The organism is Lysinibacillus sp. NPDC048646, assembly GCF_050272295.1.
In the GTDB taxonomy this organism is placed as follows: domain Bacteria; phylum Bacillota; class Bacilli; order Bacillales_A; family Planococcaceae; genus Lysinibacillus.
Genome location: NZ_JBNNLZ010000001.1, coordinates 403,293 through 460,963, shown reverse-complemented (window position 1 = coordinate 460,963; position 57,671 = coordinate 403,293). Strand labels below are relative to the sequence as shown.

At 35.5% G+C, this 57,671-nt stretch carries 50 protein-coding genes (1 of these 50 only partly in view); 49 read left to right on the top strand and 1 reads right to left on the bottom strand.

Translation table 11 applies throughout. The features are described from left to right. The 42 genes from neuB to prfB form a co-directional block, all read left to right on the top strand. Positions 1 to 549: the 3' portion of an N-acetylneuraminate synthase gene (neuB, locus tag ACQKII_RS02155; protein ID WP_427455884.1), read on the top strand. Its footprint begins 531 nt before the window's first position; only the last 549 of its 1,080 coding nucleotides appear in the window; the start codon falls outside the window, past its left edge; it ends in the stop codon at positions 547 to 549. After that, on the top strand, positions 542 to 1,177 hold the full coding sequence (locus ACQKII_RS02150; RefSeq protein WP_427455882.1) for an acetyltransferase: 636 nt from the start codon (positions 542 to 544) through the stop codon (positions 1,175 to 1,177). Before neuB ends, ACQKII_RS02150 begins: the two co-directional genes overlap by 8 nt. A 12-nt stretch (positions 1,178 to 1,189) precedes the next feature. Then, positions 1,190 to 2,302, top strand: a complete 1,113-nt coding sequence (locus ACQKII_RS02145; protein ID WP_427455880.1) for an N-acetyl sugar amidotransferase — start codon at positions 1,190 to 1,192, stop codon at positions 2,300 to 2,302. Positions 2,303 to 2,330: 28 nt separating this feature from the next. After that, the gene (locus ACQKII_RS02140; protein ID WP_427455923.1) at positions 2,331 to 3,395 is read left to right on the top strand and encodes a nucleotidyltransferase family protein; all 1,065 of its coding nucleotides are present in this window, start codon (positions 2,331 to 2,333) and stop codon (positions 3,393 to 3,395) included. Beyond that, positions 3,392 to 4,315, top strand: a complete 924-nt coding sequence (locus ACQKII_RS02135; RefSeq protein ID WP_427455878.1) for a Gfo/Idh/MocA family protein — start codon at positions 3,392 to 3,394, stop codon at positions 4,313 to 4,315. Before ACQKII_RS02140 ends, ACQKII_RS02135 begins: the two co-directional genes overlap by 4 nt. Further along, positions 4,308 to 5,015 carry a cytidylyltransferase domain-containing protein gene (locus ACQKII_RS02130; RefSeq protein ID WP_427455876.1) on the top strand — a complete coding sequence of 236 codons (708 nt, stop codon included), beginning with the start codon at positions 4,308 to 4,310 and terminating at the stop codon, positions 5,013 to 5,015. Before ACQKII_RS02135 ends, ACQKII_RS02130 begins: the two co-directional genes overlap by 8 nt. Further along, positions 5,012 to 5,836, top strand: a complete 825-nt coding sequence (locus tag ACQKII_RS02125) for an SDR family oxidoreductase (protein ID WP_107923578.1) — start codon at positions 5,012 to 5,014, stop codon at positions 5,834 to 5,836. The genes ACQKII_RS02130 and ACQKII_RS02125 overlap by 4 nt, the downstream gene beginning before the upstream one ends. 417 nt (positions 5,837 to 6,253) lie before the next feature. Beyond that, positions 6,254 to 7,345, top strand: a complete 1,092-nt coding sequence (locus tag ACQKII_RS02120) for a DUF2920 family protein (RefSeq protein ID WP_427455874.1) — start codon at positions 6,254 to 6,256, stop codon at positions 7,343 to 7,345. Between the two features lie 247 nt (positions 7,346 to 7,592). Then, positions 7,593 to 8,564 carry a UDP-N-acetylglucosamine 4,6-dehydratase (inverting) gene (gene pseB / locus ACQKII_RS02115; RefSeq protein ID WP_427455872.1) on the top strand — a complete coding sequence of 324 codons (972 nt, stop codon included), beginning with the start codon at positions 7,593 to 7,595 and terminating at the stop codon, positions 8,562 to 8,564. After that, positions 8,564 to 9,547, top strand: a complete 984-nt coding sequence (gene galE, locus ACQKII_RS02110; RefSeq protein ID WP_427455870.1) for a UDP-glucose 4-epimerase GalE — start codon at positions 8,564 to 8,566, stop codon at positions 9,545 to 9,547. The genes pseB and galE overlap by 1 nt, the downstream gene beginning before the upstream one ends. Further along, positions 9,544 to 10,485, top strand: a complete 942-nt coding sequence (locus ACQKII_RS02105) for a UDP-glucuronic acid decarboxylase family protein (RefSeq protein WP_427455868.1) — start codon at positions 9,544 to 9,546, stop codon at positions 10,483 to 10,485. The genes galE and ACQKII_RS02105 overlap by 4 nt, the downstream gene beginning before the upstream one ends. A 3-nt stretch (positions 10,486 to 10,488) precedes the next feature. After that, on the top strand, positions 10,489 to 11,370 hold the full coding sequence (galU, locus tag ACQKII_RS02100; RefSeq protein WP_427455921.1) for a UTP--glucose-1-phosphate uridylyltransferase GalU: 882 nt from the start codon (positions 10,489 to 10,491) through the stop codon (positions 11,368 to 11,370). Next, positions 11,367 to 12,614, top strand: a complete 1,248-nt coding sequence (locus ACQKII_RS02095; RefSeq protein WP_427455866.1) for a UDP-glucose dehydrogenase family protein — start codon at positions 11,367 to 11,369, stop codon at positions 12,612 to 12,614. The genes galU and ACQKII_RS02095 overlap by 4 nt, the downstream gene beginning before the upstream one ends. Positions 12,615 to 12,635: 21 nt before the next feature. Beyond that, positions 12,636 to 15,416 (top strand): 6-hydroxymethylpterin diphosphokinase MptE-like protein, encoded by a 2,781-nt coding sequence (locus ACQKII_RS02090; RefSeq protein ID WP_427455864.1) that lies wholly within the window; start codon positions 12,636 to 12,638, stop codon positions 15,414 to 15,416. Positions 15,417 to 16,061: 645 nt separating this feature from the next. Continuing rightward, positions 16,062 to 18,053 carry a hypothetical protein gene (locus ACQKII_RS02085; protein WP_427455862.1) on the top strand — a complete coding sequence of 664 codons (1,992 nt, stop codon included), beginning with the start codon at positions 16,062 to 16,064 and terminating at the stop codon, positions 18,051 to 18,053. Positions 18,054 to 18,200: 147 nt separating this feature from the next. Further along, positions 18,201 to 18,851, top strand: a complete 651-nt coding sequence (locus ACQKII_RS02080; protein WP_427455860.1) for a class I SAM-dependent methyltransferase — start codon at positions 18,201 to 18,203, stop codon at positions 18,849 to 18,851. A gap of 32 nt (positions 18,852 to 18,883) precedes the next feature. Beyond that, positions 18,884 to 19,852, top strand: a complete 969-nt coding sequence (locus ACQKII_RS02075; protein ID WP_427455858.1) for a LicD family protein — start codon at positions 18,884 to 18,886, stop codon at positions 19,850 to 19,852. A 6-nt stretch (positions 19,853 to 19,858) separates the two neighbouring features. Beyond that, positions 19,859 to 20,881, top strand: coding sequence for a GDP-mannose 4,6-dehydratase (gene gmd, locus ACQKII_RS02070; RefSeq protein ID WP_427455856.1), 1,023 nt, complete (start codon positions 19,859 to 19,861; stop codon positions 20,879 to 20,881). Positions 20,882 to 20,988: 107 nt separating this feature from the next. After that, positions 20,989 to 21,933, top strand: a complete 945-nt coding sequence (locus ACQKII_RS02065; protein ID WP_427455854.1) for a GDP-L-fucose synthase family protein — start codon at positions 20,989 to 20,991, stop codon at positions 21,931 to 21,933. After that, complete coding sequence (locus ACQKII_RS02060; RefSeq protein ID WP_427455852.1) at positions 21,930 to 23,021, top strand: glycosyltransferase; 1,092 nt, start codon at positions 21,930 to 21,932, stop codon at positions 23,019 to 23,021. Before ACQKII_RS02065 ends, ACQKII_RS02060 begins: the two co-directional genes overlap by 4 nt. A gap of 63 nt (positions 23,022 to 23,084) precedes the next feature. After that, positions 23,085 to 24,221 (top strand): FkbM family methyltransferase, encoded by a 1,137-nt coding sequence (locus ACQKII_RS02055; protein ID WP_427455850.1) that lies wholly within the window; start codon positions 23,085 to 23,087, stop codon positions 24,219 to 24,221. 47 nt (positions 24,222 to 24,268) lie between these two features. Beyond that, positions 24,269 to 25,324, top strand: a complete 1,056-nt coding sequence (locus ACQKII_RS02050) for a glycosyltransferase family 2 protein (protein WP_427455919.1) — start codon at positions 24,269 to 24,271, stop codon at positions 25,322 to 25,324. A gap of 14 nt (positions 25,325 to 25,338) precedes the next feature. Continuing rightward, entirely contained in the window at positions 25,339 to 26,481 is a 1,143-nt protein-coding gene (locus ACQKII_RS02045) for a glycosyltransferase (protein ID WP_427455848.1), read from the top strand. Between the two features lie 18 nt (positions 26,482 to 26,499). Then, positions 26,500 to 27,669: a glycosyltransferase gene (locus tag ACQKII_RS02040; RefSeq protein ID WP_427455846.1), complete on the top strand. Its 1,170-nt coding sequence runs from the start codon at positions 26,500 to 26,502 to the stop codon at positions 27,667 to 27,669. 18 nt (positions 27,670 to 27,687) lie between these two features. Beyond that, the gene (locus ACQKII_RS02035) at positions 27,688 to 29,043 is read left to right on the top strand and encodes a sugar phosphate nucleotidyltransferase (RefSeq protein ID WP_427455844.1); all 1,356 of its coding nucleotides are present in this window, start codon (positions 27,688 to 27,690) and stop codon (positions 29,041 to 29,043) included. A 145-nt stretch (positions 29,044 to 29,188) separates the two neighbouring features. Continuing rightward, positions 29,189 to 29,725, top strand: coding sequence for a UDP-4-amino-4,6-dideoxy-N-acetyl-beta-L-altrosamine N-acetyltransferase (pseH, locus tag ACQKII_RS02030; protein WP_427455842.1), 537 nt, complete (start codon positions 29,189 to 29,191; stop codon positions 29,723 to 29,725). Positions 29,726 to 29,749: 24 nt separating this feature from the next. Then, positions 29,750 to 29,974 (top strand): phosphopantetheine-binding protein, encoded by a 225-nt coding sequence (locus ACQKII_RS02025; RefSeq protein ID WP_427455840.1) that lies wholly within the window; start codon positions 29,750 to 29,752, stop codon positions 29,972 to 29,974. A gap of 1 nt (position 29,975) precedes the next feature. Then, complete coding sequence (locus tag ACQKII_RS02020) at positions 29,976 to 31,223, top strand: class I adenylate-forming enzyme family protein (protein ID WP_427455838.1); 1,248 nt, start codon at positions 29,976 to 29,978, stop codon at positions 31,221 to 31,223. After that, on the top strand, positions 31,220 to 31,945 hold the full coding sequence (locus ACQKII_RS02015) for an SDR family NAD(P)-dependent oxidoreductase (protein ID WP_427455836.1): 726 nt from the start codon (positions 31,220 to 31,222) through the stop codon (positions 31,943 to 31,945). The genes ACQKII_RS02020 and ACQKII_RS02015 overlap by 4 nt, the downstream gene beginning before the upstream one ends. A 34-nt stretch (positions 31,946 to 31,979) precedes the next feature. Then, a complete protein-coding gene (locus ACQKII_RS02010) occupies positions 31,980 to 32,702 on the top strand; it encodes a cytidylyltransferase domain-containing protein (RefSeq protein ID WP_427455834.1) in 723 nt (240 codons plus the stop codon). A gap of 1 nt (position 32,703) precedes the next feature. Then, complete coding sequence (pseG, locus tag ACQKII_RS02005) at positions 32,704 to 33,684, top strand: UDP-2,4-diacetamido-2,4,6-trideoxy-beta-L-altropyranose hydrolase (RefSeq protein ID WP_427455832.1); 981 nt, start codon at positions 32,704 to 32,706, stop codon at positions 33,682 to 33,684. After that, positions 33,681 to 34,727 (top strand): pseudaminic acid synthase, encoded by a 1,047-nt coding sequence (pseI, locus tag ACQKII_RS02000; protein ID WP_427455830.1) that lies wholly within the window; start codon positions 33,681 to 33,683, stop codon positions 34,725 to 34,727. Before pseG ends, pseI begins: the two co-directional genes overlap by 4 nt. 11 nt (positions 34,728 to 34,738) lie before the next feature. Next, positions 34,739 to 35,887 (top strand): UDP-4-amino-4,6-dideoxy-N-acetyl-beta-L-altrosamine transaminase, encoded by a 1,149-nt coding sequence (pseC, locus tag ACQKII_RS01995; RefSeq protein ID WP_427455828.1) that lies wholly within the window; start codon positions 34,739 to 34,741, stop codon positions 35,885 to 35,887. Between the two features lie 349 nt (positions 35,888 to 36,236). Further along, entirely contained in the window at positions 36,237 to 36,608 is a 372-nt protein-coding gene (locus tag ACQKII_RS01990) for a flagellar protein FlaG (protein WP_427455826.1), read from the top strand. A gap of 23 nt (positions 36,609 to 36,631) precedes the next feature. Further along, a complete protein-coding gene (fliD, locus tag ACQKII_RS01985; protein ID WP_427455824.1) occupies positions 36,632 to 39,058 on the top strand; it encodes a flagellar filament capping protein FliD in 2,427 nt (808 codons plus the stop codon). Between the two features lie 32 nt (positions 39,059 to 39,090). Further along, positions 39,091 to 39,450 (top strand): flagellar protein FliT, encoded by a 360-nt coding sequence (locus tag ACQKII_RS01980; protein ID WP_427455822.1) that lies wholly within the window; start codon positions 39,091 to 39,093, stop codon positions 39,448 to 39,450. 76 nt (positions 39,451 to 39,526) lie between these two features. After that, positions 39,527 to 39,937 (top strand): flagellar export chaperone FliS, encoded by a 411-nt coding sequence (gene fliS, locus ACQKII_RS01975; protein WP_427455820.1) that lies wholly within the window; start codon positions 39,527 to 39,529, stop codon positions 39,935 to 39,937. 251 nt (positions 39,938 to 40,188) lie between these two features. Next, positions 40,189 to 40,569: a PilZ domain-containing protein gene (locus ACQKII_RS01970; protein ID WP_427455818.1), complete on the top strand. Its 381-nt coding sequence runs from the start codon at positions 40,189 to 40,191 to the stop codon at positions 40,567 to 40,569. Positions 40,570 to 40,658: 89 nt separating this feature from the next. Then, positions 40,659 to 41,210 (top strand): ribosome hibernation-promoting factor, HPF/YfiA family, encoded by a 552-nt coding sequence (gene hpf, locus ACQKII_RS01965; RefSeq protein ID WP_427455816.1) that lies wholly within the window; start codon positions 40,659 to 40,661, stop codon positions 41,208 to 41,210. A 351-nt stretch (positions 41,211 to 41,561) separates the two neighbouring features. Further along, positions 41,562 to 44,072, top strand: a complete 2,511-nt coding sequence (secA, locus tag ACQKII_RS01960; protein WP_427455814.1) for a preprotein translocase subunit SecA — start codon at positions 41,562 to 41,564, stop codon at positions 44,070 to 44,072. A gap of 432 nt (positions 44,073 to 44,504) precedes the next feature. After that, positions 44,505 to 45,062 (top strand): competence protein ComK, encoded by a 558-nt coding sequence (locus tag ACQKII_RS01955; RefSeq protein WP_427455812.1) that lies wholly within the window; start codon positions 44,505 to 44,507, stop codon positions 45,060 to 45,062. Positions 45,063 to 45,239: 177 nt separating this feature from the next. Further along, positions 45,240 to 46,341, top strand: a protein-coding gene (prfB, locus tag ACQKII_RS01950) for a peptide chain release factor 2 (RefSeq protein WP_427455917.1) whose coding sequence is annotated in 2 segments (ribosomal slippage) — positions 45,240 to 45,311 and positions 45,313 to 46,341 — 1,101 coding nt in all. Because the reading frame shifts where the segments join, the coding sequence is not laid out codon by codon here. 85 nt (positions 46,342 to 46,426) lie between these two features. On the opposite strand, the gene ACQKII_RS01945 is transcribed toward prfB, so the two are convergent. Then, positions 46,427 to 46,936 carry a competence protein ComK gene (locus ACQKII_RS01945; protein ID WP_427455810.1) on the bottom strand — a complete coding sequence of 170 codons (510 nt, stop codon included), beginning with the start codon at positions 46,934 to 46,936 and terminating at the stop codon, positions 46,427 to 46,429. A 227-nt stretch (positions 46,937 to 47,163) separates the two neighbouring features. Between ACQKII_RS01945 and ACQKII_RS01940 the strand changes: the two genes are divergently transcribed. The 7 genes from ACQKII_RS01940 (at position 47,164) to ACQKII_RS01910 (ending at position 57,313) form a co-directional block, all read left to right on the top strand. Beyond that, entirely contained in the window at positions 47,164 to 47,403 is a 240-nt protein-coding gene (locus ACQKII_RS01940) for an IDEAL domain-containing protein (protein ID WP_427455809.1), read from the top strand. A gap of 397 nt (positions 47,404 to 47,800) precedes the next feature. Then, complete coding sequence (gene uvrB / locus ACQKII_RS01935; RefSeq protein ID WP_427455807.1) at positions 47,801 to 49,780, top strand: excinuclease ABC subunit UvrB; 1,980 nt, start codon at positions 47,801 to 47,803, stop codon at positions 49,778 to 49,780. An 8-nt stretch (positions 49,781 to 49,788) separates the two neighbouring features. After that, the gene (uvrA, locus tag ACQKII_RS01930) at positions 49,789 to 52,653 is read left to right on the top strand and encodes an excinuclease ABC subunit UvrA (RefSeq protein WP_427455805.1); all 2,865 of its coding nucleotides are present in this window, start codon (positions 49,789 to 49,791) and stop codon (positions 52,651 to 52,653) included. A gap of 178 nt (positions 52,654 to 52,831) precedes the next feature. After that, a complete protein-coding gene (locus ACQKII_RS01925) occupies positions 52,832 to 54,019 on the top strand; it encodes a DUF4097 family beta strand repeat-containing protein (protein WP_427455803.1) in 1,188 nt (395 codons plus the stop codon). A 284-nt stretch (positions 54,020 to 54,303) separates the two neighbouring features. Then, positions 54,304 to 54,990 carry a cell division ATP-binding protein FtsE gene (gene ftsE / locus ACQKII_RS01920; RefSeq protein ID WP_427455801.1) on the top strand — a complete coding sequence of 229 codons (687 nt, stop codon included), beginning with the start codon at positions 54,304 to 54,306 and terminating at the stop codon, positions 54,988 to 54,990. Further along, a complete protein-coding gene (gene ftsX, locus ACQKII_RS01915) occupies positions 54,980 to 55,864 on the top strand; it encodes a permease-like cell division protein FtsX (protein ID WP_427455799.1) in 885 nt (294 codons plus the stop codon). Before ftsE ends, ftsX begins: the two co-directional genes overlap by 11 nt. A gap of 129 nt (positions 55,865 to 55,993) precedes the next feature. Further along, complete coding sequence (locus ACQKII_RS01910) at positions 55,994 to 57,313, top strand: murein hydrolase activator EnvC family protein (RefSeq protein ID WP_427455797.1); 1,320 nt, start codon at positions 55,994 to 55,996, stop codon at positions 57,311 to 57,313. Positions 57,314 to 57,671 lie beyond the last annotated feature (358 nt).

Genomic DNA, 57,671 nt, shown 5'->3' with positions numbered 1-57,671 from the left:
TCATTCTACAAAACAAATGAGGCTAAGGATATTTTACAAAGATTCGTAACCGTTCTTCATTGTACAACGGAATATCCAGCACCTTTTGAAACGATTAATTTAAAAGCTATGAATCATTTATCTGAAGAACTGGCATTATCCATAGGTTTTTCCGATCATTCGCAAGGAATTGTAATTCCAATTGCCGCGACTAGCATGGGGGCAACTGTTATAGAGAAACATTTTACATTAGACCGAACATTGCCAGGCCCAGACCATGTAGCGTCATTGGAACCATCGGAGTTAATGGCTATGGTAGAGGGTATTCGTCAGGTTGAACGTGCTTTAGGGAGTGGTGTAAAAGAACCGACAGTAGCTGAGGTGAAAAACCGAGTAGTGGCAAGAAAGAGCATAGTGGCAAGAACAGATATCAAACCAGGTGAAATCTTTAAAATTTCTAATCTCGATATTAAAAGACCTGGTAATGGCATATCTCCAGCAAAGTATTGGTCTCTACTAGGTGAAAAAGCCACTAAATTTTATCAAAAGGATGAACTGATTGATGAATAAGCCGATAATAATATTAGGAAATGGGGGTCATGCTTCAGTTTTAACGGAGATATTATTACTTCAGAATCGAAAAATTCTAGGTTTTACAGCACCAGAAGAACAAACAAATTCGTATGGCTTAAAGTATCTTGGTACGGATGTAATATTTGAAGAATACAACCCATTGGAAGTGGAACTTGTTTTAGGTTTAGGAACTGTAGGTATTTCAAATGTTCGTCATAGCCTGTTTAAGAAACTGAAAAGTCAAGGATATACATTTGCTATATGTGCTCACCCGAGGGCAATAATATCTAGTACAGCAACGTTAGATGAGGGTACTCAAATAATGGCAGGTGCAATTGTACAGTCGCATGCGCAAATTGGGAAAAATACAATTATTAATACAGGCGCAATTATTGAACATGATTGTGTGATAGGGGCCTATGTACATGTAGCACCAGGCACAACGCTTTCAGGGAATATTCAAATCGGTGACTTTACACATATAGGAACTGGTGCGAAAATCATACAAGGAATTACAATCGGATCTCACAGTCTAATAGGGGCTGGAGCAGTTGTAGTAAATAATATTTCTTCGAATCAAAAAGTAATTGGAGTACCAGCAAAATCACATGAAATTTTAAAATAGGAGCTACTAAATATGAAATTTTGTAATAAATGCACAATGCCTAATACTAGACCAGGAATTTATTTTGATGAAGAAGGTGTTTGTCAGGCATGTAGAGCTGAAGAACAAAAAAACTATACAGATTGGGATTCACGTCATCAAGAATTAGAAGAATTATGTGCTAAGTATAGAAGTACAAATGAAACTGAATACGATTGTATTATTGCTGTAAGTGGAGGAAAAGATAGTCACTTTCAAGTACATTACTTTAAAGAAGTAATGAATATGAATCCATTATTAGTTTCGGTTGAAGATAACTTCGAAATGACTAAAGCTGGTGAACATAATGTGAAAAATATTTCTGAGCGATTTGGATGCCATTTAATCACGTTAAAACCAAATATAAAAGCTCAAAAAGCTATTATGAAAAAAACATTCGAAAAATATGGAAAGCCAACTTGGTATATTGACCGTTTAATTTATACATATCCTCTACATATAGCTTCAAAATTTAATATTCCCTTAATTATTTATGGGGAAAATATTAGTTATGAATATGGTGGCACGGATAGAATTGAAACGTATTCTGCAAAAAATCAGATTAATAATGGGGTCGCATCAGATATTCCCTATGAAGAATTACTGGACGACAAAATCACAGAAAAAGATCTAATCTTCTGTAACCCACCAGACAATCAGCAACTAGAGAACTTAAATCCAATCTACTTAAGTTACTTTGTTAGATGGAATAGTTATGCTAACTATATTTTTGCTAAGAAGAATGGATTTAAAGATTTGGCACATGAATGGACGAGAGAGCATACTTTTGAAAATTTTGATCAAGTAGATTCAATTCCTTATTTGGTACACCCTTGGTTGAAGTATCCAAAGTTTGGACATGCTTCTGCTACTGACTATGCTTCAAAGTTTATTCGGTATGGATTAATTACAAGAGAACAAGGTATAGAACTTGTTAAACAATATGACCATAAAATCGATCAAAAAGCAGTTCAATCATTTATAGATTTTCTTGGATACACTCATACAGAATTTTATAATATTATTGAAAAACTGTATAATCCAGATTTATTTGAAAGAGATAGATTTGGAGAGTGGGTATTGAAACATCCAATTTGGAAAAAATAATAGGATTAAAGGAAGAAGGGGGATTATGATGAAAAATTGGAGGGAAATAGTGGTGCATCCGAACACAACATTATTGGAAACCATGAAAATAATTGATGATACCTCCCTTCAATTTGCGATTGTCATGGATGACAGTCAGACACTACTAGGGACGGTAACAGATGGAGATATTCGTAGAGGTATTTTAAGAGGAGAAGGATTAGATGTATATATTGAAAGTGTAATGAATGTAAATCCTATTACAGCCGGTCTCGATAATACATATAGTGACTATCTAAATATATTAAAAAAACATAAATTAAATCAATTACCAATCGTAGATAATGATAATAAAATTATAGATATTATTTTTGCTGGCCAGCAACAGCTAGTAACAGATAAAAATAATCTAGTTGTATTAATGGCGGGTGGCCTTGGGACACGTTTACGCCCATTAACAGAAAAAATTCCAAAGCCAATGCTAAATGTAGGGAACAGGCCGATTTTAGAAACGATTATCGAGGGCTTCATGCAATATGGATTTACTAATTTTGTCTTATCAGTGAATTATAAAAAAGAGGTAATTCAAGATTATTTCCAAGATGGATCAGCTTTAGGCGTGAACATTTCTTATATAGAAGAAGATAAAAGAATGGGAACAGCAGGTGCTTTGTCTCTGTTGAAGAAAAATCTGGATAGCCCTATCTTAGTTATGAATGGTGATTTGCTGACACAGGTGAATTTTGAACAGCTATTGCAATTTCATGAAGAAACAGAAGCATCTGCAACAATGTGTGTGCGTGAATACGAATATCAAATACCGTATGGTGTCATTGAAACGGAAGGTCAGCAACTAGTTTCGATTAAAGAAAAACCAATGCATAGAAGCTTTGTAAATGCAGGGATTTATGTATTAAGTCCGGATGTATTTGAGTATATTCCACAGGGTGAATTTTACGATATGCCAGATTTGTTTAAACAATTAATGGATGAACAAAAAAATGTATCGGCATTCCCCGTGCGTGAATATTGGCTAGATATTGGGCGTATGGCTGATTTTGAACGTGCTGATGATGAGTATAGTAGCTATTTCAATAAGGTAGGTTGTAAATGATGAGTGTGCGAAAGGCTGTTGTTATAGGCTACGGATCTATTGGACAAAGACATATTAGATTGTTAAATAGCTTAGGTATTGCGACAGTAGTTGTTTCTAAGCATCAGATTGATGTTGAAAAAAGCTATTCAACCATTGAAGAAGCTATTGAAAGTGAGTATCCAGAGTATATTGTTGTAGCAAATGAGACTTACTTACATGAAGAAATGCTTACTCGTATACAAGATACAGGGTATGATCAGAGGATTTTAGTGGAAAAGCCACTATTTGCGAAAATGACTTCTCAGAACTATCACTTTTCTTCGTTGTACGTTGGATACAATTTAAGATTTCATCCAATTATACAGAAATTGTTTGAGCTATTAAAGAGTGAGCAAATTATATCGGTCAATGCATATGTTGGTCAATATTTACCTACGTGGAGACCAAATACAGATTATACTAAAGGTTATTCTGCAGATGTTACAAAGGGTGGCGGAGTTATTAGAGATTTAAGCCACGAATTGGATTACTTAAATTTCTTATTTGGAAATTGGGCTGAAATGACAGCAAGCGGTGGGCAAATAAGTGATTTGTCCATTCAATCAGATGATTATTTCTCAGTATTGTACCAAACACAGACGGGGATTAATGTTTCAGTAGAAATGAATTATTTGGATCGGATTATACAAAGACAGCTAGTTATACAAACGAATGAACATACATTTAAAGCTGATTTAATTGGACAAACGATACAAATTGATAGTGAAATTATACGATTTAAAGTGGATCGAGACGAAACGTATTTAAATCAACATATCGCATTATTAAATAATCATGTCGATATGCTTTGTGATTTACAAGGCGGACTAGATATTGTTCGTATGATTGAAGTTGCTGAACAATGTTCGAAAGAAAAGGTGTGGATAAAAAATGCATAGAATTTGTACAATCTGTGCTCGTGGAGGTTCTAAAGGGGTCAAAAATAAAAACATAAAATTGATATTAGGGAAACCATTAATCGCTCATAGTATTTTACAAGCAAAAGCAAGTGAATTATTCGATGTCATTGCAGTTAGTAGTGACAGTAGAGAGATTTTACAAGTTGCTAAGGATTATGGTGCAGATATTATTGTTGAACGACCAGCTGAGTTAGCAACAGACACATCGGCAAAGTTACCAGTTATTCAACATTGTGTAACAGAAGCTGAGAAGGTTTCGGGCTTAGTTTTTGATATCATGGCAGATATTGATGCGACATCGCCATTACGTAATGTGCAAGATTTGAAGAAGAGTATTGAATTACTTGAAGATCACAAGCACGCAACAAATTTAATTACCGGTGCTCCTTCAAGAAGAAGCCCATATTTTAACTTGGTAGAAGAAAATTCAAAGGGTTTTGTCGAGTTATCTAAAAAATTGCCTGCAGCGGTAGTAAGAAGACAAGATGCGCCAAGAAGCTTTGATATGAATGCTTCTATTTATGTTTGGAAGCGGAATGCATTTTTTGATGATGTATCCATATTTACACCTAATACAATTTTATATGAGATGCCAGAAGAACGTTCAATTGATATAGATTCAGAGCTAGATTTTGAATTTGTATCATTTTTAGCTGAGAAAAGAGGTAGTTTGTTATGAGTGTAAACTATTTTGAACGTTTTAGCTTAAAAGGGAAAAATGCCATTGTTACTGGTGGTGCTGGGATTTTAGGGAGCCATTTTTGTAAAGGGTTAGCCGATGCCGGTGCAAAAGTAGCCGTTGTTGATATTAATATTGAAGAGGCAACTAAAGTTGCGGAGCAAATAATAGCCGATTATAACACAACTGCAAAAGCATTTTATTGCGATTTAACATCTGAGAAGTCTGTGAAACAAATGGTACAAACTGTTGTTGAAGAGTTTGGAACAATTGATATACTCCATAATAACGCTGCGGGCAAATCGAGTGATTTAAATGCATTCTTCGCACCCTTTGAAGAATATGATTTAAATCAATGGAAAGAAATTATGAGTACAAATTTAGATAGTATGTTCCTTGTCGCTAAATATGTTGGAAAAGTAATGAAGAAGCAAGGCAAAGGTGGGTCTATTATCCAAACATCATCAATTTATGGTGTATTGGGACCAGATAATCGCATTTATGAAGGATCATATTATTTAGATCGTCAAATTAATACACCAGCTATTTATTCAGCTTCAAAGGGTGGCGTCGTTGCATTAACAAAATATCTTGCTACATACTGGGCAAAAGATGGTATCCGTGTGAACACGATTACACCTGGTGGGGTAGAGAGCGGTCAAAATGAAACGTTTAAACAAAATTATGGAAACCGTATTCCTTTAGGAAGAATGGCACAACCAGAAGAAATGGTTGGCGCATTAATTTTTTTAGCTTCTGATGCATCGAGCTATGTAACAGGTCAAAATATTTTAATTGATGGTGGCTTGAGTGCTTGGTAGGTAACTCTTAGTAATTGAAATACTTTTCATAAAAATGCACGCTGGTAATCATTTTTTAGGGACTACTTATTTGATAGCATGTTACAGTGGATTTCAATGATTTCAATTGGATGCTATCATCTATATGAAAAATGACCGATTTACAGCTTGAATATCCCTTGTGGGCGAAAATAATGAAATATGGATCAGTTGAATACCGTGAAATTTTGACTAAATAATATTCGACTAGACTAACACGAAATCATCAATTAGAACAGGTCTCAAAAATTGAGTTTCAATTTTTTACAATTTCATACAATGCTCGACAAGCTTTCTTTGAACTAAGTATGTAAGGTCAAGGGAAATATCTGCGGTAAATGATTACTAACACAATAAATATTATATGATTATCAATTGATTAAGAACGGAGCAATATACATGGCTGAAAATCAAAGTATTAAAATTCCTGCACATCATAATATCTATAATGGCTCTTCGAATAGAGAATTGCGAATTGAATTCTCATTTCCTGAAAAAGAAACGGATGAAAATCTTGGAATTGCTATTTTTGTTCCAGGATTCGGTGGTAAAATTGATTCGAATGTATATAAAAAGATGAGAGAAACATTTGCAGATACATACAATGTAGTTACGGTACAGTGTGATTTTTTTGGTAGTGAATTTATGCAAAGTGCATCTTCATTTAATCTAAATTGCGATATCAATGAATTGTTAGCATCCTTTTCTCTTGAAGAAAGAAGTACAATAAATGAAGACTATTCTAATTTGCTTGAGATATTATCTGCTAGAAATATTACCATTCCTGTGATAGCAAAGATAGATGAAACAGGAGACCACTTTAATGATATGGGTTTTATGCAGGCAATTGACATTATTACAGCTATTGAGGCAGTACGAATTATATTAAAGGAGAACAGTATAAAGTTTAACGAAAAAAGAGTTATTGGATATGGACATTCACATGGTGCGTATTTACTTCATTTAAGTAACTGTTTGGCTCCTCATTTATTTTCTTATATAATTGATAATTCAGCTTGGATAGAACCAGTTTATTTAAGTGCAAATCGCTTGTTATTTCAGGGGTTCGGACAAATGACATTACAAATGGAATTTGACTACATAGCCAAAAAATACATTGAAGATAAGCAAGCACTTTCTTTAGATACATTCTATAATCAATTTGATAATGCTGCAAAGATTATTTCATTTCAAGGGAATGAGGATAATTTAATAAATCATATTGACAAGGGGAATTTAGTAAATAATATCCCTTTTGCAGAATTTTTTTTAGTAGATGAAAATACAGTAGATGGAGTAATATTCAAATCAAATCAACATGGATTAGATGCTGATTTTTTAAAAATGTTTGAATACGGTTTAGCAAAGTTAGGGCATCATGAAAACAATACTGAAGCTAGCTTAACGTACGAGATTAAACTATCACAAACAATAATAAGCGTGGACTATTCTTCTGGGCTCCCTGTCTTTTTCCGAGAAGTTTTGTTGTAGTATTAATTCGCTTATATTACGTTCCTGAATGTAATATAGTAAATCTTGAAAATCTCTTTCTTTTCCGATGTAATGGTCCATGTATATTATATAAATTACTTTTGGCGCTCGGCTCAAACATTCTCTTTGAGTTAAGGCGCCTTTTTTCTTTGGAAATTTTAGATTTTAGGATGTTAGCCGATATATAATAGAAAGTGGGTAATATTCTTTAAGTACATAAAAGTTGAATTGAGGTATTTAATATAGAATGGAAACAATTAAAAATAAAACGGTACTTGTCACTGGCGGAACAGGATCTTTCGGGAAGAAATTTATTCGTGTAATTTTAACTTTAGGTGTAAAAAAGGTGATCGTTTTTAGCCGTGACGAGTTGAAACAATATGAAATGAAACAGGAGTTTATCGATTCTCGTTTGCGTTTCTTTATCGGCGATGTTCGCGATAAAGAGCGGTTACATCGAGCATTTGATGGTGTTGATATTGTCATTCATGCGGCGGCGATGAAGCATGTAGATGCATGTGAATATAATCCATTTGAGGCAGTCAAAACAAATATTAACGGTGCCCAGAATATAATTGAAGCCGCAATTGATTGCGGTGTGGGAAAAGTGATTGCACTTTCAACAGATAAGGCATGTAGCCCAGTAAACCTTTACGGAGCGACTAAGCTTGCTTCTGATAAGCTTTTTGTAGCAGCTAATGCGTATGTCGGAGAAAAGAAAACGAGTTTCTCGGTAGTACGCTACGGTAATGTAGTCGGGAGTCGAGGAAGTGTTATACCTTTCTTTAAAAAGATAAGAGAAACGGGTACATTGCCCGTTACAGATGAGCGTATGACACGCTTTTGGATAACACTTGAGAAAGGTGTACAGTTTGTACTTGATAATTTGGAGCGTATGCATGGCGGCGAAATTTTTGTACCTAAAATACCAAGTATGAAGGTAATGGATTTAGCTAAAGCGATTGCGCCCGATTGTGATATAGAAATAGTAGGTATTCGACCTGGAGAAAAGCTACACGAGGCAATGATTATGGAGGATGATGCCCGACATACTGTAGAGTTTGATGATCATTATGTCATTCAACCAGAATTTCCTTGGTGGTCTAAAAAATTTGCGGAAGGTGGGAAGACACTGCCTGAAGGATTCTCGTATACGAGTGATAATAATACGGAGTGGCTATCTATTGAACAATTGGAAAAGCTGTCGGAGGATTTGTAATGATTGCAGTAATAGGGGGAGCAGGATATATAGGCTCACATACAGTGAAATATTTAATGCAGCAGGGCAAAGATGTAGTGGTGTTTGATAATTTAAGCACGGGTCATGAAGAGTTTATCCCTTCAAATGTTCCTTTAGTCAAGGGAGATTTAGCAAATAAAGAGGATTTACAAGGCTTGTTTACTCAATATCCTTCAATCGATACAGTTGTTCATTTTGCTGCTTTTGCATATGTTGGCGAATCTGTTGAAAAACCAGCTATGTACTATCAAAATAATGTTGTCAATACGATTCATTTATTGGATATGATGTTGCTCTATGAAGTGAAAAATATTGTGTTTTCTTCTACTTGTGCAACTTATGGGAACCCTATAGAGTGGCCGATAACAGAGACGCATCCACAAAATCCGATTAACCCATATGGCCGTACAAAATTAATGATGGAACATATTATAGAAGATTACTCATATGCGTACGGCTTTAAATTTGTGGCACTTAGATATTTTAACGCAGCTGGTGCTGATGTTGAATGTGAAATTGGCGAATGGCATGATCCAGAGTCACACTTAATCCCACTTGTGTTAGATGTTGCAATTGGAAAAAGACCCTCTATCTCGATATTCGGCGGAGATTTCGACACATTGGATGGTACCTGTGTTCGTGACTATATTCATGTAACTGACTTAGCAGATGCGCATAGCAAGGCTGTTGATTATTTAAAGGGGCATGGTGAAAATCTTACGCTAAATTTAGGTAATGGCTTGGGTTATTCTGTGCTAGAGATTATTCAAATGATTGAGAAAGTTACAGAATGTAGCATTTCAACTGTTATTACAGAGCGTCGTTCAGGAGATCCAGCGAAACTTATTGGCTCGGCAGTAAAAGCTGGGGAATTACTAGGTTGGCAGCCACAATATGACTTGGAAAAAATTATTGAAACGGCTTGGCAGTGGCATGTGAAGAAATTTGGAGGCACAAAATGAAACGTATATTAGTGGCTGGTGGAGCAGGTTTCTTAGGCTCGCATTTAATCGATAGACTAGTAGAACAAGGGCATACAGTTATCTGTATGGATAATTTACAAACAGGTGCAATGGCTAATATTAGCCATGTACTCGATAAAATTCAGTTTGTTCAGCATGATATTATAGAACCTTTTCCTGAATTAGGACAGTTTGATGAGATTTATAATTTAGCTTGTCCTGCTAGTCCTATACATTATCAGACAGATCCTGTTCATACATTTAAAACAAGTGTATTAGGTGCTCTGAATATACTAGAACTTGCTCGTAAAACAGGTGCAAAGGTATTCCAGGCGTCTACATCTGAGGTTTATGGAGACCCTTTAGTACATCCACAGCCAGAGCAATATTGGGGACATGTCAATCCGATTGGCATCCGCAGTTGCTATGACGAAGGAAAGCGCGGAGCAGAAACGTTATTTTTTGATTATGCACGTATGTATGATCTCGAAATTAAAGTCGTCCGCATTTTTAATACATATGGTCCGAGAATGGATGCTAAAGACGGACGTGTCGTTAGTAATTTTATCGTTCAGTCCTTACTAAAGAAACCTTTAACGGTATATGGTGATGGCAAACAGACACGCTCTTTCTGCTATGTAGATGATTTGATAGAGGGTTTTTTACGATTAATGGCAACAACAAAAGAAGTTACGGGTCCTATAAACCTAGGCAATCCAAATGAATTTACAATGCTTGAACTCGCAGAAAAAGTTGTGAAATGGACAGGGAATGATACACCATTACAATTTGAAGAACTTCCACAGGATGATCCTAAACAGCGACGACCAATCATTGACGAAGCACAACGTCTCCTAGGCTGGGAGCCGAAAGTCATGTTAGATGAAGGACTCCAGAAAACAATCGCTTATTTTGCGAGAAAAGTGCAGGAGAGATGAATGATGCAAAGAGTACGTAAGGCAGTAATCCCAGCAGCTGGCTTGGGAACAAGATTTTTGCCTGCAACAAAAGCACAACCGAAGGAAATGTTACCGATTGTGGATAAACCTACAATTCAATATATTGTAGAAGAAGCCGTGGCATCGGGTATTGAAGATATTATAATTATTAGTGGACGCAACAAACGTTCAATCGAAGACCATTTCGATACGAATTATGAATTAGAACATTCATTGGAAATGAAAGGGAAGCTGGATGATTTAAAAGAAATCGAAGCCATTTCAAACCTAGCGAATATACACTATATACGTCAAAAAGAAGCGAAGGGTCTTGGAGATGCGATTTATTGCGCACATCGTTTTATCGGAGACGAGCCATTTGCTGTCTTACTAGGAGATATTATTTTACAAGCACCTATGCCTGCGTTAAAACAATTAATTGATACATACGACCGCGAAAAGGTTTCTGTCATCGGTGTCCAACAAGTACCGATGGAGAGTGTCCATCAATATGGCGTGATTGATCCAGTTACAGAGATACAAAGTGGTAAGGCTATTGAAGTAAAGGGTTTTATTGAAAAGCCGTCGAAAGAGGTTGCCCCCTCTAACTACGCTATTATGGGACGTTATGTCCTAACACCTTCGATTTTTGAAAAGTTAGAAGCTACTGAACCTGGTGTGGGTGGAGAAATCCAATTAACGGATGCGATTCAATTGTTAAACCAAGAAGAACGGGTAGTTGCGCAAGATGTTGTAGGACAATTATATGATATCGGTAGTAAAATCGGATTTGTCCAAGCGACGATAGACTTTGCATTACAACGTGAGGATTTAAAAGATGATATTCAAGCTTACATCAATACGAAAGCAGAGGTAACAAAATGAACGTTGGCATCATAGGCACAGGATATGTAGGCTTAGTAACAGGCGCCGTGTTATCAGAAATCGGGCATGTTGTTACTTGTTTAGATATTAATGAAGAAAAGATCAATACCCTTAACAAAGGGCAATCACCAATATATGAACCTGGATTAGATGAGATACTAGCACGTAATATTGCGGCAAGTCGTTTATGCTTCACAACAAATGCTCAAGAAGCATTTGCACAGGCAGATATTATCTTTATAGCTGTCGGTACACCTCAAGGAGAAGATGGGGCAGCGGATTTGTCTTATATTGAACAAGCAGCTAAAGATATTGCGGAAAATGTAGAGCATGATGTGATTATTGTTGTGAAAAGTACAGTTCCTGTAGGTACGAATGATAGGATTGAAGAAATCATTCATGCGAATATGACAGCCGGTTTACAAATTCACGTAGTATCTAATCCGGAGTTTTTACGAGAAGGACATGCGATAAATGATACATTTTATGGAGATCGTATCGTAGTAGGAGCAGAGAATACAATTGCTAGAGGTAAGGTAGAAAACCTATTTAAGCCACTAAACATTCCAATTTTGCATACGAATCGTCGCAGTGCAGAAATGATTAAGTATGCATCAAACGCCTTTCTAGCCGTGAAAATTAGCTACATCAATCAAATTTCTAATTTATGTGAAGCCCTAGGGGCGGATGTAAATGCAGTAGCAGATGGCATGGGCATGGATCATCGAATAGGGCGCGCTTTTTTAAATGCGGGATTAGGCTATGGAGGTTCATGTTTTCCAAAGGATACGGAAGCATTAGCATATTTGGGACGTGAAAATGATGTGAACTTAAGCATAGTACAATCAGCTATACAAGCTAACGATGAGCAACGATATATCTTTGTTCAAAAAATAATCAATCATTTTAAGGGCAAGGTTATAGGGAAGAAAATCGCGATATTAGGATTAGCATTCAAGCCAAATACAGACGATATGCGTGAAGCCCCATCAATAATGATTATTAAAGAATTATTTGCACGAGGTGCTGAAATTTCAGCGTATGATCCAGTTGTAAAGAAATCCCCTTATTTGGAGGGGGGAGAGCTAACATATGCTTCTACTAAGGAAGAATGTGTGTCGAAATCAGATGTAATCTTGCTAGTTACAGAATGGCAAGAGTTTATCGAGGCAGATTGGGCTAAATTAATATCTTATTCTAATAATGCGATTGTCTTCGATGGAAGGCATATACTTAAATTTTAATGCCTACTGGAGGTGGATGAAGTGAGCAAAATTCAAGTTGAAGTACTTGAAAGTAAAATAGGAGTTCCTGCTTTACAAGTAGAGATAGATGATAAAAAAATGATGCTCCATAGTAAATATAATCCTGTGCAGGAAGCTGAGCATTTTATCGATTCTTTAAGAGAAAAGATTGAGGAAGCAGATCACGTTTTATTTTATGGAATTGGACTCGGCTACCATGTAAAGTATTTTTCTGCAGCTTATCCTGAGAAATTGATTTCTGCATATGAACCGATTGAACAAATAGCTACAATTTCTTTAAGGGAGCTCGCTGTAACCGAATTTCCTAAAGATAAATTATCTCATTACATTGTAGAAGATAGTCAACATCCATTAGTTCAGAATATGGAGTTCCTCGGTGAGCTTATTCATCAAAAAATGCTGTTGATTGTGTTACCTGTCTACGAAAGATTATTTTCAGAGCAAACAAAGGAATTTGGGAAGGCCTTAAAATCTTTTTTAATGACCAAAGGTTCCAATATAGTTGCAGCCGCACTTTTTTCAAAAAGATGGACACTGAATGCATTGATGAATTTACCAGAAACATTTAAACATGAAAATATAATCTTACATAAGAAAAAGTTCTTTAAAAACAAGCCAGTTATTTTAGTAAGTGCTGGTCCATCGTTGGATGAAGAACTAGAAAAACTACGTATTATTAAAGAAAAAGGATTGGCATATATTTTCGCTGTTGGTTCTGCAGCAAAGGCATTGATGCTAACTAATATTTACCCAGATGCAATTTGTACGTACGATCCGCAACAACATAATCACTATGTGTTTAAGGAAATTTACGAGCAAAGGATTACCGATATTCCAATGATTTATGGTACTTCGGTAGGGTTTGAAACTTTACAGTTTTATCAAGGGCCAAAATTTTATTTTGTAACATCACAAGATCAAATTACACCGCAATTTCACAAGGAACAAATACCAGTTATTTCTGATGCACCGACGATTGCATTAATTATGTTGCAAATTTTCCATGCTCTAGAAGTAAAACAAGTTTATCTTGTTGGACAAAATTTAGCATTTAAAGAGAAAAGGTATTATTCAAAAGAAGTTAAAAGATACGATTACGAGAAAAAGGAATTAACAAATAGTTCAATACAGACTCAAGATTTAATTAATTCATTTGAAGTGGAAGATGTTCATGGGGGTAAAGTCATAACAAACGATAGTTTAAATAGAATGAGATTAGATATAGAGAACTATATAGATTTTGTAAATATGCCTGTCATTAATACAACTAATGGTGGTGCAGCGATTAAAGGAGCAAATTATCAATCTCTGCAACAGATAATTGAAGAAAAATTAACGGAAAAAATTGTAGTAGATGAATGGTGGAAATCACTAATACCAGAAAAATCAAATGAGATAAATCAATCATTTAAGAAAAAATACAGCAATGAATTTAATCTTTTTGTTCAAAGAGATAAAGAATTGGAGAATTATTTAGAAGACTTTCAAAATTCTTTATTAAGTATCAAATCAAATCAAATGAGAAATAAGCTAGATCAGTTAGAGAAACTTTTCTTGAAATATCAAAAGAATGTATTCTTCCAAACAACGATATCACCAATAGCACAGCTTGTATTTGAAAAGCTAAATGTAGAAATTAGATCCATGAACAGGATGGAAATCTCGAGAAAAAAAGTTGAGAAAGCTATTCAAGTGTATAATAATTATCTCACGAGTTGTCGAGCATTTTATAGGAATATTGCACCGATCATTACGAAACATATAATGTCTGAATTAGCGGAACTATCAGAAATTAAAGGCTATAGTAGTACTTCAGGTGTATTTCATTATATAGGAGATTGGGAGAAGAAATACCATATAATAAAAGAGAATGAAAATTTCAATTCCCATGTTTACGCTATAGGTGTAGAAACTAAGGAAAAAGGTGCACAAATAGCTTTCAGATTTCATGGTACATTTTTAAAACTATTCGGAACAGTTCATTCTCAGGATGACTTACAACTTCAGGTTACAGTTGATGGTAAAGTAAACATTATTAAAATTAAAAACCCTATTGATGATAAATATGGATCATTTATGAAGCAGAAAGTATTTGAAATATCAGGGCTTGAAGAGGAACTACATGATGTGGAGATTACTGTCCTATCTGATAATCCATCATTGGTTTTTGAGGGAGCTGAAATTGATATAAAAGGTCGAGCCTATCATATAGATGAAGTAATATCTGTTGATGAACTTGAGATTGGAAAAAGAATTCGATGTCATTATAAAGCATCTTATAATAAAGTAGGCGAATTTACTACATTAGGAGAAGAATCAGGAGATTTTCTTTCATTGAATGCCTGCTCAGATCCTGATGGAGACTTTTATTTTATTATGGTTGATAATATTGAAGGCATACGTAAATTAATTGCAGATAGAATTATTCAAAATAGAATAGATAAATATGCTATACAGGATAAAAAAGTCTATATAAATAAGAAACGTGGAATTGTGACATGTCTAAGTAACAATGAATGGGATAAATATTTGGTATTTAACGTACAAATCGTAAATGCTAGTTTAGCGTGGAACTCAGACTCAATTTCTACTAGTTGGGTAAATGATAGCGAATTTTCCGAAGAAGGATACTCGATTGTTCGAGGAAGTCATTGGGATGAATGGTCATTCAAAAAATATGGTCGAGGTTTTGAATATAGTGGAATTTCACTTTCATCGAAAATGCTTAATTTAAATGGGTATAGACCGCAATTAATTTTAAACGAGGAGACTTATGGGTAAAATAAAATGGGCCATAACTACAATATGCACTTGATTTAAAATAAATCTTATGCTAAGTAAGCACATGGAACGAAAGGCGGCGACTCCTTGGGGATCAGCGAACAACTTAAGATCCCACAGGAGTACTAGGGGAACGAAGGCAAAAAACGTCACGTCCTGTGACAACGCCTTCATGACCAACATCCTGTTGCCCCGAGGAGGCTCAAGGTGGTTCGCTCCCATGAAAGAGTCCGCCTGTAGTGGAATGTGCTGTCAAGTACAGACTTTGGTGTAGAGTCAATAAAATTAAGGGAGTTTCTGGTTCATTAATATCTATAATTCAAATAAATGTTGGTAATATATTTAGTTAAAATCAGGAGAAGTTATGAAATAATACAATTATTTACTATATTGTAATTCGATTGAGTCAGATATACTAGGTTTGAAATTTCAGATTGAATGTTTGATTTGAGAAAAATGGTAATTAATTGATGAAATTCATAATCCTACGGTTTCAACTTGATTCGTAATACTAAAGAAATAAATATTCTGAAAGCCATCATTTAAGGAATTTTATTCTATTGGATTTGAAGAATTGCAGTGGAACCAATTCTATAATAAAAAGCCTGTCTATATTCATATAATTAGTTAAGGGAGATAGATTAAATGTGCAATTATGTAATTTGGGGTACAGGTGAAATATTTGAAAAGTTTTTGAAAGAAGTTCAAGTAATCGACCCTATTTTTGAAAAGAAAATTTTGTTCTATGTGGATAGTGATATTGGTAAACGAGGAAGTTTAATAAGAGGCAAGGAGATACATACCCCAGAATACTTATATGAATATAAAGGCGAATTAAAAATAATTATTTGTACAAATTATATTACGGAAATAAAGAGATTATATCGGAAGAAAAAGGGGTTTGAAAATAAAACAATAGTTGAATATTACAGTTTTTTATCGAAAACACTTAAAGATTCTTTAATTAAAGAAATAAAGGATTTGGGAAATAAAGGGGATTTGTTTGAGAGAAACTTAGTTTTATTAAATGATACAATCGGTAATATTTTGAAGTACGACATATTAGATCGGTATGGGGAGTATATTAAATATTATAGTACAGGAATCTTATTAAAAGATTACAATAAATTAATCTATTTATACGATATTCCTGAAAGAAACTATAGCAATAAAAACATTGTAATAAACGGGTTGTTTCCATACTTCCCTGAGTTAGCTCTAAGTTATATATTGTCTAAAAATGGTGCTAAGGTAAAATATTACTTTAACGATAATTCCCCTATGGGGCAAATTATAAAGAAAGAAAAGAAAAACATAGATTATATAAATTCATTAGATATTGATACATCGCCAAGTAATATAATTATTACCTGTCTAACTCAATTTATAGATGAATTATATGTTAAGATTTTTTTTAAGCATGAAAACCTTGAGTTTATAAACTTTTCAAGGATATTAAATTTTAATATAACTTCGCAATCAATGGATATTACTGAAAAGCATGCGCTTAGTTATACTAAAAGGTTTGCTGAAACCGACGAAATTGATTTTAAAGATGAAAAAATAAAAAATTACTATAAAAGAGCATTATTGGAGGCTACACATAGTTTGCATTTAGGTATGTATATTCATGAAAATATTAATTTTGATATTTTTGTAACTAGTCATGCCATTTATTCTACATGGGGTCCATGCTTTGAATATTTAGTCAATGAAGGACACAAATGTCTAGTGTATGGTTCCCATGCTTACATAGATCAAAGTTGGTTAATTGAAGAAGGAAAAGCATTGCAATTTTTAAATGAAGGTCCTACGTGGCAGAATATGAGAGGAAGAATATTGGAAGCAGTGCAGCAACAAAGAGTTGAACAGTATATGAAAAAAAGATTTGAGTTAGCTGCTGTGGATACTAGTGAGTATTTTGCAGATATAAATAATAATGAAAGAGCAACTTTGTTAAAGTCTATTGTTGAATTCAAACAAAATAAAAAGTTGTTCATAGCTTTTCCAAATGTAATATGGGATGGTGCTGAAGAAGAAAGAAATACAGCATTTAGCAGCCTTATTGATTGGTTGATTTATTCAATTCAACTATTTGAAAATAAATCAGATGCAAAATTAATCATCAGGTGTCATCCAGCAGAAGCAACCCTTTTCAGTGGAGTACAAAGTGTAAGAGATTTACTAGAAAAAGAATTAGGTGATCTTAGTAAATATAAAAACGTGATGGTATTGGAATCCAAAGTGAATTTGGTGACTTACGATTTAGTAAATGAAATAATGGATGTCGGTCTGGTGTATTCCGGGTTTTTAGCGGTGGAGTTGCCTTACTTAGGTATACCTGTAATATCCTCTGCGAAAGGTGTGTGTTCTGAAAATGGTATAAGTGAAATTGTGGAAAGTAAAGAGGAATACGCTTCCATTATAGAAAATTATTCGAGTGGTACTAGATTTATGATAATAAATAGGGAAAAAATCCTTAATTTTTTACACTGGTATTTGTATGACATGGGGTATTACTTTCCACTTGTAGAGAATGTTTTAAGTGATAGAAAGACAAATTGTGAACTTATCAATCTTGATATATTAGAAAATGTTGAATTAAGGAGAACTATAGATAGATTTTTAGAACCGTAGTATAAACTTTATTCTAGCTAAACAAAAGTTTAAACAAGAAAATTGTCACTGGTATTTAAAAGATAAACAAGTAGTGATGTGATTTCGATATAAAAAAGATGAATTTAAGCCTTTTTTGAAGGAATGAGAGGCAGATAGGAGATATCTATGGAATATAATGAGAATAAAATTTACTGGGATGAATTCTATAGAAAAGAAGAACTTTATGGTCCTTCATCGTTTTGTAATCTAGTAAAATGCTCATTTGGATTGGAGTATTTAATTATTGATATAGGATGCGGGACAGGGAGAGATAGTAGAGCGTTCTTAGAAAATAAATATGAGGTAAGGGGGATAGATAGTTCTGAAGTTGTGATTACTAAAAATAATGAATACTCTTTAAAACAATACAGCAAAGAAGTATATTTTTCAATAGATGTTTCATGTGTAAAGGATTTCAGTTCTTTAATTAATAGTATTAAAAAGATAGCGGAAATGCAAAATAAAAAAATACTCATTTATAGTAGATTTTTTTTACATGCAATTAATGATGATACCGAAAGGGTTTTTTTGGATACATTAGAAGTATATCTCGAAAAAGGGGATTGTATAGCATTAGAGTTCCGAACGATTGAAGATAAGCAGACTACAAAAATATATGATAATCATTATAGACGATATATTGATACTAATAAATTTGAACAAAACTTAAAAAAGTATAATTGTTTTGAGGTTTCTTTTTTCCAAAAAGGTACTGGGATGTCCCTATATAAAACAGAAGATCCTTATTTAGCTAGATATTTTATTGATGTTAGATAACAAAAGATTAGTGGAAAGAAGGAAGAATTATTATGACAATTGCTAATGATATTTCTAGTGATAATCCTGAATATTTACAATATGAATTTAATCAAAGAATAAATCATTCTATGGACTTAAATGTAGCTAGAGAAAATCTATTGACGGTAGTTGAAACTCTAGATTCTTTTAAAATAGATTGTTGGTTAATCTTTGGTACACTACTAGGAGCAGTAAGAGAAAAGGATTTTATTGTACATGATAAAGATACAGATGTGGGTGTTTTTTATAAAGATAAATACAAAATTGTTGAAGTTGTAAAGGTTTTGCTAGAAAAAGGATTTCAATTAATACGAACGGAAGAAGGGGATACTCTAATCAGTTTAATGCGTAATAATGAATACCTTGATTTATATTTATTTAGGAAAAAAAATATTAGTAATCAATCAAAATGGTTTTGTGTAGGTTTCTACATTAATGGGGAATTTTTTAATCGATTCGAAGAAATAGAATTCCTTGATAGGAAATTCAATATTCCTAATAATTCCGAAAAGTTACTATCCGAACTTTATGGTGGGGATTGGAAAATACCTAAAGTAGATGCTCATGCAGAGGGTGAAGATAGAAGGGTGGAAATATATAGTAGTAACAATGGTATTTTAAATAAATGGTTAAGTGTTACTTTTGAAGGGAAAAATATAGGAGCATATTTAAATGAATATAAATATAGAAAAGTAGCTATTTATGGTATTGGAGAATTAGGAAAAAGATTGATAGAGTCGTTAAGGCATTCTAAAATAGTAGTCGAACTGATTATTGATAAAAATAATAAATTAGAAACGTATGAAGACATACAAGTAACAGATTCTATTCAAACTATATTACGTAGCAATATAGATTGCGTGATAGTGACTCCGGTTTTTGATTTTGACATTATTTACGATAAAATAGTTATTTTAAATGGTGATATAAAAGTTTTATCTTTAGAACAAATCCTGGATGACTTAGTCCGAATGAGGTGATTAATTATGAGATGTGCACTAATCACAGGAATCACAGGTCAAGATGGTGCCTATCTAACAAAGTTCCTTCTAGATAAAGGATATCAGGTACATGGACTTGTTCGACGTTCATCTATAGAACGTTATGATCGGATAGAAGAGTTTCTAAAGGATGATCGATTAACTTTACATTATGGTGATATGACAGACTCTTCTAATATAATCCGTTTGATGTCTGAAATTAGGCCGGATGAGGTTTATAATTTAGCTGCGATGAGTCATGTACATGTATCTTTTGATACTCCAGAATATACGGCGAATGCAGATGGAATGGGAACTTTGCGATTACTTGAAGCAATTCGTATTTTAGGTTTAAAGAAGAAAACAAGAGTGTATCAAGCATCTACCAGTGAACTTTATGGGAAGGTTCAAGAAACGCCACAATCTGAAACAACGCCATTTTATCCACGAAGCCCCTATGCCGCAGCAAAAATGTACGCGTATTGGATAACCGTGAATTATCGTGAGGCATATAATATTTTTGCATGTAACGGAATTTTATTTAATCACGAATCACCATTACGTGGAGAAACATTTGTGACAAGAAAAATCACGATCGCTGTTGCGAATATCAAACACGGTAATCAGGAGTGCTTATATTTAGGCAACCTTGATGCGAAACGTGATTGGGGATTTGCGGGAGATTATGTTGAAGCTATGTGGTTGATGCTACAACAAGAAAAACCAGAAGACTTCGTTATAGCAACAGGAGAAACTAGAACTGTTCGTGAGTTTGTGGAGTGCGCATTTAGCGAAGCAGGTATTGATATTGAATGGCAAGGGGCAGGTATTAATGAGAGAGGAATCAATCGTGCAACAGGTCAAGTTATTGTAGCGGTTGACCTTCAATTTTTCCGCCCAACTGAAGTAGAATTATTACTTGGAAATCCAACAAAGGCAAAAGAAAAACTTGGTTGGGAATGCAAGACTTCTTTCCAACAATTAGTACAAATGATGGTGCAAGAAGATTTGAAAAGTATAGAAAACTAAAACGAAGCGATGAAGGGAAAATAGTAGATACCTTTGTCGCTTCTTAATGTAGTTTGATGGTAATTTGCCGATAATAATAATAGATTGAAATAAAAGGTGAGTATGCAATGGATAAACAATCAAAAATTTATGTTGCAGGACATAGGGGATTAGTTGGTTCTGCGATAGTTCGAAAACTGAGAGCATTTGGGTATTTAAATATTATAACTAGAACAAGTAAAGAATTAGATTTGCGTAAGCAGGTAGAAGTAGAGGTATTTTTTGCAGAGGAACAGCCAGAGTATGTATTTTTAGCAGCTGCGAAAGTCGGTGGGATTTTAGCAAACTCAACATACCCAGGACAATTTTTATATGATAATTTAATGATTCAATCTAATATCATTGAAACAGCACGTCAATCTAAGGTGGAAAAACTTTTGTTTTTAGGAAGTACATGTATTTATCCGAAAATGGCGCCACAGCCGCTAAAAGAAGAGTATTTACTGACAGGTGAATTAGAATCTACAAACGAGGCATACGCAATAGCTAAAATTGCAGGCATTAAAATGTGTAGTGCTTATAACAAAGAATATGAAACCAATTTTATTAGTGTGATGCCAACCAATTTATATGGACCGCATGATAATTTTGATTTGCAAAGTTCACATGTATTACCCGCACTTATAAGGAAAATTCATGAAGCAAAAGTGAATAAGGAATCGACAGTTTCTGTTTGGGGGTCTGGCGGGCCGCTTCGTGAATTTTTACATGCGGATGATTTAGCAGATGCGTGTGTCTATTTAATGGAACACTGCGATGCTGAGCAGGTTGGAGAATTTGTTAATATTGGTACGGGAAAAGAAGTGTCGATAGAGCAATTAGCACTACTATTATGTGATGTAATTGGATATGAAGGTAAGCTAGTATTTGACATTAGTAAGCCGGATGGCACACCAAGAAAGTTAACAGATGTATCTAAATTACATAATCTTGGTTGGAAACATTCAATAGAATTGAAGGAAGGAGTTCAAAATGCATATAATTGGTATCTTGATAATGTCATAAAGTCATGAATAATGGACAGAAAATTAGTATAATAACAGCTTGTTATAATGCAGAAAATACTATTGAGCAAACGATTCAAAGTGTACTAGGGCAAACCTATAAAAACATTGAGTATATTATTATTGATGGAGCATCCACTGATGGGACGATGGAGATTGTGGAGAAGTATCGGGACAAAATAGATGTAGTAGTCTCTGAGTCGGACAAAGGAGTATATGATGCGTTTAATAAAGGTGTTGGGCTAGCAACAGGTGATTTTATAAATTTTATGAATGCGGATGATTACTTTTCAACAAACGCTATTATTGAAAGAATTGCATTATATTTAGTTAACCATTCCCATGTAATGTTACTACATGGGAATGTAAAAGCTATTGATGAAATTACAGGACATTGGCATTATAGAGGGCAAAGCTTGTCACTAAGGGATTTTGAAAAAGGACAGATGTGTCCACATCAATCTGTATTTACTCGTAGGGAACTTTTTAATGAGTTTGAAGGATTTAATTTAGCATATAAAATTTTAGCGGATGTTGATTTTACAATAAAGACTTTTAAAAAGTATGAAGAGTATATTGAATACGTTCCAATTGAAGTTGCACACTTTAGATTAGGTGGTTTAAGTAGTTCCCTTCAACATGAAAAAAACATGCATTATGAGAATGCGATAATTCATTTCAATCACTTTGGTAATATACCGGATTATGTAAAGTACAGTTTAGAGAACTTCGAAACATCTCATATCAATAGTACCTACCAGCTATGGTTGGAAAGTTTTATTTTTGAAAAAAAGCGTCTTGAGAACTTGAATAATCTCAGGATTGTGATATTTGGCACGAAGAAAAACGCTACATATCTCTATCATGATTTGAGGGGAAAAGGGTTAGAGGTAGTATGCTTCCTCGATAATGATGAAAGAATGCATAATCAGCTATTACACGATATACCGATTAATTCACCAAGTATATTGAATGAAGCAGGGGTAGATGTGATTATAATTTCAATTGAAAGATTTGATGTAGCACAATCAATCAAAAAACAATTGCAACAAAGATTTAAACATTTAAAAATTTGCACTTGGCATGAGCTTGTTTGAAAAAGAGTCGATTAAAAAATTTTTATTCGCAAGTGAATTATCGTAAAGAGAAGAGGACTTCGTATGACACTATTAGATTCTGTGAGAAATATTATATTGAAAAATGAAAAAACTAATTTGAATACAAACATTCCTAAAATACAAGCGAGTGATTCAATTGTAATTTTTGGAGCTGGCAGTTATGGTGAAGACTTTGCTAAAAATTTCCACTCATTAGGTTTTAAAATTTTATATTTTATTGATAATGATAGTAAAAAATGGGGGGAAACAATTAATGATATTCCAGTAATTTCACCGCAGAGGCTACTCGAAATTTATGATGAGAAAATTTTGGTTCTCATTTGCAGTACTTGGCATTCTGAAATAAAAGAGCAACTCATATCAATGGGAATCAATAGAAGCATCGTTATTGATTTTGTTACATATTATCAAATACATTATAAGCTTCGAAATTATGCTCAATCATTTGAGGAATATTTCTATGAAAAGTTAGAGAATTTTAATAAGTTGCATGATTTATGGTTTGATAATGATTCGAAACAGACTTTTGAACAGTTATTAGCCTATCGTGTAACAGGAAATCCTTCATGTTTGCTTAACTCTCCATTTTCACAATATTATCATCCCGTTATTTTACCGAAACAAGGAGATATAATTATTGATGGTGGAGCATTCATTGGAGATACTGCAAAACCATTCAATGATTATTTAAGTTCAAATTGTAAGATTTATTCTTTTGAACCATCAAAGAATAACTTTATGAGATTACATGACACAATAAAAGAAAATAAACTGACTAATGTTATTCCTATACAGGCTGGGCTTGGAATAGAAAGCAATGAATTATATATGGACACAATTGAAGGAAGCGTAAATCCAGGATACACTATTTTGGACAAAGGAGCTGAGAAGGTTAAAGTTACTACAATAGATGAATTTGTTTTGGAGAATGGGTTACAATCAGTAGATTTAATAAAACTTGATATAGAAGGTTCTGAATTGGATGCACTAAAGGGTGCTTATCAATCTATTAGAAGGTTTCGTCCACGATTACAGATTTGTTTGTATCATAAGCCGGAAGATTTAATAGAAATTCCATTATACTTAAATGAACAATTTAAAGATTTAGGATATAAATTTTATTTAGGCCACCATACTGATTGCTTTTTAGAGACTGTATTGTATGCGGCATGCGAGTAATGGATAGTCCAAAATACTCAATTAGATGAATTAAGGTAGGTGAATGAATTATCAAAGCATTAGTTTCAATTATTATTACAAATTATAACTATGAAAAATACATTGTTGAAGCAATCGAATCCGTTATGAACCAAACATATAAGCATTTTGAGTTAATTATTGTAGATGATGGATCGACGGATCAATCAAGAGAGTTTATTCAACATTATCAATCTCAATATCCAAATGAAATCAAGTCGATATTTCAAGAAAATGGGGGGCAAGGTTCAGCTTTTAATGCTGGATTTGAAGCTGCAACAGGAGAAATTATAGCTTTTTTAGATGCAGATGATTATTGGTATGAAAATAAATTGGAAAAAATTGTAGAGTATCATAAAAATCATGCTGGCATTCAACATAATTTACTTATCAATAATCAATGGAAATTTGCGTTATTAGAAGATCAGGTAGTAAAACAAAAAAAAGGGTTAGAACTTTATGGTTTTTTAGGTACTATTCCAACGTCAGGCCTATCCTTTAAAAAAGAATATTTAAAAGAGATTTTTCCAATACCGGAGAAAGAGTACAAAATTTGTGCGGATTTATATGTCAAAGTTATGTTTTTGAATAATCATGAGATTTTTTCAATAGATAGTCCTTTAGGATGTTACAGATCTCATGGCAAAAATCATTGGTTTACTTCCCAAACAAGCTCTTTGGAATACAATAAGATAACATTAGATAAGTTAAATGAAGAAAGAGAAAAGCAAGGTAGAGCTACAGTACAAAGAAATAGCGAAGCCGAGGCAATTGGCTATTTTATGTTGGATAGTATGGAGTTTGAAGGAAACAAGCGATATGTTCTATATGGTATGGGGGAATTGGCAAAAGTATTTTATATAGAGCTGAAAAGTTATATTGATATTGTGTGTTTTTCAGGAAGCTTTGTAAAGAATGAAAGAGAAAATTACTTAGGTCTACCTGTGAAATCCCTGGAATATTTAATTAATAACTCAGATGAGTATGACAAGATAATAATTTCAAGCTCACAAGTATCTGAGATACTACAATATTTACAAGAGAATGGTATATACGAAGAGGAAATTTTAGCACCTAAACTTTAGGAGGATCTACATATATGTTAGTTTCTGTATTGATAAATAATTATAACTATGGGGAGTTTTTGAAGGAATGCATTGATTCTGTAGTTAATCAATCATATTCTAATATTGAAATAGTTGTTTATGATGATGGGTCTAGAGATGATTCTCTGACACTATTAAAAGAATACAAAGATAAAATAACTTTGATCGCTAAAGAGAATTATGGAAAGTCACCTAACATAAATCAAATGAATGCTATTTATAGGGCATTTTTAGAGGCAAAAGGCGATATTATTCTTTTATTGGATAGTGATGATTATTTTAAAAAAGACAAAGTTGAAAAAGTTGTCAATGTTTTTAAAGAGAATTCTGAAATTGAAATAGTTCAACATCTTTTAGAAGAGGTAGATCGTAAAGGAAAAGCACGTAATTCTATTGTACCCATTTTGAAAAAAGTAGGTAATCATAAAGATTATATTTTAACTAACAGTAGTCTCTCTCACTTATTTGTTCCAACAAGTGGTTTAGCCTTTAAAAAAACTTTTTTAGATAAGGCATTGCCTCTCAAGGAGGACGAAGCAACAAATCTATGGGCAGATACGAGGTTGATGTTATTAGGATCTATTACAACAAAAATCATAAATTTATACGAACCATTAACTTGTTATAGACAGCATGGAAATAATAATTTCGGAGGTATAGGTGATTTTTCAACGCATCAAAAATACTTAAAAGAGTTATTTGAATACTATAATAAAATAGCAGAAAATAATAACTTAATGACAATAGAATTTACTGAACAATCGTTTTTAGAAAATACTATTTTCTTTGAGATGATAGATATGAATGAAATAAATTCCTTTTTTATAGATGAAGCAAATAAAACATTCGAATATTGGATTTGGGGAGCTGGAGAAGCTGGACAAAGTGTATATCATGCTTTAAGAAATCGCAAATTTAGTATAATTGGGTTTATTGATAATGATCAAAAAAAGCAAGGTCAAATGATAATGGGACAGAAGGTGCATTCACCAGAGGACATTGTTTTTTCAGATAATATAAAAATACTAGTTTCCCCATACCATGCATATGAAAATATAGCAGATGAATTAAAAAAATATGCTTTGAATGAAGGGAAAAATTTCATCTCACCCTATAAAAAGAAAATATTATATTAAAAAACGAAAGAGGTTTATATGCATAGTATTTCAGTTGTTATACCAACCTTTAATGCAGAGAAGTTTATTGAAAAGTCAATTATGTGTATATTGAATCAAACTGTAAAAATCGATGAAATCATTATTATCGATGACTGTAGTTCAGACCAAACATGTGAAGTTGTAAAAGATTTATTGAAAGAGCACAGTACCATTAAATTAGTAGAACAAAAAGTAAATCAGGGTGCATCTAGTGCAAGAAATCAAGGCATTCATGAGGCGACTGGTGATTGGATCTTATTTTTAGATGCTGACGATGAATGTTCTGAAGTGCTAGTTGAAACTTATGTAGCTAAAATAAATGAAGTTAGAGAAGATATTTCAGTAATTTATACTGCTTATTATCAAATTGATGAACATTCTCATGTTATTTCTTCGCAACTGAGCGGTAAGCGCTTAAGTGCGATAGAGGGCTTTTGCGATATTTTAATAAGAAATCCTATTATTTCTCCTTCAGGTGTATTAGTGAATAAAAAGCGTTTACATGAATTGCATGGGTTTAATACGCAAATTAAGTATGTAGAAGATGTTGATCTGTGGGTGCGTCTTTTAGATAACAATTATTCAATCGAATATATTAATAAACCACTTTCATTTATTCGACGTCATTCAAATAATACTACCTCTAGTATGAGTACTTCACATAATGCAGAAAAGTTAATAATGGATCAATATGGTTTGGATTATATTAAAGAAAAACTTTATAAACGAAGTTATACAATGGAGAAAAATAGTTTAGATTTTGCTTTATTTTTAATTCGGTATAAGCAGTGGAAGCAATGCGAAAAATTGTTAGAAAATACTCGAGTTTTAGAAGATTCATCGCACTATGTGACCTATTGTTTCTTGAAATCTATTGTTTATATTGAAGATAAACGATTCAACGAGGCGTTGGCTGAATATGAAAAAATACTTGTTGCAGATGTAACCCACGGGGCAGCATTGAATAATTCGGGTGTTATTTATGCGATGAATGGCAATAAAGAAAAAGCAATTACTAATATGGAACAAGCTATGGTGCTATTTCCAGGCTATTTAGATGCTCAACATAATAAGATGCTGATAGAAAATGGTGAAACAGATAAATCACTTTATAGATTTACTTTGCGCGAACTAAGACCAGTATTATTATCATACAGTACAGACTAAGGAAATGTGGTGAAGAAAGTGAAACTAATTCTACTTTCAGGTGGATCTGGTACAAGACTATGGCCACTATCTAATGATTCGCGTGCAAAGCAGTTTCTTAAAGTGTTACAGAACGAGCAAACTGGCGAATTAGAGTCGATGGTGCAACGTGTGTATCGTCAATTGTCCAAGGTTGTTGCTGTGCAAGATATGATTGTGGCAACGAATGCTGCGCAAGTAGATATGTTACGCAATCAGTTAGGTGATATTCCAATTGTCGTAGAACCGGAAAGACGTGACACATATCCAGCAATCGCACTAGCATGTACGTACCTTTATTCGGTTTTAGGGATGAAGGAAGATGAGGTTGTTGGGGTCGTTTCAGTGGATGCTTTTGTCGATGTCGCTTTTTATCAACAAGTGAAGAAACTTGAACAGCTTGTGATGACAACCAATGCTGATATTGGCTTATTAGGGATAAAACCTACGTACCCCTCCTCTAAATATGGCTATTTAATACCAAAGCAATATACAGAATACATGCAAGTTGCCCGTTTTGTTGAAAAGCCATCTGAAGAAGCTGCGGAAGTATTAATAGGTAAAGGTGCTTATTGGAATAGTGGTGTATTTGCTTTCCCTTTAAAGTTACTATTAAATAAACTTAGCAAAGATGGATTTTCTAATTCATATGAAGAATTACTAGAGCATTTTTCAAGATTGACGAAAAATAGCTTTGATTATGAAATAGTAGAAAACCTAACTAAAATAACTGCTTTAACCTATGACGGTTATTGGAAAGATTTAGGAACTTGGAATACATTAACGGAAGAGATGTCCCAACAGGTTATAGGAAATGGTGGGTTAAGTGAGGATAGCCATAATACACATGTCGTAAATGAGCTTGATTTGCCTGTTAAAGTACTTGGGATTTCCAATGCAGTAGTTGCAGTTAGCGCGGATGGTATTTTAGTAACCGATAAGCCAGCAAGTTCACGAATGAAAGATATGCTGCATGATGGTTTATTTTCAAGACCGATGTATGAAGAACGTCGTTGGGGTTGGTATCGAGTGCTCGATGTTACGAGAAAAGATGGGCGCGAGATTTTAACGAAAAGACTTTGTGTTGAGGCAGGGAAAAACTTAAGTTATCAATATCATAACTATCGATCTGAAGTGTGGACCATTATTTCAGGAGATGCGATTTTTATTCTAGATGATGAAGTAAAGATGGTTTTACCTGGAGATGTACTAAGTATTCCACTTGGCTCGAAGCATTGTCTTTATGCATTGACGGATACAGAGCTAATTGAAGTACAAATGGGTGACCTTATAGTAGAAGAAGATATTGTGAGACTAGAAAAAGATTGGTCTGCGATAATGAAATCCATTCGTTAATATAAAGCAAAAAAGAAAAACGACTTTCAACATTCAACTGAAAGTCGTTTTTTCTGTTATGCTTAAGATATGGAGAAAATGATTATTTTACCGATAAAAATAATATAAGTATATGTAAGAAACCGAATATTTACGGAGGTTCTAAATGATTCGCTTTATTAAACTTAGAGAAGAACATCTTGAACAAGTTCTAGAATGGAGAACGCAGGAAGATGTCACTAAATTTATGAACACAGATATTGAAAAAGACATGAATAAACAGAGAGAGTGGTTTAGAAGAATTTCAAATTCTGAAACCGATGCTTATTGGATTATTGAAATAAAGGAAAAACCAGTAGGCGTAATTTCTTTAAATAATATAGATCATGTGAATAAAAGAACGAGTTGGGGTTTCTATATAGGGGAAGAAAAGTATCGCTTATATGGAGGTATTATCCCCCCTTACTTTTATAATTATATATTTTCAACCTATGACTTTCACAAAATCACTGCAGAAGTGATAGAAGGGAATAGTAATGTCATCAAGTTGAATTTTTTGCATGGTTATCGAATGGTCGGCGTATATAAAGATCATATTTTTAAAAATGGTTCATACATGGATTTAAATTTATTGGAGCTTTTAAAGGAAGATTGGCTAAAGCTAAATAAGTTCCAAAAGTATGTATGTGAATTTGAAAAGTGAAACTTAGAATTGGAGAATAAGTACATGAATAAATTACTATTAATCATTAATGAAATGCGAGAAGAAGCGGGGCATGAGTATATTGAATCTTTGGAAGCCTCTATGGATTTAAGAGAGGATTTAACTTTAGATTCTTTCATGTTAGCGGAATTAACAGTTCGAATTGAAGATGAGTTTGATGTAGATATTTTCGAAGACGGTATTGTTCAAACAATTGGTGAAATCATTGCTAAAATCGAAGGCGTATAACATGGAGAAGATTTTTTTAGTACATAATGAGATTGCCTATACCTATCAGAAATTGCTATTGGATTTGAACAACAAGGAAAATGAATCTCCTTATCTATATGTGAAGGACAATCACCCATACGATGTTTTTTTAGGGATTATTCATAGTTTGCTTTTTGACTATCCAATTGAAGTGTTAGATGGGGATTTTTCTGATAAAGAGATAATTGAATTGGGTAGTAATGTTAATGCATTAACATTGACGACAAAACTAAAAGAACGATTTAATTTTCAGAAGATAGATGAGGTTATGCAACGAATAAAAGATATAGAAAACTGGCAATTAACTCTTTATACATCTGGTACGACAGGGCGTCCTAAAAAGATGAGCCATTCTTTCCATACACTAACTAGAAACGTAAAGTTGCATAGGAAGTTTGACAATGATGTTTGGGCTTTTGCTTATAATCCAACTCATATGGCTGGGTTACAAGTATTTTTTCAAGCATTTCTCAATCAAAATACGTTGATTTATGTTTTTGGGGAGTCCATGAAAAGGGTATCTGAATTGATAGAGGACTATGAGGTAACTAATATTTCTGCCACAGCAACGTTTTATAGAAATGCTCTTCCTTATTTGCAAGGAAATACGTATTCGAAAGTTAAAAAAGTAACATTTGGCGGGGAAAAATTTGATTTGTTTTTAGAAGATAAGTTAAAGGATGTTTTTCCTAATGCAAAAATGATAAATATTTATGCATCGACGGAGGCAGGGAGTCTATTCACAGCACAAAGCGATACGTTTGAAATTAGGGAAGAACATCGGCGATGGGTGAAAATTACAACACAACAGGAATTATGTATACATTGTTCTTTGCTTGGTCATTCAGCTTCACTATCATTAGAGGATGAATGGTTTCATACAGGAGACTTGGTAGAAATGGTTGACGAAACACATTTTAAATTTCTCTCACGTCAATCGGATATGATCAATGTAGGGGGCTACAAAGTAAATCCGCTTGAAGTGGAAAATTTACTTGTTCAAGTACCAGGTGTTATCGATATTGTTGTGAAATCTAAAAAAAATAGTGTTACAGGGGAACTGCTTGTCGCGGATGTTATAAAAGGTGATGATGCGGATGAAAAAGAGCTGAAAAGAGAACTAAAACAATTTGCAGCTACTCATTTACAAGAATGGAAAGTGCCTCGCATTATTAAGTTCGTAGACGAACTACCTAGTACACGAACTGGAAAGAAGGTCAGAACATGAAGTGGATTATTGTGACGGGCGATTCAAGAGGTGTTGGAAGAGAAATTGTACATCAGATACTAGCTGAAACAGATTTTGGCGTTATTGGCATTAGTCGTTCAAGTGAAGAAGCTGCTGGTGAGCTGTTAACAAAATACCCAGACCGTTTCAAACCACTTTCTTATGATTTAACAGATGTGGATGGTATAAAGCCATTATATAGGGAAAAGATTCGTAAAATAGGACCAATCTACGGACTTGTTAATAATTCAGCAATGGCCTATGACGATATTGTTTCTAACCTGAATGTACAACAATTGCAGACAATGTTCCAAGTGAATGTATTTGCAGCTATGCACTTATCGAAATATGCGATTAGAGATATGTTATTGCATAAAACACAAGGCTCCATTGTGCATATATCCTCTATCAGTGCTCATACAGGATATAAAGGCTTGAGCATGTATGCGGCAACAAAGGGAGCAATAGAGGCATTTTCTAAAAATACGGCTAGAGAATGGGGCAGCAAAGGAATCCGTTCTAACTGTGTTGTACCAGGTTTTATGGAAACAAGTATGAGTACAACATTGACAGAAGACCAAAAAGCACGTATTTACCAAAGAACATCTTTGAAAAAGGAAACGGATATATCAAGTGTAGCGAGTACAGTACTTTTCTTACTTTCAGATCAAGCAAAGTCGATTACAGGTACAGTTGTTCATGTTGATAATGGAACAATATAATAGAGATTTCTATGTAAATGTAGGGTGTGATTATTTGAAAACAATTGTTATTATTCAAGCAAGAATGGGGTCAACCAGACTTCCAGGGAAGATTCTAAAACCACTAGGAGAGTCAGAAGTACTGACGTATGTAACAAAGCGTTGTTTGCAAATCAATGGCGTGCAAGACGTCATTGTTGCAACTACAGCATCAACACAAGATGATGCGATTGTTTCTTGGTGCTTAGAACATAATATTAAATGTTTCCGTGGTTCAGAGAACGATGTATTATCTCGCTTTGTAGATTGTGCGAATGAATATGAGCCTGATTATGTAATGCGTGTGACATCGGACTGTCCATTTGTAGACTATGAAATGGCCTCTGAAATGATCGCTATTATGTCAAAAGAGCGCAAAGATATTGTGTTAGTAGACGGTGAGCTACCACGTGGTCTAGCAGTTGAGTTAATTTCATATTCATCGCTGCTGAAAATAAATGAAATAGGACAAGAACAGCGTCATCGCGAACATGTAACGTACTATGCCTATGAATTTAAGGAACAGTTTGAAGCAATTACATATAAAGTTCCAGTGAACCGCCGAGCACCAGATCTTCGTATTACATTGGATACAGATCCTGACTATGAGCTAATTCGAGTAGTGGCAGGATATTTTAATGATCCACTTGTCTCAAGTGTAGCTGTCATTGATTACTTAAAGGGTATACCTGAAGTTGCAAAGTTAAATGCACATATTGAACAAAAGCCGGTGATATAAATTGAACATCGTAATTCGTGCAGATGCTTCTACTAAAATTGGTAGTGGACATGTGATGCGCTGCTTAACTATTGCAATAGAGCTTAGAAAAAAAGGTCATGAAGTATTCTTTTGGATGAAAGAGTTGCCAGGAGATATGCGAGCAACTGTTCAATCTAAAGGTTTTGCAATTATTACTGAAATGAAAAAAGCAGATATGTGTATTATCGATCATTATGATATTGATATAGAATGGGAAAGAAAAATCCGACCGTTTGTAAAAAAAATGGTTGTCATTGATGATTTGGCTAATCGTAAACATGACTGTGATCTATTATTAGATCAAAATGTCGTTCCAAACTATGAGCATCGTTATGATGACTTAGTTCCAGTACATTGTGTGAAATTATTAGGACCAAGATATTTAATTATGAGAGAAGAATTTATTCGAGAAAGAAAAAGCCTTCCAAATAAACAGGGTGAAGTCAATCGCCTTCTTATCTTTATGGGGGGGAGTGATCCAACGAGTGAAACATTGAAAGTGTTAAAAGCATTAGCGCAACAACAAGTTATTAAACACGTAGATGTCGTTGTTGGTAATAGTAATCCTCATAAAACTGAAATTGAAGGCATTTGTATGAAGGCGGGTTATCACTTCCATTGCCAAATAGATTATTTAGCTTCTTTGATGGTGAAAGCTGATTTTTCTATAGGAGCTGGGGGAAGTGCTACTTGGGAACGCTGCTTTGTTGGTTTACCTTCATCAAGCACTGTTGTTGCAGAAAATCAACGTATTTCAACAGAAACTGCAGAAAAGTTAGGTGTAATATGGAACTTAGGGTGGCATGAACAAGTAACTGTGGATACATATAAAGATCTACTTTGGTCCTTAAAAGGTAAAAAAGAATTATTAATAAACATGCGCAATGCCGGATTAAAGTTAACGAAGCAATCAGGAGGGGCGAAATCTTGGTTGGCTGCAATTTTGGAGGTAACGAAATGATTCAAATAGGGGATAAAAAGATAGGACGTAAGGAAAAGCCATTTATAATTGCTGAAATGTCAGGTAATCATAATCAATCACTTGAGCGTGCATTAAAAATAGTGGATCTAGCAGCTGAGGCTGGAGCAGATGCAGTGAAATTACAGACATATACACCAGATACGATGACTTTGGATATTCATACAGGTGAATTTTTTATCGAAAGTGATACAAACTTGTGGAAAGGACAATCTCTCTATAATTTATACAAAGAAGCCTATACGCCCTGGGAATGGCATGAAGCTATTTTTAATCGATGTAAGGAACATGGGATGGTTGCTTTCAGTTCACCATTTGATGAAACAGCAGTAGATTTTTTAGAAACCTTGAATGTGCCTGCTTATAAAATTGCTTCATTTGAAAATGTAGATATTCCTTTGATTAAAAAAGTAGCAGCAACTGGTAAGCCCATTATTATCTCAACTGGGATGGCGTCGATTGCAGAATTAGATGAGGCAGTACAAGCGGTTAATTCTCAAGAGAATGAGCAAATTATTTTATTGAAATGTACAAGTACATACCCTGCGACACCAGAAAATTCAAATATTTCTACGATTCCACATATGAAAAAATTGTTTGGGACAGAGATAGGTTTATCTGACCATACAATGGGGATTGGTGTATCTGTAGCTGCCGTAACATTAGGTGCGGTTGTTATAGAAAAGCATTTTACGATATCTCGTGCAGACGGTGGTGTAGATTCTGTATTCTCTTTAGAGCCAAATGAACTAAAAATGCTAGTGGAAGAGACGGAACGAGCATGGAGCAGTTTGGGCACAGTTACCTACGGACCTACAAGCGTGGAAAAACCATCTCTTGAATATCGCAGGTCACTTTACATAGGAAAAGATTTAAAAGCTGGTGATGTATTAACGAAAGAAAATCTCCGTGTTGTACGTCCGGGATATGGACTTGCACCAAAATATTTCGAGTTGATGGTAGGTAAGAAAGTAAAAATAGATGTATTAAAAGGGACACCTTTAACTTTTGATATATTACTATAAGGACTGATAGCATGAATAAACGTTCAACCTTTTTATCATATGGAAAACAGTCAATTGACGAAGCTGACATTGAGGCTGTAGTAGAAACATTACGGTCGCCTTTTTTAACGCAAGGACCTAAAGTTGAGGAATTTGAAAAATCGGTAGCAGACTACGTAGGTGCAAAGTATGCAGTAGCATTTTCAAATGGTACTGCAGCCTTACATGGTGCTTGTCATGCTGCAGGTATTGAAGCTGGTGATGAAGTTATTACAACGCCAATAACCTTTGCTGCGACATCAAATGCAGTTTTGTATTGTGGTGGAACACCTGTATTTGCAGACATAGATGCACAGACGTATAATATTGATCCAAAAGAAATTAAGAAGAATATTACCTCTAAGACAAAGGCTATTATACCCGTGGATTTTACTGGCCAACCGGTAAACTTAGACGAAATAATGACTATTGCAGAGGAACATAAACTTATTGTAATAGAAGATGGCGCCCATTCATTTGGTGCTAGCTATAAAGGTCGAAAAGTTGGTTCACAAGCACATATGACGATGTTTAGTTTTCATCCAGTGAAACCAATTACTACTGCAGAAGGTGGAGTAATCACTACTAACTCTGAAGAATATTATGAAAAATTAAAGCTTTTCCGTAGTCATGGAATATCTAAAACCCCTTATGCGGCGGAGCAAGGTGATTGGTACTATGAAATGACCGAACTTGGTTTCAATTATCGTATGACAGATATGCAAGCAGCGTTAGGGTTATCGCAAATGAAAAAAATAGATAAATTTATTAATAGTCGCCGTGAAATAGCTGATATGTATAATGAGGCTTTAGATCAATTTCCTGGTGTAAAATTACCAAAACAGTTAGATGGAACAAAATCAGGTTGGCATTTGTACATAATTCAGCTGAACCAAACCGTACTAAATAAAACTCGAAAAGAAATATTTAATGAAATGCGAACATGTAATATTGGTGTCCATGTGCATTATATTCCTGTTTACTGGCATCCTTATTACGAACAACTGGGGTTTACTAAAGGGATATGTAATGTAGCAGAGAGTTGGTATGAAGGTGCGTTAACATTACCGATATTCCCTGGTATGGAAAAATTAGATGTAAATAATGTGATTGAAATATTAAAAAGTGCATTGAATAAATAATTTTATAGAAAATTAATTCACTGAAGAAGGAGGCACTAGGCACTAAAACAGGCAATTTGCCACAAAAAATATGATGCAATTGAACAATTCAGATGGATATATCAAAATGAAAACATGATTTATCGTTGACCTTTTCCTTAAGCATTAATTCATCACTTGTAGCCTATTTTGAAAGCGACTTTTCTGTTTCTCGTAAACGAATTGTTGCTTTTTAGTGTTTATGTTTATTTCATATTTACCAACTTCTAATAACACATAATTTTAATTCCTTTTTCTTTAAAAGTGAAATTTCCCAAAATGCTTCCGATAATACCCATAAGTACATGAAATGTTTAGGGGGTTGGATAGGATGCGTATTGCAACGCAAGGGCAAACAATAGAGACACCGACTGCTTCAAATAATACGAGGGTGGCAAGCTTAGAAGTGACAACAGAGCCTACTGTCACTAAGCAAAAAGTTGAAAAACAAAATGTTGCACCAGAAGAGCAAGAAATATCAAAAGAAAAATTACAACAAGCTGTAGAAATAGTGAACGAATTTTTGCAAATAAATCATAGTTCTTCGAAATTTGTACTGCATGATGGCTTAAATCGTTATTTTGTACAAGTGGTAGATGCGCAAACAGAAGAAGTCGTGAAAGAAATACCAGCTAGAAAGCTATTAGATGCATTTTATGAAATGCAAAAACTTTTAGGTATGATTGTAGACGAAAAAATTTAAGGATAAATTAGGAGGAACAAGATATGGTAAACAGAATTGGCGGTTTAGCCTCAGGGATGGATATTGATGCTTTAGTAGCAAAGTTAATGCAAGCTGAAAAATCACCTCTTTTCAAATTACAACAGAAAAAAACTACGTATGAATGGCAACGAGATGCGTATCGAGGAATTAATACAAAACTGAAAACATTTGATACGTATATTGCGGACAATTTAATTTTAAAAAGTATGAAGTCAAAAACAGCCACAGTTTCCAATAGCACATACGCTTCTGCTACAGCAACACCCAGTGCTTCTGGATCACTTGCGCTTGAAGGTGTTTCTCAACTTGCGAGTGCAGCACGCGGTCTCGGTGATCAAATTAACGCTACGTCCAATACTAAGTTAAGCGAACTTGGCATTGGTAGTGGGGTAATAAAATTGAACGCTATTAAACCAGACGGAACGATGCCAACAGAGGGTACTGAAATTGTTATTGATGAATCCATGACAATTTCAAAATTTGTGGAAAAAATTAACGATAGTAATGCGGGTGTTAGTGCATTATTTGAAAATGGTCGCCTATCTATTACTGCAAAGAATACAGGTGATAATAAAAATGGAGCTGAGGTTCAAGTCACAGCTGGAGCAGATATTTTTAGTAAGCTTGGGTTCACGTCACTTACTGGACAGACCTCTGGTGATTTAGCGCAAGGTGGGAAGAATGCAATTTTCCAAGTGAACGGCATCGCTACTGAGCGTGCTTCAAATACATTTACAATTTCTGGATACAACATTACGTTAAAAGAAACGTTTAACGCTGGAGGTACGATAAACTCTATGTTAACGTTGTCATTTAATGAAAGAAAAAATGCTGCAGTCGATTTACCTGCTAAAGAATCAGCGTTCGATACGAAAAAGCAGGCTCATGCTGACGCTACAGATGTTTATAATCTAGCTAAAGCTAGGTTATCGAGTAGTTTAAACGATGCTCAAAAGGTACTTTATTCGGAACTTGCTTTGGAAACTAGGCCACTTCTAGCAGAACTAAATTACAATCAAATTACGAAACTTGCTGAAATAGATTTCACGGATGAAGAAGCTGCAAGGGTAGCTATTGCAAATCTTACAGATGCTGATGGTTTTACACCCGCGCTAAAAGAAGCATTAAGCAAGATAGAGATTGGTGACTTAGAAGAAATTTCTGATTTGTCAGAAGGTGATTTTAATGCAATTTCTAAAGTTGAAAAGTTAGAAAAAACATTTGCAACCTTGAATAAGGCAATGTTACAAGGTTTATCAGGTTTAGGACAAGGAATAGAGGACGCACTTAAAACTGTAGATTTATCAGCAGAAAATCCATTCGAAAATTTACCTGATGGGCCTGTGAAAGAGAAGTTAAAGTCATTAGACAAGGGAACACTTGAAGCTTTACAAAGCTTAAGTGGACCTGAAATCGAGGTCTTATCAGTAGCAGCTGATGCGCAAATCAAATTAACATCAGCTAAAACCGAGATGGACCAAGCCGATTCAGCATATAAAGCTGCTATAACAAGAAATGCTAATGCAGAAGCAAACTATAAGCAATTATATAAAGAGAACATTTTCAAAGGGGACGAAGCTGATTTTGAGGCAGCTTATCAAAATCATATAGCAAATGATACAACACCCCCACAAATAACTCCTGATCCATCGACAGTTTCTCCAGTTACCATAACATCTACTACCAACGTGGATGAGATGATGAATAAAATTAAAGAATTCGTTACTACTTACAATGGCTTAATTAAGGATTTGAGCGAACAAACAAAAGAAACAAAATATCGTTCCTTTGCACCTTTAACTGATGAACAAAGAAAAGATATGTCAGAAAGCGAGATTAAGCTTTGGGAAGAAAAGGCAAAAAGTGGATTGTTACGTAGCGATACTATTTTAAGAAGTGGACTTGCTGGTATGCGGGCATTGATTTACGAAGCAAATCCAGCTGTTTCTAATCAGAAATTTAATACACTCTTTAATGTAGGTATTACGACAACTAAGAACTATAGTGATGGTGGTCAATTAGAAATAAATGAAAATAAATTACGTAAAGCACTTGAAGAAGATCCAGATGCTGTAGCAGCATTATTCGTAAATCTTGATGGTGCAAAAGATAGTACCGTTACAGTAACGGATAAAGACGGAAATATTTCCACTAAAGAAGCAGATACACGAGGCTACCTGCAAAAATTACGTAGTTCTATGGATAGTTTTAAGATTGATATAGAGAAAAAAGCGGGGCATATTTCTTCTACAGAGCAATCCTACTCAATCGGTAAAAACATAGTAGACGCAAACAAACGCATAGATACTTGGCAAGAAAAACTTAAAAATATTGAAGCTCGCTACTGGAAGCAATTCTCAGCCATGGAACAAGCGATAAATAAAGCAAATTCGCAATCAAGTATGTTCATGCAAGGATTAGGAGCATAAGACTTTTAATAAAGCTAGAGTAGGAGAATTATATGCAGCCAACAGAACAACTATTGCAGGTTTCTGCTAATCTATATAAACTTTTAGGGGAAATCCCCAATAGTGAAGAACGTGATAGCTACATTGACAACATTAATGCAATGTTGGATAAGCGTGGAATTTTTATTAAACGCTTGCAGGAAGAGAACTTTAAGTTCGATGCTCAGAATCGCATTCATCGTACGTTATTAGAACTTGATAACGGTATTAAAGAACGATTATCTGCTGTAATGGATGCTGTAAAACAGGATATGACAAACCTACAAAAAACGAAAAAAAGTGAAGAACAATACTTCAATCCATACTCAAATGTGCGTGTTATGGATGGTATGTATTATGACAAAAAGAATTAATAAATACCTATTAGCTTTTCTTCGTTAAATGGTTTAAAATAGTAAATAAGTAACCTTTAAAAGGAGTTGTCCTTTATTGGCAGCAAATTTAACAGCCCAAAACGCGTATAAACAAAACAGTGTTACTACTGCTTCACCTGGTGATCTTACGTTAATGCTTTATAATGGATGTTTAAAGTTCTTGCATAAAGCAAAACAAGCAATACTAGAAAAAGATGTCCAAGAAAAAAACACAAATCTATTAAAAGCACAGGCAATCATCAGCGAGCTTATGGCAACACTCAATATGGACATAGAAGTGTCAAAAAATATGTTTGCCCTCTATGAATATATGAATCGTCGTTTAATAGAAGCGAATATCCAAAGTGATGTTACGATCATTGAAGAAGTTGAAGGTTTGGTGACGGAATTCCGTGATACTTGGAAAGAAGTTATTCGCATTAATCGACAACAACAATTCGGAAGTGGCAATAACGGACAAATTTAAGAAAAATAGAGACCATCATCAATTGATGGTCTCTTTTGTTATATGAAGATAGACCTAAACTTAGAACATGTTCATAAAAAAACTCTATAATTCCTAAAGCCTTTCAAAGGTAGACAGAGGCATAAGCCTATATAGTCATAATTTGGTTCATATTACGGTAAAATATGTTACTTATTCCCTCTAGATGTAAATCGTGCATTCGTGTCATAATCAAGCTAAATAAATGTTTGAAAAAGTATTGGGGTGGGAAAATGATATTTAAGCGTCAAGAAGGCTTTCGATTTAAATTCGATGAGCCTGTTAAAATGACTTTCGCGATATATGAAGATGGCAGAGTCAATAATTCACAAACTGCAATGGCGGACTTGCTCGATGTGAGTCCAAGAGGTTTAAAGATGTTTACTGAGGTAGATTTAGGGGTGAACCCGCCACCTCTGGATTTACATTTTATTCTTGATACAAGAGAAATACGTGCTTATGGAGAAATCATCTGGAGTCGCCCGTTTGCTAGCGGTAAGTATTATGGTGTGTATTTTAATAATCAAGGACCACTTGAAGACTTTATTATCGAAGAGCTGAAGTCTCGCCGTAAAAAAGAAGCAGCAGAGGCAAAAATAAAAAATAATTCGTAAAATTTTTGTTAAAAAAAGAATTAATTTAGAGGAATTTCACACACTTGTGTAGAAATATAAAGTATAGCAGTTATAAAGGAGGAGTTTACATGTTAAACTTTAACATTCGCGGTGAAAATATTGAGGTAACTCCAGCTATTCGAGAGTATGTTGAGAATAAGGTTGAAAAAGTTGAGCGTTATTTTAACGAAGATATTAATGCCAACGCCAACGTAAATTTAAAGGTTTATAATGACAGGCAAACAAAAGTGGAAGTGACAATTCCCATGAAAAACTTAACGCTTCGTGCAGAAGAACGTCACAATGATATGTACGCAGCGGTTGACTTAATTGTCGATAAATTAGAACGTCAAATTCGTAAACATAAAACAAAGGTAAACCGTAAATTCCGTGAGCGTGAAGGTGCAGGCATTTATTTTGCTACTTCGCAGGCTACGGTGGATACAACAACAGATGAAGAAGAATACTCAATTGTTCGTACAAAACAATTTGATTTAAAACCGATGGATCATGAAGAAGCGGTTTTACAGATGAATATGCTAGGGCATGATTTCTATATCTTTACGGATGCAGAATCAAACGGTACAAACATTGTTTACAAACGTAAAGATGGCAAATACGGCTTGATTGAAACAACTTAATAGTCTTAAGGCTCTCGCGATTGCGAGGGCTTTTTTTGGTTCTATAATATTTGTTGGGGTAACCATACAATTTAAGATGGAGGTGGATGTCCCCGACACTCCTGCTGAAAAACTGGCTAGTCAAGACCCCGCAGTGTTTGTGTCAAAAAATCGAGGAGGCTTGGAATCAGTCGGCGGAAAGGGAGGGGCAGTCGCCGGAACCTTTGGAGAAGCTTCACATTGTGCCTCATCCAACACTTGATGTAGAACCTTTTTTATGCGCTTTCGTCACGTAATAGAGAGACTGTTTGCATGAAGATGTTAGACAATGGTAAAATGAAAGTTGAGACTATATAGGAAGTGAAAAAATTCATGGCAAACCTATTAAATAAATTATTTGATTTCAATAAACGTGAGTTAAAAAAATTAGAAAAAATCGCTGACCAAGTAGAGGGATTCGCTTCTCAAATGGAACAGCTTTCAGATGATCAATTACAAGCGAAAACAGAAGAATTTAAACAACGTTATGCAGATGGCGAAGATTTAGAGTCGCTTCGTGCCGAAGCTTTTGCTGTGAGTCGTGAAGCATCGAAACGTGTATTAGGGATGTATCCATTCCGCGTGCAAATTATGGGAGCGGCTTCACTGGATGAGGGTAATATTTCGGAGATGAAAACCGGTGAAGGTAAAACTTTAACAGCTACGATGGCCGTTTATCTCAATGCGCTTACTGGTAAAGGTGTGCATGTTGTAACAGTCAACGAATACTTGGCTAGTCGTGATGCTGCGGAAATGGGCGAGTTGTACAACTTCTTAGGGCTGTCGGTTGGTTTAAACTTGAATAGCTTATCAAAAGAAGAAAAACGTGCGGCTTATGAGGCAGATATAACGTATGGCACGAATAATGAACTGGGCTTCGACTATTTACGTGATAATATGGTGCTCTATAAAGAAGAACGTGTACAGCGTCCGCTTCATTATGCTGTCATCGATGAGGTTGACTCCATTTTAATCGATGAAGCGCGTACGCCATTAATTATTTCGGGGCAGGCTGGTAAATCAGCGCAATTGTACAAGCAGTCCAATGCATTTGTACGTATGTTAAGTGCAGATACGGATTACACATATGAAGAGTCAACAAAGGGTGTTACGTTAACAGATGCAGGTGTGGAAAAAGCGGAAAAGGCATTCGGTATCGACAATCTGTTTGATTTAACACATGTACGTTTAAACCATGCTATTAATCAATCGTTAAAGGCGCATGTCAGTATGCATAATGATGTAGACTATGTGGTTCAAGAGGGCGAAATCGTCATTGTTGATGGCTTTACGGGTCGTCTTATGAAAGGACGCCGCTATTCTGATGGTCTGCACCAGGCAATTGAGGCTAAAGAGGGCGTTGAGATTCAAAATGAATCGATGACAATGGCCACAATTACGTTCCAAAACTTTTTCCGTATGTATCAAAAACTTGCTGGTATGACTGGTACAGCAAAAACAGAGGAAGAGGAATTCCGTAATATTTACAATATGAGTGTTATCGCGATTCCAACGAATAAGCCGATTGCACGTGATGACCGTGCGGATTTGATTTTTGCTTCTATGGAAGGGAAATATAAAGCGGTCGCAGCAGATATTGCAGAGCGTCATAAAGTTGGACAACCCGTTCTTGTTGGTACTGTAGCAATTGAAACATCTGAAATTATTTCCAACTTATTAAATAAACATAAAATCCCACATAACGTATTAAATGCGAAAAACCACGAGCGTGAGGCAGAAATTATTGCGAATGCTGGTGAAAAAGGTGCGGTAACCATTGCTACGAATATGGCTGGTCGTGGTACAGATATTAAACCAGGTGAAGGCGTAATGGAAATCGGTGGATTAGCGGTAATCGGTACAGAGCGTCATGAATCTCGCCGTATCGATAATCAGTTACGTGGACGTTCTGGTCGTCAAGGAAATCCAGGGGTTACTCAATTCTACTTGTCTCTTGAAGATGATTTAATGCGTCGATTTGGCTCTGATAACATGAAGTCGATGATGATGAAGTTAGGTATGGACGATTCTCAGCCGCTTCAATCAAAAGTTGTTTCGAAGGCTGTAGAATCCGCACAAAAACGTGTTGAGGGCAATAACTTCGATGCACGTAAACGTTTATTACAATATGACGATGTTTTACGTCAGCAACGTGAGATTATTTATAAAGAACGTTATGATGTCTTAGAAACGGAAAATATGCGTGAACTTGTAGAGTCGATGATTCAAGAAACAATCGACAATATTGTCGGACTGTATACGCAAGGTGAGCAAAAGGACTGGAACTTAAAAGCAATTGAGGACTTTGTTGCTGCGAACCTATTAGAAGAAGGTAATTTGAAGGCTGCGGATTTACAAGGTAAGTCTATCGAAGAAATTATTGCATTAATCTCGGATGCTGTGCATATTCGCTATGATGAAAAAGAAGTTGAACTTACTCCAGAACGTATGCGTGAGTTTGAGAAGGTTATTTTATTGCGTTCGATTGATACGAAGTGGATTGATCATATTGATGCGATGGATCAGCTACGTCAAGGTATTCATTTACGTGCATATGGCCAAAATGACCCGCTACGCGAATATCAACAAGAAGGTTTTGCTATGTTTGAGGATATGGTCGCTTCGATTCGCGAAGATGTAGCAAAATATGCAATGAAGGCAGAAATTCGTAGTAACCTAGAACGTGAAGAGGTTGCTAAAGGTCAGGCTGTTAATCCGAAAGAGGATGGTTCGCCAGCACCGAAAAAGCAACCTGTACGCAAGGCTGAAAATATTGGTCGTAATGATTTATGTCCATGTGGAAGCGGCAAAAAGTTTAAAAATTGCCATGGTGCAGGACAATAAGTTACTATCTACAAAAAAAGATCAATTCAACATTTCGTTGAATTGGTCTTTTTTCGTCTCTTCACTCGATGAAACAATTGACCGTGTTTTAGGTGAAAAAAGGGCTAAATAGTCAGAATTGGTAGACAATTAAAGGTTTGCAGTATACAATAACTGTAACAATAGGTATTTAGTTCAATTAATCAGTATGATTTATATCTCTTGATTATCCATTATTAACCAAAGTTAACTGGTTAAATTGGTACGTTGTAAGTATTAAGTTGTTCATTATATATATAACTTACCTTGTTGAATAGGGTGATTTATGGGTAGATGTACAAAATACTTGAGTAATGAAGTCGTGCCAAGACCACTTGAGGAAATATTTTGGCGTATTCCGATATATGTTTGTTAATTGAAAATATAAACATAATATTTAAAGGAGGAGTATCAATGCATTCTAATAGTGAAGATATAATGAGTAGTGAAACAATGCTGTACATGCCTGAGTATGATACCTTTGGAAACTTGTGTACGCGTGTCATTGAACGGGATTATCAATATTTATCGAAATTAAAGCCAACGCAATTAATGGACTTTAATCTCCGTTATTATGGATCAAGTTTGCGTGGGGCTTTTGATGGGTCAAAGATGATTCTAGGTAAGCTCAATAAGAATCCAATTGTTGTGCATGAACGATTTAATATTTTATGGTTTCCAAGTAAGTCTCCCTTACATCCAGATTGTATTTGGTTCGCAGTACATCATATTGATGACTATACAGCAGTTGATAAAAAGCAGACAAAAGTGACGTTTATGAATGGCAAGGAAATTATTGTTGATGTAAGTGCTAAGTCGTTTGAATATCGGATACAAAGAGCTTTTTTATTGAAGTATAAATTAGAGAAACGAACGAAGCATCTACTCGTTCAATATGACCGTGTCAAAATATTTCAGCGCATGATGACGGGCTCTTTGTTAGAAGATGAAGCAAAGAAAGATGAAAAATAGATGATCTTTATTACACATACTAGCACAGAGAATGTGTAATAGTATGTGTATTTTCTTTTGTTCAAAATTCTGAAGTGTTGAAAAAAGTATGTTTTCCGAAATAAAAACGCTATAATAGAAAGATACGGATTTCTATATGTAGAAATCCATTAAAAATGTTCGGAGGATTTAACGATGATCGAATTAGCAGATGTACGTAACGCGTTAGACAATACAGCCAAAAAATTGGCGGACTTCAGGGGGTCTCTTTGACTTAGAAAACAAAGAGGCACGTATTCAGGAGTTAGATGAAATGATGTTAGAGCCAGGCTTTTGGGATGATCAACAAGGAGCACAAGTGGTCATTAATGAAGGGAACGGCTTAAAGGCTATCGTAAATGAATATAAAGAATTAGTGGATACACATGAAAACTTAGATATGACATTAGAATTATTGCGCGAAGAGCCAGATGAGGAATTACAAGAGGAGCTAGGCAAAGAGCTTATGGAATTCCAACAAAAGATAGCAGATTTTGAGTTGCAATTATTATTGAGTGGTCCTTATGATCAAAACAATGCGATTTTAGAGCTTCATCCAGGTGCTGGTGGAACAGAATCACAAGATTGGGGCTCAATGTTGCTTCGTATGTATACACGTTGGGCTGAAAAACGTGGTTTTAAGGTCGAAACAGTGGATTATTTGCCAGGTGACGAAGCAGGGATTAAATCAGTGACATTATCCATAAAGGGGCATAATGCTTACGGTTATTTACAGGCTGAAAAGGGCGTGCACCGTTTAGTACGTATTTCTCCGTTCGATTCTTCTGGTCGTCGTCATACATCATTTGTATCATGTGATGTGATGCCAGAGTTTGATGATAATATTGAAGTGGATATTCGCACAGAGGATTTAAAGATCGATACGTACCGTGCAACAGGTGCTGGTGGTCAGCATATTAATACGACAGATTCAGCGGTTCGTATTACGCACGTTCCTACTGGTACAGTCGTACAATGTCAGGCAGAGCGTTCGCAGATTAAAAACCGTGAAAAAGCAATGACGATGTTAAAAGGGAAATTATATCAATTGGAAATTGACAAGCAACAAGCTCAACTTGATGAAATTCGTGGTGAGCAAAAGGAAATAGGCTGGGGCTCTCAAATTCGTTCATATGTATTCCATCCTTATTCAATGGTTAAGGATCATCGTACAAGCGAAGAAACAGGTAATGTAGGCGCGGTGATGGATGGAGATTTAGATCCATTTATTAATGCATATTTACGTTCAAGAATCGGATAATGGAAATACCTCAGATGCATAGTGCTTCTGAGGTATTTTTTTGGATTGACTTAAATCATCCTAGTGGTGCTTTATGGCTGATTTATTAAAATGGTGGGTGGTATGGAGCGTCCTGGCTAAGCTGCTTTCGCTCTCCCATATAATGTTTATAGAGCATAGAGGCATTGACAAATTGTTTGCTAATAGATGCATATGTAATGGTAAGTTCAATGTGCATACCATTTTTTAGTGTGACGATACAGCCGATTTCATTTGGTATAATATTGGATATGGCATGTAGGCCTATCCATGTATTGTGTATAGAATTTGGTGAATAGGTTGGTAGGAAAATACAAGGAAAGCCATAATCATAGGCCACGACTATCGGCAGTTTATGTTGATTGCCAAAGAAACGTTTTGCAGAATACTTTGCTGCTTCATAGGTTGTTCCCAGTGATAGGCAAGATTTACGCAAAACATGCATTGGCTTGCGTGTGACAATAAGTTCGTTATGCTTGTCGATTACTCGTGTGAAAATTTTAGAGTCATGCTGAATAGGCTGTAACAAATACGTATTAAATGACATTAGATAACCATTAACATAGTTTGTTGACATATATGTAGTGCCTCCTTCTTCTATTTGTTAGCTGTAGTTTATAACACAAAATAAGATTCGGAAAATATAGTTAAGAGTCAAAAACCTTAGATAAAACAGTCAATTTCTTAGAAGAAATGTGTTAAAAAACACTAGAAATATAACGAATCGAATTGATTTTCATTTCTTAAGCATTGCATTTTAGTTTCAATTTTCTTATAATTTAGAAAAGGATCGAGGTGAGATCGTTGGATAAATATTATTCGTATACAGATTTTCTAAAAGCCGTTGGTCATTCAAAGGTTGATGAGGAAGAGAAATTATTGAACGAGATTTATTTAGATTTATTTTTAAATCGTATCCAGCGTATACATCGTGAGGAACAGCTTATTGTTTTGATAGATAGAGCACTTGATGAAAAAGATGAAAAAGCATTTTATCTATACGCAACTGAACTAGAAGTATTACACCAAGTAGTAAGTGAATAATATGACGAGCCCGCTCTCCAATAATTGGAGGGCGGATTTTTTTATGATTAACTTGAAGTCATACCGTGTGTATTTGACTAATCAATCGCGGGTAAACGAACAGATTTCGCGGGTATTTCACCAAACATCGCGTGTATTTAAGCTCATTTCGCGGGTAAACAAGTAGCATTCGCGGGTATTCCACCAATCACCGCGAGTATGTAAACCCACACTACGGCTATCATGATAAATTCAGGGAGTAATTTCCATTCAAAACGTCAATGATAGAAGGATGATACGAAAGTGAAGAAACCAGTAAATGAAAAAATAACAAACATTCGTTCGTTAAATGTTCGATATTTTCATACTGCTATGCTAAAATAAATGTACAAATTGGAAGGAAAGGACGGGGACATGTGTGCAAGAATTTGATTTACAAGCGCCATATCAGCCTGGTGGGGATCAGCCACAGGCGATCGTAGAATTAGTGGAGGGCGTTCACGCAGGTAAACGTCATCAAACATTGCTTGGCGCAACAGGGACAGGTAAAACATTTACGATTTCTAATGTGATTCAGCAGGTGAAGAAACCGACGCTTATTATGGCTCATAATAAAACGCTTGCGGGTCAATTATATAGTGAGTTTAAAGAGTTTTTTCCAAATAATGCAGTTGAGTATTTTGTCAGTTATTATGATTACTTTCAGCCAGAGGCCTATGTACCGCAAACAGATACGTATATCGAGAAAGATTCCAGCATAAATGATGAAATCGATAAATTACGTCACTCTGCGACATCTTCACTTTTTGAGCGTAAGGATGTCATTATTATTGCATCCGTGTCCTGTATTTACGGATTAGGTTCTCCTCAAGAATATCGAGAAATGGTCGTGTCAATTCGCACAGGTATGGAAATTGAGCGTAATCAGTTGCTACGAAAACTTGTCGATGTACAGTATGAGCGTAACGATGTGAGCTTTACACGTGGGACTTTCCGTGTTCGCGGTGATGTTGTTGAAATTTTCCCAGCATCGCGCGATGAACAATGTATACGTGTTGAGTTTTTCGGTGATGAGATCGACCGAATCCGTGAGGTCAATGCGTTGACTGGTGAAATTTTATCTGACCGTGATCATGTAGCTATTTTCCCTGCGTCCCACTTCGTTACACGTGAAGAGAAAATGATTAAAGCCATTGAAAATATTGAAAAAGAGCTAGAGGAACGACTTACTCTATTACGTGCAGAGGATAAGCTACTAGAGGCACAACGCTTGGAGCAGCGAACACGCTATGACTTAGAAATGATGAAGGAAATGGGCTTTTGCTCAGGTATCGAAAATTATTCCCGTCATTTAACATTACGTGAAGCTGGAGCAACACCGTACACGTTAATGGACTACTTTCCAGAGGATTTTTTACTTGTAGTCGATGAAAGCCATGTCACGCTGCCGCAAGTACGTGGTATGTATAATGGGGACCAAGCTCGAAAGGGTGTACTTGTAGAGCACGGTTTCCGTTTGCCGTCTGCTCTAGATAACCGTCCACTTCGTTTTGAAGAATTTGATGCAAAAGTACAGCAAGCTATTTATGTTTCGGCAACGCCTGGCCCATATGAAATCGAGCATACACCAGTGATGGCTGAGCAAATTATTCGTCCGACAGGCTTGTTAGATCCATTGATAGATGTACGTCCGATAGAAGGGCAAATTGATAATTTAATCGATGAAATTCAAGATCGTATTAGCCGTAATGAACGTGTACTCGTGACAACATTAACGAAAAAAATGTCGGAAGATTTATCCGCTTATTTGAAGGAAATGGGCCTAAAAGTGGAATACTTACATTCAGAGATTAAGACGCTTGAACGTATTGAAATTATCCGTGAGCTACGGAAGGGCACATATGACGTCCTGATCGGCATTAATTTATTGCGTGAAGGGCTGGATATTCCTGAAGTTTCACTTGTGGCAATATTAGATGCCGATAAGGAAGGGTTCTTACGTTCAGAGCGCGCATTGATTCAAACAATTGGTCGTGCAGCTCGTAATGCCAATGGGCATGTTATTATGTTCGCCGATAATATGACTGATTCTATGAAGAAGGCCATTGAGGAAACGAAACGTCGTCGTACAATACAGAGGGCGTACAACGAGGAACACGGTATTACGCCGAAGACGATTGTCAAAAAGATTCCTGATATAATTCGTGCGACACAGGTAGCAGAAGAAGAGGAATCATATGTAACGAAGGCAACAAAAGGTAAGAAGTTGACGAAGCAAGAAAAAGAGAAATTACTTGCTTCACTTGAAATAGAAATGAAGGAAGCAGCTAAAGCACTTGATTTCGAACGTGCAGCTGAGCTGCGAGATACTATCTTTGAATTGAAGACAGAAGGGTGATCGGGCTTGTGAAAAATACAGAAATCGTCGTGCAGGGCGCACGTGCACATAATTTGAAAAATATTAACGTCACAATTCCGCGTGATCAATTAGTTGTGCTAACGGGCTTATCCGGTTCAGGAAAATCTTCGTTAGCATTTGACACGATTTATGCGGAGGGACAACGTCGTTATGTAGAGTCATTGTCTGCTTATGCTCGGCAATTTCTTGGACAGATGGATAAACCAGATGTGGATGCGATTGAAGGGCTGTCACCTGCCATATCGATTGATCAAAAAACGACGAGTCGAAATCCACGTTCAACTGTTGGAACAGTAACGGAAATATATGATTATTTACGGTTACTTTATGCGCGTATTGGTAAGCCAATTTGTCCGAATCATGGCATTGAAATTACCTCCCAAACAATTGAGCAGATGGTGGATCGCCTCTTGGTATACCCAGAACGCACGAAAATGCAGTTACTTGCGCCAATGATTTCAGGGCGCAAAGGAACTCATGTAAAGCTGCTAGAAGACTTGAAAAAACAAGGCTTTGTACGAGTACGTATTGATGGTGAATTACGTGATTTAGATGATGCAATAGATCTTGATAAAAACAAAAAGCATTCTATAGAGGTTGTCGTGGACCGTGTCGTCGTAAAAGAAGGTATCGCAGCACGGCTTAGTGATTCGCTTGAGACGGCACTTCGATTAGCGGAAGGGCGCGTGCTAGTCGATGTGATGGAACATGAAGAAATACTATTTAGTGAGCATCATGCATGTCCATTATGTGGCTTTTCAATCGGGGAGCTTGAACCGCGTATGTTTTCATTTAACAGTCCGTTCGGGGCGTGTACGAGTTGTGATGGTTTAGGTACGACGCAAGAGGTAGACCTTGACCTAGTTGTACCAGATTGGGACCGCTCGTTAATCGAGCATGCCATTGCCCCCTGGGAACCGACAAGTTCGCAATATTATCCGCAGCTATTAAAGGCGGTATGTGACCATTATGATATTCCGATGGACGTACCTGTGAAAGAACTACCGAAAGAGAAAATGGATAAGATTTTATTTGGCTCGGGAAAGGATAAAGTTCATTTCCATTATGAAAATGAGTTTGGAAATGTGCGTGATCAGATGATTGAGTTTGAGGGCGTTGTGCATAATGTAGAGCGTCGTTTTAAAGAGACAACTTCTGATTATGTACGTGAGCAAATGGAAAAGTACATGGCACAGCAAGACTGTCCATCCTGTAAAGGCTATCGCTTAAAACCAGAAACATTAGCTGTTAAAATTGCAGATAAGCATATTGGAGAAGTGACAAAGTACTCAATTCAAGATGCAGATACATTTTTCAAAGAGCTAAATTTATCTGAAAAGGATATGCAAATTGCTCGACTGGTATTGCGTGAAATTGAAGAACGTCTGGGTTTCTTAGTTAATGTAGGTTTAGATTATTTAACGCTAAGTCGTGCGGCAGGAACACTTTCAGGTGGGGAAGCACAACGAATTCGCTTAGCTACGCAGATAGGCTCTCGTTTAACTGGGGTACTTTATATATTGGATGAGCCGTCGATCGGATTACATCAGCGAGACAATGACCGTCTCATTAGTACACTCCAAAATATGCGTGATATTGGTAATACGCTAATTGTTGTTGAGCATGATGAAGATACAATGATGGCGGCCGATTATCTGATTGATGTAGGACCTGGGGCTGGTGTACATGGTGGTGAAATTGTTGCGGCAGGAACACCACAGGAAGTAATGGACAATCCTAAATCGTTGACGGGGCAATATTTAAGTGGTAAAAAGTTTATTCCATTACCAATTGAGCGCCGTAAACCAGATGGTCGTAAGTTATCGATTAAGGGAGCAAAAGAAAATAACCTACAAAACGTTAAAGTAGATATACCATTAGGTCTATTTGTTGCAGTGACAGGTGTTTCAGGCTCTGGTAAATCAACACTTATTAATGAAATTTTATATAAATCTTTGGCTCAGAAGCTTAACCGTTCAAAGGTAAAGCCAGGTGAACATAAAGAAGTAGTGGGTATGGAGGAACTTGAAAAAGTGATCGATATTGACCAGTCTCCAATTGGTCGAACACCACGTTCAAACCCTGCCACTTATACAGGTGTGTTTGATGATGTAAGAGATGTTTTTGCGACAACGAATGAAGCCAAAGTACGCGGCTATAAAAAAGGTCGTTTTAGCTTTAATGTGAAAGGTGGACGTTGTGAGGCGTGTCGAGGAGACGGCATTATTAAAATTGAAATGCATTTCCTACCAGATGTATATGTACCATGTGAGGTTTGTCATGGTAAGCGTTATAACCGTGAAACGCTTGAAGTGAAATATAAAGATAAAAGTATTGCTGATATTTTAGATATGACCATTGAAATTGCAGTAGTGTTCTTCGAAAATATTCCTAAAATCCAGCGGAAATTACAGACAATTGTGGATGTTGGGTTAGGCTATATGAAACTAGGACAACCTGCGACGACATTATCTGGTGGCGAGGCGCAACGCGTGAAACTGGCTTCAGAGCTACATCGTCGTTCCACAGGTAAATCATTCTATATTTTAGATGAGCCGACTACGGGTTTACATGCCGACGATATTGCACGTTTACTGATCGTCTTGCAACGACTCGTTGAAAATGGAGACTCGGTCCTAGTGATTGAGCACAATTTAGATGTTATTAAAACTGCCGATTACATTATCGATTTAGGTCCAGAAGGTGGCGATAAAGGCGGTATGATCGTCGCTACAGGTACACCAGAAGAAGTAGTGGAAGTAAAGGGCTCTTATACAGGGAAGTACTTAAAACCAATTTTAGTGCGTGATCGAATGCGTATGGAAGCCATTTTAGCCGAAGCTTCCAAATAAAATTTCCGATGCCTTAAGCCCTCACAGATGCTTAGTATCTATGAGGCTTGTGGATCACCCGTGAAAAAGCAGCGAATTTTTTCAATATCATGCCATACTTTTTTCATTTTTGAGGTGAAACCTTTCATAAAATGATACGTATAAATAGTATAACGAACTGAGGGAGGCTATTAGATTTATGCAAAATGAACGTCAACGAATTTTAGAACTTGTGGAAAAAGGAATTATTACAGCGCAAGAGGCGATTACATTATTAGAAGCATTAGAGCAACCTAGCAAGTCCACTCAAAATGTTATGAATGATGTGTTGAATCAAGAACAACAATCTTCTACAGAAAAAGAGTCTATCTTTAACGAAGCACCAAAAGAGGAGCAAAAGAAAGATACAGATTTTATGAAGTATTTCCAAGATGAAATGCAAGATTTCCGTAAAGATTTATCGCAAATTGGCTCACTCTTTATGGATATGATGAATACCGCAGTAAAAAAGGTGAAGGAATTTGATGTTTCCTCTCCATTCGGCGATAAGTTTGAATTTACACATACCGAAGAGTTTGCAGCTGCAAATGTACAAAATGTAATCGTGGAATTACCAAATGGTAATTTTGCATTAGAGCCTGGTGAAGGTGATAGTTTCCAAGTTATTTGTAAAGTGAAGGCACCTCTTATTAATGAGAGTGAAGAAGAAACACGCGCTCATTTTCTAGAGCAATTTGTTGTGAAAGGTGATTTAGATTCACTACGAATTTTAAGCCAATTAAAACTTGTACAGGTGAATGTAAAAGTACTTGTACCTAAGGAAAAGTTAGAAAAATTGTCTGTGCGTTTGATGAACGGTAGTGTAACCTTACAAGATATCGAGCTAGAGCAATTAAAAGTAAAGACACTAAATGGTGCAATTAAAGGCGCTAAGTTAAATTTTACTAAAGCAGAGGTTGATTCTTCAAACGGTTCGATTGAATTAACAGATGTTCGCGGTAAAGATTTAGAAGCCGAAACATTAAATGGTCGCGTCTATTTAGATGGCGCATTGGATGAAGTAGAAGCAAAATCGGTGAATGGACATGTTGTAGTGACGACTTGCTCAAGTAATTCATCAAAAATTAAAGCGCAAACTGTTGCAGGTGCAGTTGAATTATATGTGCCTCGCACGATGTCATTAAGCGGTAAAATTGTGACGAATTTTGGTAAGGTAGATGTTGGTATTCAAGATGTTTCAAAAATTGAATCACAGGATCAATTTTTATCAAAAGTAGTACGTTTTGATAAAGAAGTAGAGAATGCAAACCGTCTATTTATCGAAGGCGAATCTAAAACGGGTGCAGTTTTAGTCCGTTATACTACTACTGACGAGCAGCAAGTTTAAAAATAGAAAGCATTCAGGCTATTAGTAAATATAGCTTGGATGCTTTTTTGTGTTTCACGTCGAATACACATAAAACAGGAATCGACTCAAATACTTTGAAGCGATTCCTGTTTTATGTTGCCGTCGTTTTTAAAATACTCTTGTATAATCTTGGACAATAAAATATTTAAATGGCAGCAACTTCCAAGGAATGAAATGAAACTGTAATAAAAAAACATAGATTGAGTGCTATAATAGAAAAAGAAATACATCTTACATTTGTAAGAGGTTTAGGTGGTTTAGATATGATAGAAATGAAAAATGTGACAAAGAAGTACCCGAATGGTGTCGTTGCGACAAATGGCATTTCGGTTAACATAAAGCAAGGTGAGTTTGTCTATGTTGTTGGTCCAAGTGGTGCAGGTAAATCGACATTTATCAAATTGATGTATCGTGAGGAAAAAGCGACTTCAGGCGAAATTATTGTAAATGGTATTGACTTGGCGTCATTGAAAAGTAAAAAAGTACCTTTCTTGCGCCGACAACTTGGTGTTGTTTTCCAGGATTTCAAATTACTCCCACGTTTGAATGTCTATGAAAATGTGGCATTCGCTTTAGAAGTAATTGAAGAAGAACCAGTAGAAATCCGTCGTCGTGTAATGGAAGTTCTAGATTTGGTAGGGCTCAAACATAAGGCGAGAATGTTCCCGAATGAACTTTCAGGTGGGGAACAGCAACGTGTTTCCATTGCGCGCTCCATTGTTAATGTACCAAAAGTGGTTATTGCAGATGAGCCAACTGGGAATCTAGACCCTGAGACATCTTGGGAAATTATGAACTTATTTGAAGAAATTAATGCACGGGGTACAACAATTGTGATGGCGACCCATAACCGTGAAATCGTGAATACGATTCGCCGCCGGGTAATTGCAATTGAAGGCGGAATGATTGTCCGTGATGAACACGGAGGTGATTACGGCTATGAAATTTAATACGATAAAACGTCACTTCCGAGAAAGTTTTAAATCGCTTGGTCGTAATAGTTGGATGACGATTGCCTCGGTGAGTGCAGTTACAGTTACATTGATACTTGTAGGCGTTTTTGCGCTTATTATGATGAACTTAAATAAAGTAGCGTCAGATTTAGAAAATGACGTTGAAATCAAAGTTTTAATTGATGAAACGGCGGATGAAGCCACTGAAAAAGAGCTACTCAAGAAAATTGAGAAGTTGCCGGATGTCGAAGAGATGACTTATTCGACAAAGGAAAATGAGTTAACGAAATTAGTAAAAGACTTTGGCGATGACTTTAAGTTATTTGAGCAAAGGAACCCATTACGTAATGTAATTTATGTGAAGGCAACTGATCCACAGCAGACAGCAACTGTCGCAAAGACAATTGACAAATATGAGTATACATATGACGTTATGTATGGTGAAGGTAAGGTAGAGAAACTTTTCAACTTCTTAAACATTAGTCGTAATGTAGGGCTTGTGCTGATTTTAGGGTTACTATTCACGGCAATTTTCCTAATTTCCAATACCATTCGAATTACAATTATTGCACGTCGTGATGAAATTGAAATTATGAAACTTGTTGGGGCAACGAATTCATTTGTGCGTATTCCATTTTTATTAGAAGGTATGTGGCTCGGAATTTTAGGTTCTATTATTCCGATTGCGGTTGTCGCAACCCTTTACCACAATGTATATAAGATTATTGCACCACGTTTAAAAGGGGAGCTTGTTCAATTACTCGATTTCTCACCACTGGTGTACCAAGTAAGCGGTCTACTACTACTCATTGGTGTACTTATCGGTATTTGGGGAAGTTTCATGTCAGTACGTAAATTTTTAAAAATTTAACTTGATTCAAAGTGTTTAACAACGGTGAATAAAGTTTAAGGCGTGTTTTGTGGTTTATTGAATCGTCAGCCACTACTCATGTCGCCTTAAGTGAAATATAGAATTAATAGTCGAAGGGGAGTTCAATCGGTGAAAAGTATGGCAAAAAACTCTATGAAAATATTTGCAGCAGTGACTGCACTATTCCTTTTTATCCAAACTCCATCAGCGTATGCAACTAGTTTATCGGATTTAAAAGATGAGAAAAAACAAGTCGAAACAAAAAAAAATGAATTAAATTCTTCAATCAGCAATAAAACAAGTGCAATTAGTGTGAATGAAGACAAGCAACAAAAACTATTAGATCAAATTCAAACGCTAAACGCTGAAATCGACAAAACAAATAGTAATATAAAAAATGTATTAGCGGATATTCAAACTACAAACGAAGAGATTAAAGCATTAGAAGAATCGATCAAGGAGCTTATGCGTAAAATTGAAGAGCGCGATGTATTATTACAGGAACGTGCTCGTGCGATTCAAGCGGGTGGTTCTGTCAGCTATTTAGATGTCTTACTTGGTTCAAATAGCTTTGTAGATTTCATCGACCGCTTCTCAGCTGTTAATGCTTTGCTTGAAGCAGATCGTCAAATTATACGTGACCAAAAAGCAGATAAAGAAACATTAGAAGAACAGAAACAAGTACTTGAAAACAAACGACAAAAGCTTGAAGAGAACAAAGAAGAGCTTGAGCGTTTAAAATCTTCATTAGATGGACAAAAAGCACAGAAAAACACATTAGTCGATCAATTAGAAAAAGAGCAAGAAAAGCTGAAATCTGAAAAAGTATTACTTGAAAAAGAATATTCAGAGGCACTTGAGGTTAGTGCAGAATTACAACAACAAATTATTTCAGAACAAAATCGTTTAGCCGAAGTTGCACGTCAACAAGAAGCAAAACGTAAAGCAGCTGCAGCAGCAGCGGCGGCGGCTGCTGCAAATTCTGGCGGTTCATCTGGCGGTTCATCTGGCTCTTCAACAGTCAATGCACCACAATCTAATGGTACATGGATTAAACCAACAAACGGCCGTTTAACATCACCATATGGTTGGCGTAATATTGGGGCTGGCCCAGAATTCCACTACGGAGTGGACCTTGCCAACAAAACTGGGACGCCTATTTGGGCAGCTGCTGACGGTGTCGTTTCTTATGCTGCACCACTTAGCTCATATGGCAATGTAGTTATTCTTACACATTCTATTGATGGTCAAATTTATACAACAGTTTATGCACACTTAAGTGCATTCAACGTTAGTGTTGGAACAGAAGTGACACAAGGGCAGCAAATTGCCGCGATGGGTAGTACTGGACGTTCAACTGGTCCACACTTACACTTTGAAGTGCATATTGGTTCTTGGCAGGGACAAGCAGCTGGTAGTGTAAACCCGCTAAAATATATTCCTTTGTAAAATTTAATGAAAGAGGCTGGGACAAAAGAGAAAAAGTGTTAGATTGACTGATGTCGATCTAACACTTTTTTGATGTAAGCGTTGATGTCAGCTACGGCGGACGCTTTCCGGGGGGCGTGGCCTGAGCCTGTAGTCTCAGACGTCACGCTAATCTCCCAGGAGTCGCCGCCTTCGCTACCATCAACTAGTGCTCTCTTCTAAATTTTATTTATTTCAAAAGGAAGAAATTATAAATTTCGTCAAGTTATGGTAAAGGAAAATATACGCAGTAGGGTATTTATCAAGTAGTTTGCTCAAAAAATAAGCAGTATCTGATTGTTTAAGACGGTTTTTTGAACACGCTGTGAAATTAAGTGTT

Excerpts from the sequence above, each read along its gene's own strand:
- ACQKII_RS02125 (WP_107923578.1), top strand. The coding sequence starts at position 5,012 with ATGAGTGTAAACTATTTTGAACGTTTTAGCTTAAAAGGGAAAAATGCC.
- pseH (WP_427455842.1), top strand. The coding sequence starts at position 29,189 with ATGATTCGCTTTATTAAACTTAGAGAAGAACATCTTGAACAAGTTCTA.
- secA (WP_427455814.1), top strand. The coding sequence starts at position 41,562 with ATGGCAAACCTATTAAATAAATTATTTGATTTCAATAAACGTGAGTTA.
- ACQKII_RS02055 (WP_427455850.1), top strand. The coding sequence starts at position 23,085 with ATGACACTATTAGATTCTGTGAGAAATATTATATTGAAAAATGAAAAA.
- ACQKII_RS02075 (WP_427455858.1), top strand. The coding sequence starts at position 18,884 with ATGACAATTGCTAATGATATTTCTAGTGATAATCCTGAATATTTACAA.
- gmd (WP_427455856.1), top strand. The coding sequence starts at position 19,859 with ATGAGATGTGCACTAATCACAGGAATCACAGGTCAAGATGGTGCCTAT.
- ACQKII_RS02025 (WP_427455840.1), top strand. The coding sequence starts at position 29,750 with ATGAATAAATTACTATTAATCATTAATGAAATGCGAGAAGAAGCGGGG.
- ACQKII_RS02015 (WP_427455836.1), top strand. The coding sequence starts at position 31,220 with ATGAAGTGGATTATTGTGACGGGCGATTCAAGAGGTGTTGGAAGAGAA.
- fliD (WP_427455824.1), top strand. The coding sequence starts at position 36,632 with ATGGTAAACAGAATTGGCGGTTTAGCCTCAGGGATGGATATTGATGCT.
- ACQKII_RS01925 (WP_427455803.1), top strand. The coding sequence starts at position 52,832 with ATGCAAAATGAACGTCAACGAATTTTAGAACTTGTGGAAAAAGGAATT.
- pseI (WP_427455830.1), top strand. The coding sequence starts at position 33,681 with ATGATTCAAATAGGGGATAAAAAGATAGGACGTAAGGAAAAGCCATTT.
- ACQKII_RS02020 (WP_427455838.1), top strand. The coding sequence starts at position 29,976 with ATGGAGAAGATTTTTTTAGTACATAATGAGATTGCCTATACCTATCAG.
- pseC (WP_427455828.1), top strand. The coding sequence starts at position 34,739 with ATGAATAAACGTTCAACCTTTTTATCATATGGAAAACAGTCAATTGAC.
- ACQKII_RS02145 (WP_427455880.1), top strand. The coding sequence starts at position 1,190 with ATGAAATTTTGTAATAAATGCACAATGCCTAATACTAGACCAGGAATT.
- ACQKII_RS02095 (WP_427455866.1), top strand. The coding sequence starts at position 11,367 with ATGAACGTTGGCATCATAGGCACAGGATATGTAGGCTTAGTAACAGGC.
- galU (WP_427455921.1), top strand. The coding sequence starts at position 10,489 with ATGCAAAGAGTACGTAAGGCAGTAATCCCAGCAGCTGGCTTGGGAACA.
- ACQKII_RS02065 (WP_427455854.1), top strand. The coding sequence starts at position 20,989 with ATGGATAAACAATCAAAAATTTATGTTGCAGGACATAGGGGATTAGTT.
- galE (WP_427455870.1), top strand. The coding sequence starts at position 8,564 with ATGATTGCAGTAATAGGGGGAGCAGGATATATAGGCTCACATACAGTG.
- ACQKII_RS02080 (WP_427455860.1), top strand. The coding sequence starts at position 18,201 with ATGGAATATAATGAGAATAAAATTTACTGGGATGAATTCTATAGAAAA.
- ACQKII_RS02150 (WP_427455882.1), top strand. The coding sequence starts at position 542 with ATGAATAAGCCGATAATAATATTAGGAAATGGGGGTCATGCTTCAGTT.
- ACQKII_RS02120 (WP_427455874.1), top strand. The coding sequence starts at position 6,254 with ATGGCTGAAAATCAAAGTATTAAAATTCCTGCACATCATAATATCTAT.
- ACQKII_RS02060 (WP_427455852.1), top strand. The coding sequence starts at position 21,930 with ATGAATAATGGACAGAAAATTAGTATAATAACAGCTTGTTATAATGCA.
- ACQKII_RS02045 (WP_427455848.1), top strand. The coding sequence starts at position 25,339 with ATGTTAGTTTCTGTATTGATAAATAATTATAACTATGGGGAGTTTTTG.
- hpf (WP_427455816.1), top strand. The coding sequence starts at position 40,659 with ATGTTAAACTTTAACATTCGCGGTGAAAATATTGAGGTAACTCCAGCT.
- ftsE (WP_427455801.1), top strand. The coding sequence starts at position 54,304 with ATGATAGAAATGAAAAATGTGACAAAGAAGTACCCGAATGGTGTCGTT.
- pseB (WP_427455872.1), top strand. The coding sequence starts at position 7,593 with ATGGAAACAATTAAAAATAAAACGGTACTTGTCACTGGCGGAACAGGA.
- ACQKII_RS02040 (WP_427455846.1), top strand. The coding sequence starts at position 26,500 with ATGCATAGTATTTCAGTTGTTATACCAACCTTTAATGCAGAGAAGTTT.
- ACQKII_RS02130 (WP_427455876.1), top strand. The coding sequence starts at position 4,308 with ATGCATAGAATTTGTACAATCTGTGCTCGTGGAGGTTCTAAAGGGGTC.
- ftsX (WP_427455799.1), top strand. The coding sequence starts at position 54,980 with ATGAAATTTAATACGATAAAACGTCACTTCCGAGAAAGTTTTAAATCG.
- ACQKII_RS02105 (WP_427455868.1), top strand. The coding sequence starts at position 9,544 with ATGAAACGTATATTAGTGGCTGGTGGAGCAGGTTTCTTAGGCTCGCAT.
- ACQKII_RS02085 (WP_427455862.1), top strand. The coding sequence starts at position 16,062 with ATGTGCAATTATGTAATTTGGGGTACAGGTGAAATATTTGAAAAGTTT.
- ACQKII_RS01970 (WP_427455818.1), top strand. The coding sequence starts at position 40,189 with ATGATATTTAAGCGTCAAGAAGGCTTTCGATTTAAATTCGATGAGCCT.
- ACQKII_RS01945 (WP_427455810.1), bottom strand. The coding sequence starts at position 46,936 with ATGTCAACAAACTATGTTAATGGTTATCTAATGTCATTTAATACGTAT.
- ACQKII_RS02135 (WP_427455878.1), top strand. The coding sequence starts at position 3,392 with ATGATGAGTGTGCGAAAGGCTGTTGTTATAGGCTACGGATCTATTGGA.
- ACQKII_RS01990 (WP_427455826.1), top strand. The coding sequence starts at position 36,237 with ATGCGTATTGCAACGCAAGGGCAAACAATAGAGACACCGACTGCTTCA.
- ACQKII_RS01955 (WP_427455812.1), top strand. The coding sequence starts at position 44,505 with ATGCATTCTAATAGTGAAGATATAATGAGTAGTGAAACAATGCTGTAC.
- ACQKII_RS02140 (WP_427455923.1), top strand. The coding sequence starts at position 2,331 with ATGAAAAATTGGAGGGAAATAGTGGTGCATCCGAACACAACATTATTG.
- ACQKII_RS01980 (WP_427455822.1), top strand. The coding sequence starts at position 39,091 with ATGCAGCCAACAGAACAACTATTGCAGGTTTCTGCTAATCTATATAAA.